This is a genomic window from Pseudomonas sp. BIGb0381 (assembly GCF_024809815.1).
Classification (GTDB): domain Bacteria; phylum Pseudomonadota; class Gammaproteobacteria; order Pseudomonadales; family Pseudomonadaceae; genus Aquipseudomonas.
Genome location: NZ_JANUEN010000003.1, coordinates 629,368 through 685,973, shown reverse-complemented (window position 1 = coordinate 685,973; position 56,606 = coordinate 629,368). Strand labels below are relative to the sequence as shown.

At 60.9% G+C, this 56,606-nt stretch carries 56 protein-coding genes (2 of these 56 only partly in view); 13 read left to right on the top strand and 43 right to left on the bottom strand.

What is annotated here, in order from left to right; all coding sequences use genetic code 11:
* From flhA to M2397_RS13105, 37 genes are all read right to left on the bottom strand, one after another.
* A protein-coding gene (gene flhA / locus M2397_RS13285) for a flagellar biosynthesis protein FlhA (RefSeq protein ID WP_221461931.1) crosses the window boundary here: on the bottom strand, positions 1–214 show its beginning. Its footprint begins 1,901 nt before the window's first position; the window shows 214 of its 2,115 coding nt (coding positions 1–214); it begins with the start codon at positions 212–214; its stop codon lies beyond the left edge, outside the window.
* 236 nt (positions 215–450) lie between these two features.
* On the bottom strand, positions 451–657 hold the full coding sequence (locus tag M2397_RS13280; protein ID WP_131698563.1) for a cold-shock protein: 207 nt from the start codon (positions 655–657) through the stop codon (positions 451–453).
* A 117-nt stretch (positions 658–774) separates the two neighbouring features.
* Entirely contained in the window at positions 775–1,911 is a 1,137-nt protein-coding gene (flhB, locus tag M2397_RS13275; RefSeq protein ID WP_131698564.1) for a flagellar biosynthesis protein FlhB, read from the bottom strand.
* A 3-nt stretch (positions 1,912–1,914) separates the two neighbouring features.
* Positions 1,915–2,700 carry a flagellar biosynthetic protein FliR gene (gene fliR, locus M2397_RS13270; RefSeq protein ID WP_027603864.1) on the bottom strand — a complete coding sequence of 262 codons (786 nt, stop codon included), beginning with the start codon at positions 2,698–2,700 and terminating at the stop codon, positions 1,915–1,917.
* 4 nt (positions 2,701–2,704) lie between these two features.
* Entirely contained in the window at positions 2,705–2,974 is a 270-nt protein-coding gene (fliQ, locus tag M2397_RS13265) for a flagellar biosynthesis protein FliQ (RefSeq protein ID WP_027603863.1), read from the bottom strand.
* Positions 2,975–2,992: 18 nt separating this feature from the next.
* Positions 2,993–3,736 (bottom strand): flagellar type III secretion system pore protein FliP, encoded by a 744-nt coding sequence (gene fliP / locus M2397_RS13260; RefSeq protein ID WP_053133261.1) that lies wholly within the window; start codon positions 3,734–3,736, stop codon positions 2,993–2,995.
* Complete coding sequence (gene fliO, locus M2397_RS13255; RefSeq protein WP_131698565.1) at positions 3,736–4,170, bottom strand: flagellar biosynthetic protein FliO; 435 nt, start codon at positions 4,168–4,170, stop codon at positions 3,736–3,738. The genes fliP and fliO overlap by 1 nt, the downstream gene beginning before the upstream one ends.
* 1 nt (position 4,171) lies before the next feature.
* A complete protein-coding gene (gene fliN, locus M2397_RS13250) occupies positions 4,172–4,639 on the bottom strand; it encodes a flagellar motor switch protein FliN (RefSeq protein WP_027603860.1) in 468 nt (155 codons plus the stop codon).
* A gap of 56 nt (positions 4,640–4,695) precedes the next feature.
* The gene (gene fliM / locus M2397_RS13245; protein ID WP_131698566.1) at positions 4,696–5,664 is read right to left on the bottom strand and encodes a flagellar motor switch protein FliM; all 969 of its coding nucleotides are present in this window, start codon (positions 5,662–5,664) and stop codon (positions 4,696–4,698) included.
* A 9-nt stretch (positions 5,665–5,673) separates the two neighbouring features.
* Complete coding sequence (gene fliL, locus M2397_RS13240) at positions 5,674–6,180, bottom strand: flagellar basal body-associated protein FliL (RefSeq protein WP_131698567.1); 507 nt, start codon at positions 6,178–6,180, stop codon at positions 5,674–5,676.
* A 160-nt stretch (positions 6,181–6,340) separates the two neighbouring features.
* Positions 6,341–7,678 (bottom strand): flagellar hook-length control protein FliK, encoded by a 1,338-nt coding sequence (locus M2397_RS13235; protein ID WP_259243494.1) that lies wholly within the window; start codon positions 7,676–7,678, stop codon positions 6,341–6,343.
* An 86-nt stretch (positions 7,679–7,764) separates the two neighbouring features.
* Positions 7,765–8,109: an Hpt domain-containing protein gene (locus M2397_RS13230; protein ID WP_131698569.1), complete on the bottom strand. Its 345-nt coding sequence runs from the start codon at positions 8,107–8,109 to the stop codon at positions 7,765–7,767.
* A gap of 30 nt (positions 8,110–8,139) precedes the next feature.
* Positions 8,140–9,858 (bottom strand): fused response regulator/phosphatase, encoded by a 1,719-nt coding sequence (locus M2397_RS13225; RefSeq protein ID WP_167656602.1) that lies wholly within the window; start codon positions 9,856–9,858, stop codon positions 8,140–8,142.
* Positions 9,855–10,160, bottom strand: coding sequence for an STAS domain-containing protein (locus M2397_RS13220; protein WP_131698571.1), 306 nt, complete (start codon positions 10,158–10,160; stop codon positions 9,855–9,857). The genes M2397_RS13225 and M2397_RS13220 overlap by 4 nt, the downstream gene beginning before the upstream one ends.
* A gap of 94 nt (positions 10,161–10,254) precedes the next feature.
* Positions 10,255–10,704 (bottom strand): flagellar export protein FliJ, encoded by a 450-nt coding sequence (gene fliJ, locus M2397_RS13215; RefSeq protein ID WP_027603853.1) that lies wholly within the window; start codon positions 10,702–10,704, stop codon positions 10,255–10,257.
* A gap of 3 nt (positions 10,705–10,707) precedes the next feature.
* Positions 10,708–12,066 (bottom strand): flagellar protein export ATPase FliI, encoded by a 1,359-nt coding sequence (gene fliI, locus M2397_RS13210; RefSeq protein ID WP_131698572.1) that lies wholly within the window; start codon positions 12,064–12,066, stop codon positions 10,708–10,710.
* Positions 12,056–12,820 carry a flagellar assembly protein FliH gene (fliH, locus tag M2397_RS13205; protein WP_131698573.1) on the bottom strand — a complete coding sequence of 255 codons (765 nt, stop codon included), beginning with the start codon at positions 12,818–12,820 and terminating at the stop codon, positions 12,056–12,058. The genes fliI and fliH overlap by 11 nt, the downstream gene beginning before the upstream one ends.
* Positions 12,821–12,830: 10 nt before the next feature.
* Entirely contained in the window at positions 12,831–13,850 is a 1,020-nt protein-coding gene (gene fliG, locus M2397_RS13200; protein ID WP_048720872.1) for a flagellar motor switch protein FliG, read from the bottom strand.
* Positions 13,843–15,621 (bottom strand): flagellar basal-body MS-ring/collar protein FliF, encoded by a 1,779-nt coding sequence (fliF, locus tag M2397_RS13195; RefSeq protein ID WP_053133228.1) that lies wholly within the window; start codon positions 15,619–15,621, stop codon positions 13,843–13,845. The genes fliG and fliF overlap by 8 nt, the downstream gene beginning before the upstream one ends.
* Positions 15,622–15,637: 16 nt before the next feature.
* Entirely contained in the window at positions 15,638–15,967 is a 330-nt protein-coding gene (gene fliE, locus M2397_RS13190; protein ID WP_010208741.1) for a flagellar hook-basal body complex protein FliE, read from the bottom strand.
* Between the two features lie 128 nt (positions 15,968–16,095).
* A complete protein-coding gene (locus tag M2397_RS13185; protein ID WP_259243490.1) occupies positions 16,096–17,472 on the bottom strand; it encodes a sigma-54 dependent transcriptional regulator in 1,377 nt (458 codons plus the stop codon).
* 4 nt (positions 17,473–17,476) lie between these two features.
* Entirely contained in the window at positions 17,477–18,688 is a 1,212-nt protein-coding gene (locus M2397_RS13180) for a PAS domain-containing sensor histidine kinase (RefSeq protein WP_131698735.1), read from the bottom strand.
* 110 nt (positions 18,689–18,798) lie between these two features.
* Positions 18,799–20,274 (bottom strand): sigma-54 dependent transcriptional regulator, encoded by a 1,476-nt coding sequence (locus M2397_RS13175; RefSeq protein WP_131698576.1) that lies wholly within the window; start codon positions 20,272–20,274, stop codon positions 18,799–18,801.
* 171 nt (positions 20,275–20,445) lie between these two features.
* Positions 20,446–20,742 (bottom strand): flagellar protein FliT, encoded by a 297-nt coding sequence (fliT, locus tag M2397_RS13170; protein ID WP_027603846.1) that lies wholly within the window; start codon positions 20,740–20,742, stop codon positions 20,446–20,448.
* A gap of 25 nt (positions 20,743–20,767) precedes the next feature.
* The gene (fliS, locus tag M2397_RS13165; protein ID WP_131698577.1) at positions 20,768–21,172 is read right to left on the bottom strand and encodes a flagellar export chaperone FliS; all 405 of its coding nucleotides are present in this window, start codon (positions 21,170–21,172) and stop codon (positions 20,768–20,770) included.
* A 139-nt stretch (positions 21,173–21,311) separates the two neighbouring features.
* Complete coding sequence (fliD, locus tag M2397_RS13160; protein ID WP_131698578.1) at positions 21,312–22,703, bottom strand: flagellar filament capping protein FliD; 1,392 nt, start codon at positions 22,701–22,703, stop codon at positions 21,312–21,314.
* Positions 22,704–22,783: 80 nt separating this feature from the next.
* Complete coding sequence (locus tag M2397_RS13155) at positions 22,784–23,134, bottom strand: flagellar protein FlaG (RefSeq protein WP_095185426.1); 351 nt, start codon at positions 23,132–23,134, stop codon at positions 22,784–22,786.
* A gap of 74 nt (positions 23,135–23,208) precedes the next feature.
* Positions 23,209–24,633 (bottom strand): flagellin, encoded by a 1,425-nt coding sequence (locus M2397_RS13150; RefSeq protein WP_150675836.1) that lies wholly within the window; start codon positions 24,631–24,633, stop codon positions 23,209–23,211.
* A gap of 265 nt (positions 24,634–24,898) precedes the next feature.
* The gene (locus M2397_RS13145) at positions 24,899–25,828 is read right to left on the bottom strand and encodes a ketoacyl-ACP synthase III (protein WP_131698581.1); all 930 of its coding nucleotides are present in this window, start codon (positions 25,826–25,828) and stop codon (positions 24,899–24,901) included.
* Between the two features lie 276 nt (positions 25,829–26,104).
* Positions 26,105–27,706 (bottom strand): flagellar hook-associated protein 3, encoded by a 1,602-nt coding sequence (locus M2397_RS13140; RefSeq protein WP_184743560.1) that lies wholly within the window; start codon positions 27,704–27,706, stop codon positions 26,105–26,107.
* Positions 27,707–27,720: 14 nt separating this feature from the next.
* A complete protein-coding gene (flgK, locus tag M2397_RS13135) occupies positions 27,721–29,769 on the bottom strand; it encodes a flagellar hook-associated protein FlgK (protein WP_184743563.1) in 2,049 nt (682 codons plus the stop codon).
* Between the two features lie 10 nt (positions 29,770–29,779).
* Positions 29,780–31,048: a flagellar assembly peptidoglycan hydrolase FlgJ gene (gene flgJ, locus M2397_RS13130; RefSeq protein ID WP_184743566.1), complete on the bottom strand. Its 1,269-nt coding sequence runs from the start codon at positions 31,046–31,048 to the stop codon at positions 29,780–29,782.
* Positions 31,049–31,052: 4 nt separating this feature from the next.
* Complete coding sequence (locus M2397_RS13125; protein ID WP_131698736.1) at positions 31,053–32,141, bottom strand: flagellar basal body P-ring protein FlgI; 1,089 nt, start codon at positions 32,139–32,141, stop codon at positions 31,053–31,055.
* Positions 32,142–32,168: 27 nt separating this feature from the next.
* The gene (gene flgH / locus M2397_RS13120) at positions 32,169–32,864 is read right to left on the bottom strand and encodes a flagellar basal body L-ring protein FlgH (protein ID WP_184743569.1); all 696 of its coding nucleotides are present in this window, start codon (positions 32,862–32,864) and stop codon (positions 32,169–32,171) included.
* A 53-nt stretch (positions 32,865–32,917) separates the two neighbouring features.
* On the bottom strand, positions 32,918–33,703 hold the full coding sequence (flgG, locus tag M2397_RS13115; protein ID WP_131698586.1) for a flagellar basal-body rod protein FlgG: 786 nt from the start codon (positions 33,701–33,703) through the stop codon (positions 32,918–32,920).
* A 66-nt stretch (positions 33,704–33,769) separates the two neighbouring features.
* Positions 33,770–34,510 (bottom strand): flagellar basal body rod protein FlgF, encoded by a 741-nt coding sequence (locus M2397_RS13110; RefSeq protein ID WP_259243474.1) that lies wholly within the window; start codon positions 34,508–34,510, stop codon positions 33,770–33,772.
* Between the two features lie 232 nt (positions 34,511–34,742).
* Positions 34,743–36,305 (bottom strand): sigma-54-dependent transcriptional regulator, encoded by a 1,563-nt coding sequence (locus tag M2397_RS13105; protein ID WP_259243473.1) that lies wholly within the window; start codon positions 36,303–36,305, stop codon positions 34,743–34,745.
* Positions 36,306–36,562: 257 nt separating this feature from the next.
* Here M2397_RS13105 and phhA point away from each other — a divergent pair, with 257 nt between their 5' ends.
* The 3 genes from phhA to M2397_RS13090 all read left to right on the top strand — a co-directional run bounded on the left by phhA (position 36,563) and on the right by M2397_RS13090 (position 39,015).
* Positions 36,563–37,381 carry a phenylalanine 4-monooxygenase gene (gene phhA / locus M2397_RS13100; protein ID WP_131698589.1) on the top strand — a complete coding sequence of 273 codons (819 nt, stop codon included), beginning with the start codon at positions 36,563–36,565 and terminating at the stop codon, positions 37,379–37,381.
* Between the two features lie 84 nt (positions 37,382–37,465).
* On the top strand, positions 37,466–37,822 hold the full coding sequence (locus M2397_RS13095; RefSeq protein WP_010208721.1) for a 4a-hydroxytetrahydrobiopterin dehydratase: 357 nt from the start codon (positions 37,466–37,468) through the stop codon (positions 37,820–37,822).
* The gene (locus tag M2397_RS13090) at positions 37,822–39,015 is read left to right on the top strand and encodes an amino acid aminotransferase (protein ID WP_259243471.1); all 1,194 of its coding nucleotides are present in this window, start codon (positions 37,822–37,824) and stop codon (positions 39,013–39,015) included. The genes M2397_RS13095 and M2397_RS13090 overlap by 1 nt, the downstream gene beginning before the upstream one ends.
* 126 nt (positions 39,016–39,141) lie before the next feature.
* Here the strand turns inward: M2397_RS13090 and M2397_RS13085 are convergent, their stop codons facing one another.
* Positions 39,142–39,951: a UDP-2,3-diacylglucosamine diphosphatase gene (locus M2397_RS13085; protein ID WP_259243469.1), complete on the bottom strand. Its 810-nt coding sequence runs from the start codon at positions 39,949–39,951 to the stop codon at positions 39,142–39,144.
* Positions 39,952–40,088: 137 nt separating this feature from the next.
* Between M2397_RS13085 and M2397_RS13080 the strand changes: the two genes are divergently transcribed.
* The 3 genes from M2397_RS13080 (at position 40,089) to M2397_RS13070 (ending at position 42,235) form a co-directional block, all read left to right on the top strand.
* Positions 40,089–40,838 carry an AraC family transcriptional regulator gene (locus tag M2397_RS13080; protein WP_259243468.1) on the top strand — a complete coding sequence of 250 codons (750 nt, stop codon included), beginning with the start codon at positions 40,089–40,091 and terminating at the stop codon, positions 40,836–40,838.
* 99 nt (positions 40,839–40,937) lie between these two features.
* Positions 40,938–41,822, top strand: coding sequence for a DMT family transporter (locus M2397_RS13075; RefSeq protein ID WP_145336977.1), 885 nt, complete (start codon positions 40,938–40,940; stop codon positions 41,820–41,822).
* Between the two features lie 131 nt (positions 41,823–41,953).
* The gene (locus M2397_RS13070; RefSeq protein WP_027603827.1) at positions 41,954–42,235 is read left to right on the top strand and encodes a hypothetical protein; all 282 of its coding nucleotides are present in this window, start codon (positions 41,954–41,956) and stop codon (positions 42,233–42,235) included.
* Positions 42,236–42,276: 41 nt separating this feature from the next.
* Here the strand turns inward: M2397_RS13070 and M2397_RS13065 are convergent, their stop codons facing one another.
* Complete coding sequence (locus M2397_RS13065; RefSeq protein ID WP_131698594.1) at positions 42,277–42,564, bottom strand: SelT/SelW/SelH family protein; 288 nt, start codon at positions 42,562–42,564, stop codon at positions 42,277–42,279.
* 84 nt (positions 42,565–42,648) lie between these two features.
* Here M2397_RS13065 and M2397_RS13060 point away from each other — a divergent pair, with 84 nt between their 5' ends.
* Positions 42,649–44,838: a patatin-like phospholipase family protein gene (locus M2397_RS13060; RefSeq protein ID WP_259243466.1), complete on the top strand. Its 2,190-nt coding sequence runs from the start codon at positions 42,649–42,651 to the stop codon at positions 44,836–44,838.
* 59 nt (positions 44,839–44,897) lie between these two features.
* On the opposite strand, the gene M2397_RS13055 is transcribed toward M2397_RS13060, so the two are convergent.
* The gene (locus tag M2397_RS13055; RefSeq protein ID WP_131698596.1) at positions 44,898–45,332 is read right to left on the bottom strand and encodes a MarR family transcriptional regulator; all 435 of its coding nucleotides are present in this window, start codon (positions 45,330–45,332) and stop codon (positions 44,898–44,900) included.
* A 121-nt stretch (positions 45,333–45,453) separates the two neighbouring features.
* Positions 45,454–47,580 (bottom strand): DNA helicase RecQ, encoded by a 2,127-nt coding sequence (gene recQ, locus M2397_RS13050; protein ID WP_259243465.1) that lies wholly within the window; start codon positions 47,578–47,580, stop codon positions 45,454–45,456.
* A gap of 279 nt (positions 47,581–47,859) precedes the next feature.
* Between recQ and M2397_RS13045 the strand changes: the two genes are divergently transcribed.
* From M2397_RS13045 to M2397_RS13035, 3 genes are all read left to right on the top strand, one after another.
* Positions 47,860–48,447 (top strand): YecA family protein, encoded by a 588-nt coding sequence (locus tag M2397_RS13045; protein WP_131698598.1) that lies wholly within the window; start codon positions 47,860–47,862, stop codon positions 48,445–48,447.
* Positions 48,448–48,467: 20 nt separating this feature from the next.
* A complete protein-coding gene (locus M2397_RS13040; RefSeq protein WP_027603821.1) occupies positions 48,468–48,851 on the top strand; it encodes a YbaN family protein in 384 nt (127 codons plus the stop codon).
* 119 nt (positions 48,852–48,970) lie between these two features.
* Positions 48,971–52,441: a PAS domain-containing hybrid sensor histidine kinase/response regulator gene (locus M2397_RS13035; RefSeq protein ID WP_131698599.1), complete on the top strand. Its 3,471-nt coding sequence runs from the start codon at positions 48,971–48,973 to the stop codon at positions 52,439–52,441.
* Between the two features lie 123 nt (positions 52,442–52,564).
* Here M2397_RS13035 and rmuC read toward each other — a convergent pair whose 3' ends face one another.
* Both rmuC and M2397_RS13025 read right to left on the bottom strand, forming a co-directional pair.
* The gene (rmuC, locus tag M2397_RS13030) at positions 52,565–53,929 is read right to left on the bottom strand and encodes a DNA recombination protein RmuC (RefSeq protein WP_178116757.1); all 1,365 of its coding nucleotides are present in this window, start codon (positions 53,927–53,929) and stop codon (positions 52,565–52,567) included.
* Positions 53,930–54,104: 175 nt separating this feature from the next.
* Entirely contained in the window at positions 54,105–54,428 is a 324-nt protein-coding gene (locus M2397_RS13025; protein WP_065940585.1) for a hypothetical protein, read from the bottom strand.
* 457 nt (positions 54,429–54,885) lie between these two features.
* Between M2397_RS13025 and M2397_RS13020 the strand changes: the two genes are divergently transcribed.
* From M2397_RS13020 to M2397_RS13010, 3 genes are all read left to right on the top strand, one after another.
* Complete coding sequence (locus M2397_RS13020) at positions 54,886–55,191, top strand: hypothetical protein (protein WP_131698600.1); 306 nt, start codon at positions 54,886–54,888, stop codon at positions 55,189–55,191.
* A gap of 442 nt (positions 55,192–55,633) precedes the next feature.
* Positions 55,634–55,855 (top strand): hypothetical protein, encoded by a 222-nt coding sequence (locus tag M2397_RS13015; RefSeq protein ID WP_010563939.1) that lies wholly within the window; start codon positions 55,634–55,636, stop codon positions 55,853–55,855.
* A gap of 278 nt (positions 55,856–56,133) precedes the next feature.
* Positions 56,134–56,606: the 5' portion of a hypothetical protein gene (locus M2397_RS13010; protein WP_065946840.1), read on the top strand. Its footprint extends 10 nt past the window's final position; 473 of the gene's 483 nt are visible here — the first part of the coding sequence; the start codon lies at positions 56,134–56,136; its stop codon lies off the right edge, out of view.

Genomic DNA, 56,606 nt, shown 5'->3' with positions numbered 1-56,606 from the left:
TCGTCGGGAATACCGCGAAATCCAGCGGCCGCAGGGCGTAGACGCACACCAGCAACACGACGACGGACAGGGCGATGTTGAAGGTGAAGAACACGTCCAGCAGGAATGGCGGCATCGGCAACATCATCATTGCCAGCATGACCAGCAACAACAACGGCACACCCAGATTGCCTCGGGAGAGGTCAGTCAGGGTGCCACGGGCCGTGCTGAACATTTGAGAGCGATCCACCACCGGTATTCCTCGTTTCCTTGAAGCAAACTTTTGACGCCGGGAGGCGTCCTGGAGGCGGTATTGCAAGAAGCCTTCCAACTTTGCTTTTGAGGAGGTGGATCGCTACAGGCGCCCGAGTTCTATCGGATGTAAACAATCCAACTGTGGGAGGAGGCTTGCCCCCTCCCACAGTTGGATCGGTGTACATTCATTGCCGACAGCGAAACTAGCGCCCACGGCTAGTTCACAGCCTTAACTTCAGTTGCCTGCAGTCCCTTGGGACCATTGGCAAGCACGTATTCGACCTTTTGGTTTTCATCCAGGCTTTTGAAACCGCTGGAAACGATCCCCGAGTAATGCACAAATACATCTTCAGAGCCGTCGTCCGGCTTGATGAAACCAAACCCCTTATCTACGTTGAACCACTTTACGATGCCGGTTGCCATTAACCTTCTCCACCCTGCTTGTTTTTAAGACCTGAGCCTTATCAAACGCGCTGGAAATAAGATTGACTACTGTCAAAGTTGACAGGTAGACGGCCGTTAGTGACGAGTGGTAAGAGATCAGGAATCGCGACGTAATTCCGGCGGAATCGGCAGGTCCTTGAGCGGATCCGGGCGCTTGCCTTTGCCCGCGCGGTATTGGCGGATCTGATAGACATACGCCAACACCTGGGCCACGGCCAGGTACAACCCTGCGGGGATTTCCTGGTCGAGGTCGGTGGAGTAGAAGATTGATCGCGCCAGTTCCGGTGATTCCAACAGCAGGATGTCGTGGGCCACGGCAATTTCGCGGATTTTCAACGCGGTAAAGTCGCTGCCCTTGGCCAGCAGCATCGGTGCGCCGCCCTTCTCCGGGTCGTACTTGAGAGCCACGGCGTAGTGGGTCGGGTTGGTGATGACCACATCGGCGTCGGGCACCGAAGCCATCATCTTGCGCTGGGACATTTCCCGCTGCAGTTGGCGGATGCGTTGCTTGACCTCGGGGCGACCTTCCTGGTCCTTGTGCTCGTCGCGCACTTCCTGTTTGGTCATCAGCAGTTTCTTGTGGCTTTCCCACAACTGGATCGGTGCGTCCACCGCCGCGATGATGATCAGCCCGGCGGCCATCCACAGCGCACTCCAGCCCACCACCTGCACGCTGTGGATAATCGCCGACTCCAGGGGTTCATGGGCGATGCGCTGCAGGTCGTCGATGTCGGCCGACAACACCATCAGTGCCACGAACAGAATCAGGATGAACTTGGCCAGGGCCTTGAGCAGCTCCACCAGTGCCTTGGCGGAAAACATGCGCTTGAGACCGGCCGCAGGGTTCATGCGGCTGAACTTGGGCGCCATGCTGCCGGCGGCGAACAACCAGCCACCGAGGGCGACCGGGCCGATCAGCGCGGCCAGCAGCAAGGTGATCAAGATGGGCTGCACAGCCAATATCGCGATCTTGCCCGAGTGCAGCAGGTATTGGCCCATGGAGCCGGGGTTAAGCAGCACATCGCGCGGCAAGGTGAAGTTGTGCTTCATCAGCTCCATCAGGTCCAGCGCCAGGCCGCCGCCGTAGATCAGCAAGGCACCGGCCCCGGCCATCATGGTCGCAACGGTGTTGAGCTCCTTGGAACGGGCAATCTCGCCCTTTTCCCTGGAGTCCTTTTTACGTTTCTCCGTGGGGTCTTCTGTTTTGTCCTGACCACTCTCGCTCTCGGCCATGGCTCAGCGCGCCCGTGCCAGATCACGTAAGAACTGCAAGGCGTCGGTCGCCAGCGGTTGATACTGATTGAGAATGTCGGCCAGGCCGACCCAGAAAATTCCCATGCCCAATACCAGGGTCAGCGGGAAACCAATCGAAAAAATGTTCAACTGCGGCGCTGCACGCGTCATGACGCCAAACGCGATGTTGACCACCAGCAAGGCCGTGATCGCCGGCAGCACCAGCAACAGCGAGGCACCAAGCACCCAACTGAGGCGCCCCACCAACTCCCAGAAGTGATTGACCACCAGTCCCGACCCCACCGGCAAGGTGGTGAAGCTTTCGGTCAGCACCTCGAACACCACCAAGTGGCCGTTCATGGCCAGGAACAACAAGGTCACCAGCATGGTCAGGAATTGCCCGATCACTGCCGCCGACACGCCATTGGTGGGGTCGACCATGGACGCGAAGCCCATGCCCATCTGGATCGAGATGATTTGCCCGGCGATCACGAACGCCTGGAAAAACAGTTGCAGCGAAAAGCCCAGCAGCGAGCCGATCAGGATCTGCTCGGCAATCAGCATCAGGGCACTGAGGTCGAGCGCGTTGACCGGGGGCATCGGCGGCAGGCCGGGCACGAGCACCACGGTAATCGCCACCGCGAAATACAGGCGGATGCGGCGCGGCACCAGGGTGGTACCGAACACCGGCATGCTCATCAGTACCGCCGTCACTCGGAACAACGGGAGGATGAACGAGGCCACCCAAGTGCTGATCTGGGTGTCGGTCAATGCCAGCAGCGATTGCATGCGGTCAGCCGATCAACTGCGGAATACTGCCGTACAGCTGCAGGATGTATTCCATGAAGGTTTGCACCAGCCACGGGCCAGCGACAATCAGTGTGATCAGCATCACCAGCAGGCGCGGCAGGAAGCTCAAGGTCTGTTCGTTGATCTGGGTCGCGGCCTGGAACATCGCCACCAGCAAGCCCACCAACAGGCTCGGCACCACCAGCACGGCAACCATCACGGTGGTCAGCCATAGCGCTTCACGGAACAGGTCAACGGCGACTTCTGGGGTCATGCTGCTTCACCTAACAAATCACACCCCTCCGAAACTGCCGGCCAAAGTGCCGATAATCAACGCCCAACCGTCCACCAGCACAAACAGCATGATCTTGAACGGCAACGAAATAATCAGCGGCGACAGCATCATCATACCCATGGCCATCAGCACGCTCGCCACCACCAGGTCGATGATCAGGAACGGGATAAAGATCATGAAGCCGATCTGGAACGCCGTCTTCAGTTCAGAGGTGACGAACGCCGGCACCAGGATGGTCAGCGGCGCCTGGTCCGGGGTCGCGATGTCGGTGCGCTTGGACAGGCGCATGAACAGCTCAAGGTCGCTGGAGCGAGTCTGCGAGAGCATGAAGTCCTTGATCGGGCCTTGCGCCCTGTCGATCGCGACCTGGGCCGTGATGGTCTCGGCCAGGTACGGTTGCAGGGCTTGCTGGTTCACCTTGTCGAACACCGGCGCCATGATAAACATCGTCAAGAACAACGCCATGCCGGTGAGGATCTGGTTCGACGGCGTCTGCTGCAGGCCCAGGGCCTGACGCAGGATCGAGAACACGATGATGATCCGCGTGAAGCTGGTCATCAGCATGACAAACGCCGGGATAAAGCTCAGCGCTGTCATGATCAGCAGGATCTGCAGGCTGACCGAATACTCCTGGGCCCCCGCCGCGTTGGTACCCAGCGTAATCGCCGGGATCGACAACGGGTCGGCGGCAAACGCCAGCGGCGCAGCCAGCAACAGCATGAGCGTCAATAAAACGCGCATTACTTCTTATCCTTCTGATCCTTGCCCAGCAACTCCATCAGGCGCTGGGCGAATTCTGGCGTGGCGGGCTGGGATTGGGTGGTTTGCACCGGAGTCTTGAGCACGTGCAGCGGCGTGATTCGGCCGGGGGTAATGCCCAGCAGGATCTGCTCCTCGCCCACTTGCACCAGCACCAACCGGTCACGCGGGCCGAGGGCGCGCGAGCCGATCATTTCGATGACCTGGGCATTGCCCGGACCGATGCTCTGCACGCGACGCATCAACCAGGCCAACACGAAGATCAAGCCGACCACCAGCAACAGGCCCAGCACCAGCTGCGTCAGTTGCCCGCCGACACTGCCGCCGACGGGCGCAGCGGCAGCTTGGGCCACCGGCTCCGCCGCCCACGCCGCCAATGGCAGCGCGGCTAACAGTCCCACCATCAGCCGTTTCATATCAGCGCAACTTCTTGATGCGTTCGCTTGGGCTGATCACGTCGGTCAGGCGGATGCCGAACTTTTCGTTGACCACCACCACTTCACCATGGGCGATCAGGGTGCCGTTGACCAGCACGTCCAGCGGCTCACCGGCCAGGCGATCCAGCTCGATCACCGAGCCCTGGTTGAGTTGCAGCAGGTTGCGGATGTTGATGTCGGTGCTGCCCACTTCCATGGAGATCGACACCGGGATGTCGAGGATCACGTCCAGGTTCGGCCCATCGAGGGTCACCGGGTCGTTGTTCTTCGGCACGCTGCCGAATTCTTCCATGGGCAGGCGATTACCCGCTGGTGCTGTGGCGGCATCCGCGGCCAGCAGTGCGTCGATATCGTCCTGGCCAACATCGCCGGTTTCTTCCAGGGCCGCAGCCCATTCGTCAGCCAGGGCCTGGTCTTCGGCGGAAGTGTTTTCGTGTTCGGTAGCCATTACATGTCCTCGGCGGAGCAAACATTCATAAATAGGGATACATCAACAGCGGTGGCTCAGCGACGGGTGATCGACTCCACCACCTGCAGCGCAAGGTTGCCCTTATGGGAACCGAGCTTGACCTTGAACGACGGCACGCCGTTGGCGCGCATGATCATTTCGTCCGGCAATTCGACGGGGATGATGTCCCCCGGCTGCATATGCAAAATATCCCGCAGACGCAATTGGCGACGGGCGACGGTGGCGCTCAGGGGCACGTCGACGTCCAGCAGGTCTTCGCGCAGGGCCTTGACCCAGCGTTCGTCCTGGTCGTCCAGGTCGGACTGGAAGCCGGCGTCGAGCATTTCGCGCACCGGCTCGATCATCGAGTACGGCATGGTCACGTGCAGGTCGCCGCCACCGCCATCGAGTTCGATGTGGAAGGTGGACACCACAATGGCTTCGCTGGGGCCGACGATGTTGGCCATGGCCGGGTTCACTTCCGAGTTGATGTACTCGAAACTGACTTCCATGATCGCCTGCCAGGCTTCCTTCAAGTCAATGAAGGCCTGTTCCAGCACCATGCGCACCACGCGCAACTCGGTGGGGGTGAATTCACGGCCTTCGATCTTGGCGTGGCGGCCGTCACCGCCGAAGAAGTTGTCCACCAGCTTGAACACCAGCTTGGCGTCGAGGATGAACAGCGCGGTACCGCGCAGCGGCTTGATCTTGACCAGGTTGAGGCTGGTGGGCACGTACAGCGAATGCACGTACTCGCCGAACTTCATCACCTGCACGCCGCCCACCGCCACGTCCGCCGAGCGGCGCAGCATGTTGAACATGCTGATCCGGGTGTAACGGGCGAAGCGCTCATTGATCATCTCCAGGGTCGGCATGCGTCCACGGACGATGCGATCCTGGCTGGTCAGGTCATAACTTTTGACGCTGCCGGGCTCGGCAGCTATTTCAGTCTGTACCAGACCGTCGTCGACGCCATGCAACAGCGCGTCGATTTCATCCTGGGACAGCAGGTCCTGCACGGCCATGTGGTGATCCTACTGCAATACGAAATTAGTGAAGAGCGCCTGCTCGATCACGACTTTGCCGAGCTCCTTCTGGGCCACTTCCTGCACGCTGGCAGTGACCTTCTGGCGCAGCATTTCCTGGCCCACCGGGGTGGCCAGGGCGTCGAAACTCTGCCCGGAGAACAGCATCACCAGGTTGTTGCGGATCACTGGCATGTGCTCCTTGAGCGCCTCCAGGTCCGCCGCATTCCGCGCCAGCAAGGTGATGCTCACTTGCAGGTAGCGTTGGCGACCGTTCTGGTTGAAGTTGGCGACAAAGGCCGGAAGCATCGGCTCGAAGATTGCCGGTTGCTTGACGTTACTGGCAGTTTCAGCGGCAGGTGCCGGTTTGCTTGCACTGCTGTGCATGATGTACCAGGTGCCGCCCACCGAGGCGCCGATGGCCAGGAGCAGGCCCACGACAATCATCAGGATAAGCTTGAGTTTGCCTTTGCCTGCGGGTGCGGGTGCTTTTGCTGCGTCGTCGCTCTTCGCCATGCCAATAATCCGTCACTATTCGGGGATTCATAGATCTACGGGAAGGCAAGAGCAAGTGTTATGCCAGAGTTGTCTGGTAAGCGGAGACGAAGGAACACCACAAAACAATGTGGGAGGCGGCAAGCCCCCTCCCACATTTTGGATTTGTACTCGGCTCAAGTCAGGCGTAGTAATCGACGGCGCTGGAGCCGATCACCGTCGAAGTCACGGGCGCCACTGCTTCGGCCACATCAATGTGGTTGCCGCTGTCGCCGCTGTCGCCACCCCGCCCGCCACGACTAACGCCAGCAGTCTGGGCCTGCTGTTGCTGCTGCTCCTGGCCACGGGACTGGTCGGAGACATTCACGTCCACCTGCCCCATGCCCTGCTGGGCGAACATCTCCCGCAAGCGGCCGGACTGGCTTTCCAGCGCCTCGCGCACCACCGGGTGGGCGCTCATGAAGTTGACCTGGGCCTGCTGGTCGGCGGTCATGTTGACCTTGATATCCAGGCGCCCGAGTTCGGCCGGTTGCAACTGAATCTCCGCCGACTTGAGGTTGGCGCTGGAGAGGTACATCACGCGGTTGACGATCTCGTCGGTCCAGCCGCTCTGGTGCATGGCCAGCGGTGCATTCGTCACCGGCGGCAAGGCATTCGCGGTTTTCGGCGTGGCCGCCTGGGTCAACGCGGCCAGGCGGTTGGCGAAGTCATCGACGCGGGTGTCGCTGCTGGCCTCCTTCAAGTCCTTGAGGCCACCTTCGATCAAGCCGCTGAAGGCCTTGTCGCCGCCCTGGTCCGTACTGTCCTTGGTGGCTTGCTGGTCGACCATGGTAGCCAGGCCGGCAGCAAAGTTCTGGGCGGCGGTTGGCTGGTCCTGGGTGGTCGGCGGGACGGTTTTGGCCGGTGCCTGGCTGCTGGCCGACACATGCCCGCCCTGCTCCATTGCCAGGCGTACGGCCGGCATGGCGTCCAGGGGATCGACCTCAGGATCGAAGGCCGACGCGGCTTCCTCGGTCGCTGCGATTGGCGCTGCAACCACGGGTGCGGCCTTATCATCCTTGGCAGCGGCAACGGGTGCCGGGGTTTCCACCGGCACTGGCACCACCACCGGGGTGACCGTGGCAATCAATGCCGGGTCGACCACCGGGTCCACCGGAGGCTGCTGCGCCAGGGCCGGATCCACAGGTGCATCGTCATCCTGGCTGGCAGTGTCGTCGGACGATGCCGCAGGCTTGGCAGGCAAGGTATTGCCGCTATCGGCAACCACTGGCGTGCTGGCGGCAGGTTTGTCGTTGCCCGCCGCAGGCTTGGCGCTGGCATCGGCAGGCTTGTCCCGCGTGGGCTTGGCCGAGTTGTCATCAGCCTTGACCGTGGGTTTGGAACCTTGGCTGGCGAACACTTGAGCGAAGCCAGGGCCCTTGTCCCGTGGGTCCGCAGCCACTGCCGGTGGATTGACGGCAGGCGCTTGAGGCTTGGCCGCAGGGGCAGCCTGAAGAAGCGAATTCGGGGCGACTGGCATAGGTAAAGGTCTCCACTGCATGGGGATCGGGGATGCAGTATCAGGAGATACAGCAAGAGTCGGGCCAGGTTTTAAAACTGATGGAATCAAATCTGGAACCGCTGCCGCTCCGACTCATACATCGGCTTCACCAATGCAAACTCATGATCAATCTGGTCCACCAGCGCCCCCAGGTCCGCCGCAGCCTCAACGGACTCCGCCTCCAACCGCTGGCACAAATGCGCCAACCGCACTGCGCCGAGGTTGCCACTGCTGCCTTTGAAGCTATGGGCAATACGCCCCAGTGCCTTGGCGTCGTCCCGCGCCTTGCGCAACGCTTCGACGCGTTTTTGGGAGTCATCGAGGAAGGTATCGAGTAACTTGGGGTACTCGCCTTCCATGACCTCCTGCAAACCCGACAACACGTTCGGGTCCATATGAATCTCAGCCACTTGCTCGCTCCCTGATCAAGAATCGGCGGATTATGCCAGAGCCCCCCAGCAAAACTCTACGCAGACACTGCGCCCGCCGTCGGACCAGCGCACCTCGCTGCTCAGTTGGCGCACCAGGCTCAAGCCTCGGCCAGACAGACAGTCGATGTCCAGCGGCCGGGCCAGCACCTGCTCCACGTCGAACCCTTGCCCACTGTCTTCAAGGCACAGGGTCATCTTGCCGCCCGCCTCGGTGGGTACCACCTGCACATGCACCCGCACATAACCACTGTTTAACTGCGCCAGGCGGTCATTGCGCTGGCGATAATACTCGGTAAAGCCCTGGGCATCGCGCTTGAGCCGCGAGTCCAGGCCCAGCACACCATGCTCCAGCGCATTGGAATACAACTCGGCCATTACGCTGTAGAGCGCCCCGCTCTGCTCGCGCAGCCCCTGGATCTCCAGCAGCAGTTGCAGCAGGTAGGGCAAGGGGTTGTAACGCTTGAGGGTTTCGGCACGAAATTCGAAACTCACCGACCAATCCAGCGGGCACGACTGGCCGCTGTCGGCATACAACGGCCCGGTGGCCCGCAGCGGCTGCCCGGGACTCAGTGTGATCTCCACCATGCTCACGTCATCCCGCGTCACACCGCGAAAGGCCACCAGGGCCTGCTCGATGTCGTCGAACAGCCGGTCGGGCTCACGGTTGGCGGCAAAGACCTGCTGCAAGCGCTCAACGCCAAACAGCTGGTCATTGGCGTCGGCGGTATCCAGCACACCATCGGACAACAGGAACACCCGGTCACCCAGGGCCATCGGCCAGACTTCGGTGCGATCATCAAAGGCTTGCACCGACAGCACCCCCAACGGCAAATGCCGCGACTGCAGCGGCGTGCGCTTGCCGCTGGCGACTTCATGCACATAGCCTTCGGGCATGCCGCCGTTCCACACCTCCACCACCCGCCGCTGCGTGCTCAGGCACAACAAGGTGGCGCAGCAGAACATGTCCACCGGCAGGATGCGCTTGAGCTTGGCATTCATCTCCTGCAGGACCTGCGCCAGGCCGTAGCCCTTGGCGGTCATGCCGTAGAACACTTCCGCCAGGGGCATGGCGCCCACCGCCGCCGGCAGGCCATGGCCGGTGAAATCGCCGAGCAACACGTGCATGTCACCCGACGGCGTGTACGCCGCCAGCAGCAGGTCACCGTTGAACAGCGCATAGGGCGATTGCAGGTAGCGGATATTCGGCGCCGCGTTGATGCAGCCCGAGTGGGCGACTTTATCGAACACCGCCTTGGCCGCCCGCTGCTCACGCAGCAGGTAGTCATGGTGCCTGGCGATCTGGTCGCGCTGCTGCAGCATCGTGGCTTGCAGCCGACGCAGGCGGTCCATGGCGTTGATCTTGGCCGCCAGGATCAGTTGGTTGTAGGGTTTGGGCAGGAAATCATCGCCGCCGGCATCCAGGCACTCGGCCAGGGCGGCACTTTCGCGCAGGGACGTGAGGAAGATGATCGGCACCAGCTCTTCCCCCGCCAACTGCTTGATCCACCGCGCGGCGGCCAAGCCATCCATCACGGGCATGATCGCGTCCATCAACACCAGTTGCGGACGCTCGCGCGCGAACAGTTCAACGGCCTCCTCGCCATTGGTCGCTGTGAGCACCTGATGCCCCTGGCGCCGCACAATGGTCGACAGCAACAGCAGGTCGGCGGCGCTGTCTTCGGCGATCAGGATCGTCAGCGGCTCAACAGCGGGGGCCTGGGCGCTCAATTGATGTCGAACAATTTGTCGAAGTTGGAGATGGCGAGGATTTTGCGCACATCGGAGTTGGTGTTGATCACCTGGACCTCCGCCTCATCGCCGCCGGCATGGTCCCTCAACAGCAGGAGCATGCCCAGGGCCGAACTGTCCATATAAGTGGTTTCTTTCAGGTCGACCACATACAACTCAGGCACCTTGTAGAAACGCTCGTAAGCGTCACGAAATGTCTGGTGGCTGCTGAAATCGAACCGCCCCTTGATTACGATCGTCAACTTCTTCCCGTCCAGGGATACTTCTGACTCGATTGACATGCGACTGCTTCCTTGTCATAGACATAGACACAAGGTGTAGCAGGCGAATGGGATACCAGCAACACAGCAGATCAAATGGGGGGGCGGGCAACCGTCAGTATTGTGATTGGCGCGGGAGGCGCTGGGACAGTTCGTCGAGCAATTTCTGCTCGCGCTTGTCTTCCAGCGCTCGCGCTTCGTCGATGTAGCGCTGCACCAATTTACGCAGGCCTTCGACGCGAGCGAAGGCTTGCTGCCAGCTCTCGCGGGCCTTGTCGAGGTTGTTCTGGTGCCAAGCAAGGCTTTGGCGCTGCTGGCCGACGGCAGTTTCCAGCTGATTGAGAAAGCCCTGGTAACCCATCAACCATTGGCCCGACACCCCCTGGGTGCCGCGCTCGATCCATTGCTGCTGGTACTCGCCGCGAAAGCGCTCCAGGTCGCCCAGCTTGCTTTCCGCCAAGCGCACTTGGCCCTGGAAGTAACCCAGGCGCTGGACGGCGGTTTTTTCGGCCTTTTCGGCCATGTCCACCACCGGGGCCAGGCGCGCTGCGCGGCTGTTGGCCATGGCTTAACCGCCTGGCGCAGGGGCAAAGATGGACTGCAAATGCGCTTCGCTTTCACCCATGCTGATCTTGTCGTTGAGGCCCTGGCGCAAATAGGTCACCAACTTCGGTTGCAGCGCGATCGCCAGGTCCGTGTCGCGGTCACCACCGGCCACGTAGGCGCCAACGCTGATCAAATCGCGGCTCTGTTGATAACGCGACCACAGCTGCTTGAACTGCTGCGCGCGGGCCATATGCTCCGGCGTGACCACCGCCGGCATGACCCGGCTGATGGACGCTTCAATGTCGATGGCCGGGTAGTGCCCCTCCTCCGCCAGACGCCGTGACAGCACGATGTGGCCGTCGAGCACACCCCGCGCCGAGTCGGCGATGGGATCTTGCTGGTCATCGCCTTCGGACAATACGGTGTAGAAGGCGGTGATCGAGCCACCGCCAGCCTCGGCATTCCCGGCGCGCTCCACCAGCTTGGGCAGCTTGGCGAACACTGACGGCGGGTAGCCCTTGGTGGCTGGCGGCTCGCCGATGGCCAGGGCGATTTCCCGCTGGGCCTGGGCGAACCGGGTGAGCGAGTCCATCAGCAACAGGACGTTCTTGCCCTTGTCGCGAAAATATTCGGCGATGCGCGTGCAGTACATGGCCGCGCGCAAACGCATCAGCGGTGCATCATCCGCCGGCGACGCAACGACGACCGAACGCTTGAGGCCTTCTTCGCCGAGGCTGTGTTCGATGAACTCCTTCACCTCGCGGCCCCGCTCGCCGATCAGGCCTACCACGATAATGTCGGCCTCGGTAAAGCGCGTCATCATGCCCAGCAGCACCGACTTACCCACCCCCGTACCCGCGAACAGGCCCAGACGCTGGCCACGGCCGACCGTCAATAAACCGTTAATGCTGCGAATGCCCACGTCCAGCGGCACGCTGATGGGGTTGCGGTTGAGCGGGTTGATCGTGGGGCCGTCCATCGGCACCCAGTCTTCGGCTTTCATGCCGCCCTTGCCGTCCAGCGCGCGACCGGCGCCGTCCAGCACCCGGCCGAGCATGCTCATGCCCATGGGCAGGCGACCGGTGTCGGCCAACGGGACCACGCGGGCGCCGGGGGCGATACCGGCCAGGCTGCCGACGGGCATGAGGAAAATCTTGTTGCCGGAAAAGCCCATCACTTCGGCTTCGACCTGCACCGGGTGGTAGCTGTCGTCGTTGATCACCATGCAGCGGCTGCCCATGGCGGCGCGCAGGCCTTCGGCTTCGAGGGTCAGGCCGACCATGCGCAACAGGCGCCCTTCGAGGATCGGCTGGCCGGGCAATTCGGTGGCCTCGGCATAGCCGCCCAGGCGCTTGGCGAAGCTGGTGCGATCAAGGCGCATCGGGGGCGTCCAGGTCTACGCTCAGGTCCGGCTCGGCGGGGTTCAGCGCCTGCTCGTGTTGTTGATCAAGCAGCTTGGCCATGATCTGGCTGATGCGGGTTTCCACCGTGGCATCGATGCGGCTGTGCTCGGTCTCGACCCGGCAACCGCCGGGCTGCAGCGCCGCATCTTCGACGATGCGCCAGGTTTCTTCGTGGCGCTCGCGCATCGCTTTGACCTGCTCGAAGTCCTGCGGGTTGATGTACAGCCGCACATTGCCGACGCCCAGGGGCAGCAGCTTGAGGGCTTCGCGCATCACGCTTTCGATCTGGCTGGAATCCAGCACCAGTTCGCGCTGGATCACCTGGCGGGCGATGTGCTGCACCAGACCGACCATGGATTTTTCGATCTGCGAATCCTGCTCGGCGATAGGGGCGAACAGGTTGCCCATCAGCCGCTCCAGGCTCGACAGCTTGACGCTCAGCGCCGCCTCGGCTTCCTGGCGCACCTTGAGGGTAGTGCTGCGAAAACCGTCTTTCTCGCCCGCGGCGAAACCTTCGTTGTAGGCCTCCTGACGAATGCTTTCCAACTCTTCCAGGGTCAGTGGCTGGACTTCCTCCAGCGGCACTTCTTCCATTTCCACTGGAGGTTCTTCCACCGGTTCCGGCTCAGGCTCGGGCACATGCGGATCGAAGCTGGGCAACGACCAGATGTCGAACCCACCGACGTCCCGTGCGCGAATCAGATCGCTGGGCGCCTCATCTTTGTTCGACATGGGTAGCGCCTTAGATCATTTCTTCGCCGCCCTTCCCGCCGAGAACGATTTCTCCGGCTTCGGCCATACGGCGGGCAATGGTGAGGATTTCTTTCTGCGCGGTTTCCACGTCGCTGACGCGTACCGGGCCTTTGGCTTCCAGGTCGTCGCGCAACAGCTCGGAGGCACGTTTGGACATGTTCTTGAAGATCTTCTCCTTGACGCCTTCGTCCGAGCCCTTGAGGGCCAGCACCAGCACGTCGGAGGACACCTCGCGCAGCAGCGCCTGGATGCCACGGTCGTCGACATCGGAGAGGTTGTTGAACACGAACATGAGGTCTTCGATCTGGCCGGACAGGGTGTCGTCGATCTCGCGGATCGAGTCCATCAACTGGCCTTCGACCGAGCTGTCGAGGAAGTTCATGATGTCGGCCGCGCGCTTGATGCCACCCAGGGTGGTCCGCGAGGCGTTCGAGTTACCCGAGAACTGTTTCTCGAGAATCGTGTTGAGTTCTTTCAGGGCCGCGGGCTGCACGGTGTTCAGCGACGACACACGCAGGATGATGTCCAGGCGCACTTTATGGTCGAAGTGGCCGAGTACTTCACCGGCCTGGTCCGGGTCGAGGTAGGCCACCACGATCGCCTGGATCTGCGGGTGCTCGTAGCGGATCACATCGGCGACCGCGCGCGGCTCCATCCACTTGAGGCTGTCCAGGCCGCTGGTGTTGCCGCCCAGCAGGATGCGGTCGATCAGGCCGTTGGCTTTGTCTTCGCCCAGGGCCGAGGTGAGCATCTTGCGGATGTAGCTGTCGGAGCCGACGCCCAGGCTGGTCTGGTCGCCGACGATCTCGACGAACTCGCTCATCACCTGCTCGACCTGCTCACGGTGCACATTGCGCATCTGCGCCATGGCCACGCCCACACGCTGGACCTCTTTGGGTCCCATGTGACGCAACACTTGGGCAGCGTCGGTTTCACCGAGGGACAGCAGCAGGACTGCGGCTTTATCGACCTTGGTGAGTTTGGCAACAGCGGCTCGACTATCACTCATCTGCGTTAATCCACTCTTTCACGACCTGGGCCACACGGCCCGGGTCTTCTGCTACCAGACTTTTGATTGCGTTCAACTGAGCGTCGTAACCTTCGCTCGGGCTTGGCAACAGGATGCTTTGCGGGCCACCAAGGCTGACGCGGTCGTTGGCCAGTTCGCCATCCAGGCCGCCCATGCCACCCAACTCGACATCGCTGCCACCGAAGGCCGCCAGTTGTTTCTTGCCGTTGCCGGTGATGTTGTTGAGCACCGGGCGCAGCACACCGAACACCAGCACCAGGATGAACAACACACCCAGCACTTGCTTGACGATGTCCCAGAACCACGGCTGGGTGTAGAACGCCGCTTCGGCGATCACTTCACCACGCTCGGCGGAGAACGGCATGTTGATCACGCTGACGCTGTCACCACGACTGGCGTCAAAACCAACGGCGTCCTGCACCAGGCGCGTGAAACGCGCCAATTCGTCGGCGCTCCACGGCGCGCGTGTTACGGCACCGTCAGCGGCGTTGACCTTGACCTGGTCATCGACCACCACCGACACCGACAGGCGATTGACGCGACCCTGCTGCTGCTTGGTGTGGCTGATGGAACGGTCGAGCTCGAAGTTCTTGGTGGACTGGTTACGCTTGTCCGCCGGATAAGGCGCGAGCATCGGCTGGCCGGTGGCCGGGTCCATGATCTGCTGGCCGTTGGCGTCCAGCAACGGTTGGCCAGGCTGGATCGCGCCAGCAGTAGCAGCGGCACCACCGGTGGTTTGCGGCGCCGAGGCCGGGGCTGGCGGCTGGTTGCTCAGGGCACCCGGCACACCTTGCGGGCCATTGCTGGCGGTACGTTGTTCGCTGGTCGATTGCTCACTGCGCAGGGCCGGCTGGTCCGGGTTGAACTGCTCGGAGGTCGACTCGACGGCGCTGAAGTCAACGTCGGCAGACACTTCAGCCTTGTAGCGGTCATTGCCCAGCACCGGTTGCAGGATGTTGTGCACACGCTGGGTGAGCATGCTTTCCATGCGGCGGCTGTAGTCGAACTGCTTGCCGGCCTGGGTCAGCGCGGAGTTTTCGGCCATGTCGGACAGCAGGTTGCCCTTCTGGTCGACCACAGTGATTTGCGACTTGCTCAGTTCGGGAACGCTGGTGGCCACCAGGTTGATGATCGCCAGCACCTGGCCAGGCTCCAGGGAGCGGCCGGAAAACAGTTCGACCAGTACCGAAGCACTTGGCTTGCGCTCGTCGCGCACAAACACCGAGCTTTTCGGGATCGCCAAGTGCACGCGGGCACCCTTGACGTTGTTGAGGCTGGAAATGGTGCGCGCCAGCTCGCCTTCAAGGCCACGGCGGTAGCGGGTGGCTTCCATGAACTGGCTGGTCCCCAGGCCCTGGTCCTTGTCGAGGATCTCGAAACCGATATTGCTGTCGGACGGAGTCACGCCAGCGGCGGCCAGCTTCATGCGCGCACGGGCCACATCGTCGGCCTTGACCAGCAAGGCGCCGGAGTTGGGCTCCACGGTGTAGGCGATGTCGGCGGCGGCGAGGGTTTCCATGATCTGCTTGGAATCCATGCCCGCCAGGCTGCCGTACAACGGCCGGTAATCGGGTTGCTGCGACCACAGCACTACGGCAAAACCAATCGCCACGCTGGCAGCCAGGCCGACCATCAGGCCCACCTGACGCAGCATGGTCATTTCCGAGAGGTTTTCCAGGAACGACAGGCCAAACAGCGGCGGCTTGCCGTCTGCCTTGGCGGGTACGTTGTCGGAGACTGCTTCTGCCATGACTTAGATCTCGCCCTTAAACCGGCATCTGCATGATGTCTTGATAGGCCTGGACCAGCTTGTTACGCACTTGGGTCAGGGCCTGGAAGGAGACGCTGGCCTTTTGCGAGGCGACCATCACATCGGTGAGGTCTACGCCGCTTTTGCCGATCTCGAACGCATTGGCCAACTGACTGGAGGCTTGCTGGGTGTCACTTACTTTGTTGATGGCCTGGCCGAGCATGTCGGCGAAGCTGCTTTGGCCCAGTTCCGGCGCTGGCGCGACGGATTTCGGTTGAGCCATGGCATCCATTTGCATGGCGCGCATATCCAACATCAACCGATTGAACTCAATACCCTGGCTCATGACCTTCTCTCTCCAACCCGCAAATTTTTGACACTACGCAGCGATTACTAGGGGAAGTAGCAACAAGGGTGCCAGCTCTGTATCAACTCGTAAGAAAAGGCGACAAACCTTGTCAACCTTGTTACCGGTTATGTGGCGAACAAATACGCTTCCACGTCCATCCCGGCGTCGCGCATCTGCGCCAGCTTGTAGCGCAGGGTGCGCGGGCTGATACCCAGGCGCTCGGCGGCCTCTTTGCGGCGACCGCGCTCGGCGCGCAGGGTGTCGATGATCATCTGGAATTCGCGGCGACGCAGGTCGTCACCCAGCCCTCCGGCAGGCTCAGCCTCTGCAACCACCGGCGCGGGCGCCAACGTGGGCAATGGCGCCGCGCCACTGCCCATGGCCAGGCAGAAATCCTGGGGCTGGATCAGGCCGCCCTGCTGCAGAATCAGCGCGCGTTGGATGGCGTTGTCCAACTCCCGCACGTTGCCGGGCCATGGATAGCTGATCAGGCAGGCCTGAGCTTCGGCGGACAGCCGCGCCTGGGCGTGCTTCATTTTTTTGACGTGGTTGTTCAGCAGGCGCTCGGCCAGCGGAATGATGTCTGCCGGGCGCTCACGCAGCGGGCGCCAGGCCAGGGGGAACACCGAGAGGCGGTAGAACAGGTCTTCCCGGAAGCGTCCCGCCGCCACTTCGCCGGCAAGGTCACGGTTGGTGGTGGCGACCACGCGGATATCCAGCTGGATCGGCTTGCGCGCGCCGACTCGCTCCACTTCGCGCTCCTGCAGCACCCGCAACAGCTTGGCTTGCAGGCCCAGGGGCATTTCCGAAATTTCATCCAGCAGGATGGTGCCGCCATCGGCCTGTTCGAACTTGCCCGCCTGGGCCGCGATGGCGCCGGTGAACGAGCCCTTTTCGTGGCCGAACAGCGTGGCTTCGAGCATGTTGTCGGGGATCGCCGCGCAATTGATGGCGATAAACGGTTGCTTGGCACGGGTCGACTGCTGGTGGATATAACGCGCAAGCACCTCTTTACCAGTGCCGGACTCACCGGAGATCAGCACGGTGGAATCACTACGCGCCACGCGGGCGGCCAATTCGAGCAATTGGGCACTGGCGGGTTCGAAGGCAATGGGCCCCTCGCCTTCGCTGGCCGGGATCACGCCCAGGGCGTGGCGCGCGACCAGCTCGATCAGGGCTTTAGGCTCAAAGGGTTTGACCAGGTAATCCGCCGCGCCCTGGCGCATCGCGTCCACGGCACGCTCAACGGCACCGTGGGCGGTCATCAGCAGCACCGGCAGTTGCGGCTGGCGCGCACGCAATAGGCCGAGCAACTGGTGGCCGTCCATGCCGGGCATGTTCACGTCGCTGACCACCAGGCTGAAGGTTTCCTGCTCCACTGCTTCCAAGGCGTCCTCGGCCGAACCGACCGCCCGGTAGTCATGGCCCGCCAACAACAGCGTGTCAGCCAATGCTTCACGCAGGGCACGATCGTCTTCCACCAACAGAACCTTGATAGCCATATCCTTACTCCGCGCTTGCCGCGCAAGAAAACAGCGGCAAGGTCATCAATGCACAGGTGCCACGCCCAACGCGGGAATGCAGCTGCAATTCTCCCTGATGGGCACGCGCCACGGCCTTGACCACGGTCAGGCCCAGGCCGGTGCCGTTGGTCTTGGTGGTAAAAAACGGTTCACCCAGGCGCTTGAGCACCACCGGATCGATACCGCTGCCGCTGTCGCTGATGCACAGGCGCAGGGTTTGTTCGCGGTTGTACAGGTGCACCTTGAGCCGCGCGCCGGGGCCGCTGGCCTGGGTGGCGTTTTCGATCAGGTTGAGCAGCGAGCCCACCAGGGTGTCGCGGTTGCAGAGCAGCTCGCCGAGGTGGCTGTCGCACTGCCAGCGCACTTGCACGTCTTGGATATGGGCAGCAGCCGCAGCTTGCAGGGCCTGCATCAGCTGGGCCGGCGTCACGCGGTCGGTCAGCGGCAATTCGCCGCGGGCAAACACCAGCATGTCGCGTACCTGGTGCTCCAATTCATGCAGGCGCTCCTTCAGGCGTCCGGCGAAGCGCTGGTGGGTGGCGGCGGGCAATTGTTCATCAGTCAAATGACTGGCGTAGATCAACGCGGCCGACAACGGCGTGCGGATCTGATGCGCCAACGAAGCGACCATCCTGCCCAGGGACGATAAACGCTCATGGCGCGCCAGCTGGTCCTGCAGGTGACGGGTTTCAGTCAGGTCGTTAAGCAGCACCAACTGGCCCGGCTCCGCATCCAGGGAACGGGTGGCGATGGACAGGCGGCGCCCGTCCTTCAGGGAGATTTCGTGGCCATCGTCCTCACGCGGCGCAAAGCAGCGGGTGATGACATGGCGCCACAGCTCGCCTTCCAGCGGCAGCCCAAGCATGTCGCAGGCCGCCGGATTGGCTTCACGCACGCGGCCGTCTTCATCGATGACGATCACGCCACCGGGTAACAGCGACAGCAGGTTTTGAAGGCGGTTGGCCAGGCGCTCTTTCTCAGCCAGCTCTTCCATGCGCTGGGCGCTGACCACCGCCAGTTCGCCTTTCAGCTCGGAGACCCGGGCTTCCAGCAGGCTGTAGGAGTCGGTCAGCTGGCTCGACATCTGGCTGAACTGCGAGAACGCCTGCTCAAGACCCTGACGGGTCGGCGGCTCGACAGGCGGAACCAGCCCCTGAATGGCAGGGGCCGAAGATAGTTGGGCGGCGTGGGGCATCATGCTCTCTCGCTTGGCTGACCGTCAGTTAAACGGAACGTTGCGAGAGCTGTAGCAATAGTTGTGCCGAAAAAAAACCGCTGAAATATCAGCGGCTTGGAAAACAGGCGTCAATCATCTGCCTGTTCATCACCGTCTTTGCGGCTCATTCCGTACTTGCGCATCTTCTCCACCAGGGTGGTTCGACGGATGCGCAGACGCTCGGCGGCACGGGCGACGATGCCGTTGGCGTCGTCCAGGGCCTGCTGGATCAGCCCCTGCTCCAGGTTGCCGAGGTAGTCCTTCAAGTCCAGGCCTTCAGGCGGCAACATGGCGGTGGAGCCGAAGTCCGGGGTGTGGCCGTTGATGGCGACCCGTTCTTCCATGTCGCTGCGCAGACTGTCGACCAGTTGCTCGTCTTCGTCGTCGACGTAGCGGAATTTCTTCGGCAGCTCGACCACGCCGATCACACCGTAGGGATGCATGATCGCCATGCGTTCCACCAGGTTGGCCAGCTCACGGACGTTGCCCGGCCAGCCGTGGCGGCACAGGGACATGATTGCGGCCGAGTTGAAGCGGATCGAACCGCGCTTTTCGTGTTCCATGCGCGAGATCAGTTCGTTCATCAGCAGCGGGATGTCCTCCACGCGCTCACGCAACGGGGCCATCTCGATAGGGAATACATTGAGGCGGTAGTACAGGTCTTCGCGGAAGCTGCCGACCTCGATCATGCTTTCGAGGTTCTTGTGGGTTGCGGCGATGATGCGCACGTCGACGCTCTGGGTCTTGTTGCTGCCCACGCGCTCGAAGGTGCGCTCCTGCAATACGCGCAGCAGCTTGACCTGCATCGGCAGCGGCATGTCGCCGATTTCGTCGAGGAACAGGGTGCCGCCGTTGGCCAGCTCGAAACGCCCGGCACGGCTGGTGATCGCCCCAGTAAAGGCGCCCTTCTCGTGGCCGAACAGTTCGCTTTCGAGCAGCTCTGCCGGGATCGCCCCGCAGTTGACCGGCACAAAAGGCCCGTCGCGGCGCTTGGAGTGGTAGTGCAGGTTGCGCGCGACCACTTCCTTGCCGGTGCCCGACTCGCCGAGGATCAGCACGCTGGCGTCGGTATCGGCCACCTGCTGCATCATCTGGCGCACGTGCTGGATGGCACGGCTGGTGCCAACCAGGCTGCGGAACAGGTTGGGTTCGCGGTGGCGACCGCGCTCGCGTGCCTGGTCGTACATCTCGCGATAGACCTGGGCACGGTGCAGGGAATCAAGCAATTTGCTGTAGCTGGGGGGCATTTCCAGGCTGGAAAGCACGCGGCGGCGCTGGTCTTCCGGCAGCTCGACAGAAGAAATATCACCGATTAGCAACACCGGAAGGAACTCATCCCAGGTAGACAGTGTCTTTAACAAGCCCAAAACACCACCTGGAGCGTTTACCGTCCCGATCAGCACACAAATGACTTCACGGCTCGACGACAACGAGCTGGACACCTGCTGCCAATCATGGCTGCCGCAGGGCAGATTTTCTTCGCCAAGAAAATTCAAAATCACCGCCAAGTCGCGGCGGCGGACGCTATCGTCATCGATCAGCAGAATTTTGGTTTCACGCCACATGCAATAGCAACTTCCCTAGTAAAACTTCCTGCCCCGAGATTGTGGGCAATCGAGGCGCCTGTAAGACTTCTTACCTTACTAGACGTCTGAAATCTGAAAACAGCACTAGTTAAGTCAAAAAAGCTGGTACGGTCAAATTTATGACGCACCGGTAGGATTAACTGCGACTGTTCAACCGAACAGATGGTAAACCTTTGACGCATTTTTCGCTTGGTTGATCTGCGACATCTCTTCAAAAATCGCCTGGCGCTCGCCTGTCGTCACCTCAAGCAACTGCTGGTAAACCGCCAGCAGGCTCTCAAGCTTTTCACGCAACGCATCCTCATCCACCGGTGCTTCGCTGAGCACCTCGTCGATCACGTTGCGACAGCCCATGTCCAGCTCGCCAATGGCGTCCCAGTTACGGTCTGCCAGCGCGCCGATCAGCGCTTCACGGGTTTCATCAATGCGTTGCAGTGCTTGGCTCATGACGTGTTCCTCAAGGCCGATGGCCTTATTCTGCTGCTGCCTGTGGCGCCGCGATAGCGTCCCAGCCTTCTTTTACGGTGATCAGCAAACGCGCCACTTCGTCGATCATGTCGGCGTCGTTATGCAGGTTTGCTTCCATCAGTCGGTTGGTCATATATGCATACAAACTTTCCAACTGCTGGACGTAAGCCGGGTTATCACTCTTTGCTGCATCCAGGCCGTCACGCAGGCCGATCACGATATCGATGGCCTTGCCCAGCATCAGGCCCTTCTGCGCGATGTCACCACGAGCCAGTGCACCTTTGGCCTGGGCCATGCGGTCCAGCCCGCCTTCCATCAGCATCTGCACCAGACGATGCGGGCTGGCTTCGGAGATCTGGGCATGGGAATTGACCTTCTGGTATTGGCGAAGGGCTCTCATGGGATTCATGTTTCTACCTCGTGACAGGCGACAGCGAAAAGGATTCTAGTAACCAATATGTCGACTGACCCGCAAAAAGCTTTAGGGCCAGTCGTGCTCCGATAAAAAAAGGCCAGGCAGTTTGCCTGGCCTTTATCGCAGGCTGCGATCAATTATTGGTCTTGGGATTGTTCAACGCATTGAGCGTAGTCATCACACTGGTGCTTTGCTGACGCAATTGCGCGACCAGGGTATCCATGGCGTTGTATTTGGCGGAGAGGCTGTTGGTGAGCAGGGTCATGCGCTCGTCGAGCGAGGACTGTTGCTTGGTCAGGTCCTTGAGACTCTCGGACAGAGAAGCAGAACGTGTTGCCAGAACACCTGTACTTGCCTTGGCAAAGTCATCCGTGGCGCTTTTCATCCGCGCCAGCATGCCGTCTTTACCGCTGAACATACTGTTGATGTCGGCGCCGTTGGTTTTAACCGCCGCGTCCCACTTTTTGTCATCAATCGCCAGCAGACCAGTGGTCGAACTGGTGGTCACGCCGAACTGAGCCAGGGACTTGAAGGCCCCGTTGCCCGACAGCGTGTTGAACTCATTGCGGATCGTGCTCTGCAACGAACGCATGGTCGAGTCACCCGTCAACGCTGCCGCAGTGGTGCTGCCGTCCAGGTTCGTGGTGACCTTGGTTTCGGCGTTCATCGCTGTGATCAGGGCGTTGTAGGTGTCAATGAACCCCTTGACCCCGGACTTGAGCGCGGTGTTGTTGGTGCTGACGGTGATGAGCGTGGCGTTCTTGTCACCCGTATTGCCCGTTTTGTAAGTCGACGCTGCTACCAGCTTGATATCCACGCCACTAAGAGCACCAGTGATGGTGTTGGACTTGGACACAGACGCAACCCCATCAATGCTGTATTGCGCATCCTTGGGATAATCAACGACCGTGGCGTCCACATCCAGCCCCGAGGTGCCAGACAGCGTGAGGTCCGAGCCCGTCCCCATATTGGTAGAGGTTAGGATCAATCGAGAACCGTTGGAATCGGTCTGGATGTTGGCACTCAGCCCCGACGTGCCAAACTGCGTATTGATCGAGTCACGTACCTGCTGCAGGGTCGCGCCGGCTGGAACGCTGAGGCCGTAAGCCTTGCCGGACTGACTGATGGTCAACGTGGTCGGCTTATCCGTCGCGTTGACAACCGTCGAAGTGCCACCGCTGAAGTTCTTGCTCGACAGCTTGGACGCCTGGGCCAACTGGTCGACGATCAACCGGAAGCTGCCGTTCGAGGCCGTATTGCTGGCCGTCATGGTCGCGGTCTTTTCATCCGACGACGAACCGCTCAAACCGGTGAAGCTACTGTCCTTGGACATGGTGTCCAGGGCGTTACGAAACGCATCCAGCGCTGCCTGAACCTTGCCGATCGAAGACAGCGTGGTGGTCGCTTTCGCGGACGCGGTATTGATCTGCGTTTGCTTGGGCACCTTTTCGGCGTTAACCAAGGATGTCACGATCGCTTGCGTATCGATGTTCGAACCGATACCACTTACCGTTGAACCCGCCATCATCTATCTCCTGTTCGGTGGCTGCCGTTATCTTGACTTATTACGCCTCAAGACAGGACAGCAACAAGTTTCATGCCAGCTCAGGCCTTGTCGTCAAACAACAGGTTGCTTGCGCTGCTGAGGTTCTGTGCCAGCTTCAATGCTGTTTCCGACGGAATCTGGCGAATCACTTCACCATTGTCGGTATTGATGACCTTGACCACCACACGGTGGGTGGAATCATCAATGGAAAAATCGAGGCTACGCTGGGTAGCTTGAACGAAATCGCGAATATCGGTGACTGCTTTTTCCAGGTCGGCGCGTGCGGGCTCTTGGCTAATCGCGGGCGTTGCCTGGACATTCAGAACGTTGTTGTCAGCCACTACCTTGGCAGGTGCGCTTTGAGGTGCAACCGGCGGATAAGACTGGTTCAGCTTTACACTCATGTCCATGTCCAATCTCCTCTAAACCGAAAAAACGGAAGGGCACGTAGACGCGCCCTTCCGTTAGTTACCAAGCGCTGGGATTACTGAAGCAGCTTCAGTACAGCGGATGGCAGCTGGTTAGCCTGCGACAGGATCGCGGTGGAAGCCGATTGCAGGGTTTGTTGCTTGGTCAGTTCGGCGGTTTCGGAAGCGAAGTCGACGTCCTGAACGGTGGAACGTGCAGCGGTGGAGTTCTTCTGAATGTTCTGCAGGTTGTCTGCAGTGGTAGTCAGACGGTTCTGAGTAGCACCCAGGCCCGAACGAACGCCGTCAATGGTGCCGATGGCCTTGTCGATAACAGCCAGCGCGTTTTGAGCGTTGGTAGCGTCGGTCACGTCGGTGTTAGAGATGGTGGTCTTGGTCGACGAAACGGTAGCAGCCGAGAACAAGTCCGATACACCAGTAGCAGCGTCGCTCAGGGAGTAGCCTTTAGCCGAATCCAGGGAAACCTGACCGGTCACAACGATTGCAGCAGCACCCAGAGCAGCCGGGGTGGCGAATGCGCCAGCGCCATCTTTAGCGCCAACCAGGATGTTGGTCTGGGCGTTGGCATCAGCACCAGAGAACGACAGGTTTTCGCCGGAATCCGACTTAACCGACAGGGTTTTGTTGGATTCGTCGTAGTTAACGCTGATGCCCAGTTTGGCAGCGTTCGATTTCAGCTGGTCAGCCAGGCCGGCCAGGTCCTTCACGCCGACGAAATCAACAGCATTACCGCTACCTACAGCCAGTTTGAAGTTCGACGGAGTGGCAGCGCCTACTTCCAGTTTGACTTCAGTGCTGGCGGTAGCGGTCAGGCCACCGATCGAACCGTTCAGGCCCGCAGCGATGTCTTTAGCCGAAGCGCCTGCAGCGTAAGTTACGGTTTTGGTCTGACCGTTGCCGGTAACAGTGATGTCGCCGCCAGCCAGGCCAGTTGCGCTAGGCACGATGGCCTTGGTTTTGACCTGCTGCGAACCAATGTTGTTGGCTGCAACGTTTTCCAGGCTCAGGTTGATGGTTTCGTTAGCGTTAGCGCCAACCTGGATAGCTTTGGTACCGTACGAACCGTCCAGCAGCTTCTGGCCACCGAAAGTAGTGGTTTGCGAGATACGGGTCAGTTCCGAAGTCAGAGCTTGGTATTCATCGTTGTTCGACTTACGGTCGTCAGCGCTGAGGGAGCCAGTAGCGGAAGACAGAGCCAGGGTACGCATTTTTTGCAGGATGTCGGTCGAAGCCTGCATCGCGCCTTCAGCGGTCTGAGCGATGGAGATACCGTCGTTCACGTTTTTTACAGCTTGGCCCAGGCCGTTGATTTGGCTGGTCAGGCGGTTAGCGATCTGCAGGCCAGCAGCGTCGTCTTTAGCGCTGTTGATACGCAGGCCGGAAGACAGGCGCTGCATGGAGGTGGCCAGGGCGCCGCCGGCTTTGTTCAGGTTGCCCTGAGTAGTGATCGAAGCAATGTTGGTGTTTACTGTTAAAGCCATGACGAAATCCTCGTTGGATGGATACTGCGGCTTCCGGCCCTGGCAACCGCCGGGTGTGGCCTGAGAACCTACGTAATAGTTATCGTCGTGGTAGCCGGTTGCTTGAGGATTTTTTTTGATTTTTTTAATGGCGCGGGGCCACCCCTTGCAATTCAAGGGTTTACGACGGCCCCAAAGCCTTATTTCATTGGGTTTTCTGGCGTCAAATAAAAAACGCCGATGAGCTTTCGATCATCGGCGTTTCTTTATATGAGCGCTTATAGGGTCACGGACGATAGAGAATCGCCGATCCCCACGACAGGCCCACACCAAAACCGCTGATTGCCACGCGCTTCCAGGTGGCGTCCATCACATGCTTTTCCAGCAGCAACGGAATACTCGACGACACGGTGTTGCCGGTCTCGACCATGTCCTTGATGAACTTCTCCACCGGCGCGTCTTCGAAACGGCGGGCCACGGCGTCGACAATTGCCGCACTGCCCTGGTGAATGCAGAAGGCATCGATCTCATCGGCCTTGAGATCCGACTCGTTGAGCAGCTCGTGCAAATGCGCCGGCACCTTGAGCAAGGCGAAGTTGAATACCTGGCGGCCGTTCATGAAGAACACGCCATCGCTGACCTTGAGGTGCGGTGCGCCGGAACCGTCGGTGCCGAACTTGGACTTGCCCAGCAACCACGGCGCATCTTCGCCCATCCAGGTGGCGGTGGCGGCATCGCCGAACAGCATGGTGGTGTTGCGGTCTTCCGGGTCGACGATCTTCGAATACGGGTCGGCGGTGACCAACAGGCCGTTTTTCAGGCCGGTGGCTTCCATGAAGCCCTTCATCGCGTAGATGCCATAGACGTAGCCGGAGCAGCCCAGGGAAATATCAAACGCCGCCACATGCGTGGGCAGGCCCAGTTTGTCCTGGACGATCGCGGCCGTATGGGGCAAACCCTCTTCATCGCCGTTCTGGGTGACGACGATCAGTGCATCGATGGACTCGCGCTTCAAATCCGGGTTATTGGCAAACAACGCGTTGACCGCCTCGACACACAGATCGGAGGTTTCCTGCGCGGCTTCCTTGCGCGGCAGGAACGCCGAACCGATTTTGCCGATGATGAATTCTTCATCCTTGGCGAACTTGGCACCCTGGGCGTAGTTATCGATCCCGTCTGCCGGCACGTAACTGGCGATGCTTTTTATGCCAATCATTGTGGCTTCCCAATACTAAATAGCTGGAGAACACCCCAGGGCATGCGCCCGGAGTGCTGACAATAAAGGGGATAACCCCATAAAAATCTCGCTGAAAGCCGCCCCGCAAGGACCCTGTGACGACTTATCCTTTTCACACGATACAGTGAAGATGCGCTTTATGACTCGCAGGTCACTCAATTTTGTGTGGTTTGTGCAAAACCTTCAAACAATTAACCCCCGGAAACGACAGCGGCCCGCCCTGTTTCCAGAGCGGGCCGCTTGACTTGGCACCGCTTACATCTTGTTGAACAGGCTCAACTGCGAGACTTTTACGAATGCCAGTTGCGAGGCTTCCAGCATGGTTTGCTGGAGGGTCAGGTTGATCGCCGCCTCGCCCATGTCGATGTTGGCCAGGTCACTCATCGTGGTCTTGTTGGCCAGGCCGACACTGGTGTTTTCACTGGACTGCACTGTGAGTGCATTCTGTCGCGCACCGATGGAGCCACGCACGTTGTCCACCTGATCGGCCGAGTTGGTCAGGTTACTGACGGCGGCGTTCAAGGCGTCCTGAAGCTTGACCCGCGCACCGGGGATACCATCCGCCGGCTGCTCCAGGGCCTGACGCAGCTGGCTCAGGGTGTCGAGGGCGTTCTGGGTTCTCTGGGTGGTGTTACCGACCGAAAACTGATCGCCGGTGCTCGGCGTACCGCTCAACTCGAAGGTGACACCCGCGGCGGTGATCGTGTCCTTGGCTGGCGGCGTACCGCTGACGATCACGCCATTATCGACAATCGGCTTGCTGTCGGGGGTATACGGCTGGGCATACACCTTATAAGCAGTCGGGTCGACATCGTCGAACTTGATCAGTACGCCGCTGTTGGGAAACGTACTGGAGTAGTCGGCTGCACTGCTGACGCGGGCATTGGTCAGTTGCGCCGCCGAAGTGTTGCTTGCGGTGCGAGAGACATTGAACGCGTCCGGCTTGGCGGCCAGGGTGAACTCGCGCCCTGCGACCAACGCATCGGCATCCGGCCCGGTGGCCACGCCGGTGAGGTCTGCGGTGATATCGAATTTGACCCCGCGCACATTGATACTGGCGCTGCCTTCCTTGGTGGAGTCGAACGTGCCATTACCTGGAAGCTGCGAGGTAATGTCGTTGTTGTCCTTGTCGGTCACAACGTACTGTGTGCTGCTGGTAAAAGTCACCTTGTAGGGCTGGCCGTCGGCAAACTGCTTGGTGTAGTCGATCCCCGACGTTACCAGGCCAGCAGAGATCGCGACCTTGTGGTCATCCACCGTCGCAGGCGTCGTGTAGGTGGACTGGGTGCGGCTGGCGTTGACAGCCCCTTCCAGGATGGTCTTGCCTGTGTCGCTGGTGCGCACCTTCAGCGTCTCGGAGACCTGCAGGCTCAGCTCATTCTCGTCGCCCTGATAGCTATAAGTACCATCGTTATTGCGCGAATACGGCGGCGTGTCGGTCTTGGAACCGGAGAACAGATAGTTGCCCGCCGCATCCTTGCTGTTGAGCAAACCCAGCAGCTGATTTTCAAGCGCGCCCACCTCGACCGCAATGGACTTGCGGTCAGCATCACTGGTCACGCCACCCGCGCGCAGCGCCAACTGGCTGCCGGCCTGGATCGTGGTATTGATCGCATCCAGCACGCTTTCTTCGTTCGTCAGCGTATTTTGAATGCTGGTGATGTTGCCGCTGTACTGGGCCAGCATGTCTTTTTGCTGTTGCAGCATCAGCAAGCGCTGGGCGGCAACCGGATCATCCGCAGCGGTCTGTACACGCACGCCGGAGCTCGCCTGTTCCTGGGCCTTCACAACGCTGGAATAGTTGTTCTGATACTTGACGGCACTGGTGTCGTAATACTGCTGTGTAGAAATGCGCATCGTCCCAGACTCCCTTAAAGACTATTGATCAGCGTGCTGAAGGTTTCTTGCGCAGCCTTGATGATCTGCGACGACGCCGTGTAGTACTGCTGGAACTTGATCATATCGCCCGCCTCTTCATCCAGGTTGACCTGGGATACGGAGTTGCGCGCGTTCTTGTTGGCGGCCAGCAGCGCACCGGTAGCGGTGTTGTCAGTGCCGGCCGAGGCGGCTTTGGCGCCGACGGTGGAAACCAACTTGCTGTTGGCGCCCACCAGGCTGGTACCGCCACTGCCATCGGCCGCCAGGCCTACGGTTGCCTTGGTCTGCAGGTCGAGCAGTGCCTGGGCGTTGCGGTTGTCGGACTTGCCGGTGGCATTGAACGAGAACGAGGTGCCGTCGCCGTTGGCCGGCGAACCGCCCACCGTAGTGTCGAAACTGAAGCTCTTGGCTGGCGACACCAAGGCACCGCTGGCATCACGCATCGGCACGCTGATGCTGATTTTGTTGGCTTGCCCCGGAATGATAGTGCCGGAGCCGATGGGATCACCCTGGGCGTTACTCAGCGTGTAGGGCTGGGTGCCATCGGCCGCCGGTTTACCGAAAACCATCTTCACCGGCATCGAGTACTCGATACCTGTACGCAGTTGTGCCGTATCGGCACCGCCCTGTATGTCCAGGGGCACGGTGAGCGTCGGCGGCGTGAAGGTGCCGGTGCCCTCGTTGGTCTTGCCGGCCTCGCCCTGCAACGGCGCGGCAAAGGCAATCTTGCTGGGGTCGCTGAGGACCGTGCCGATTTCCTTGGCGCCGTTGGCGGTGGGGCTGACCTTGAAGCTGTCACCGGCTTGCACCGCACCGCTCTTGACCGCCAGGGTGAACCCGTCGATGACCGGCGGCGGCGTGGCACTGAGGTCATAGGTGCCCATGGCCTTGCCGTCGGAACGCAGTACCGTTGCCTTGTTGAGATCGGTGCCGTCGTTGAAGCTGACCTTGTAATCGAAGTTGGTCAGCTGAGTGCTGTCCTTGATCGTCACGCCCAGGGCGCCGTCGCCCAGGTTGCCCTGGGCAGCCAGGCTACGCAGGGCAACCGAGGCTGCGTTGTTGATGTCGGTGAACATCGAGGCGCCGAATTCGCCATTGAGGTCCAGGCCCTGGCCCAGTTGGCTGTTGACCGTATCAGCGGTGGCAATCGCGATGCGCCCCAGATCATTGATCGCAGGAATCAACGCGTCGCTGCGATAGCGCAACAGGCCGCCAATGCTGCCACCGCTGATCACGTTACCCAGGTCCAACGTCGTCCCGCCGCCCGCATTGAGTTGGATCGTGTACTGGCTGGCGTCGCTCTTGCTCGGTACGGCGGAAATCGTGCTGGAGCGATCACCCAGCACAAGGGATTGGCCGCTACCGGTGCTGACACTGAACACACCGTTCTTTTCGGTGGCAGTCACGCCGATCAACTCATTGAGCGAACGCACGGCTTCGGCGCGGGCGTCCAGCAGGTTGGCCGGGGTGGTGTTCGAAGAACCCTGAACCTGGACAATCTGCTTGTTGAGAGAGGCAATCGACGATGTCAGTTGGTTGACCTGATCGCTCATTGAGCTCAACTGGCCGTTGATGGTTTCTTTCTGCTGGCTCAACTGCGTGGAGATCGCGTTGAACCGGTTGCTCAGCGTCTGGGCGTTCGTGAGCAGGATCTGGCGGGCCGAGGTATCGTTGGGGTTCGCCGAGGCGGTCTGCACAGCAGCGAAGAACGAGCTGAGTACGGCCGACATGCCGGTGGTCTTGTCCGACAGGGTCTTGTCGACGGCACTGACCTGATCCAGGTAAGCCTTGGCATCACTGTTGAGCGAGGTGCTGTTCTGGTAGGCGGTGTCCAGGTATTCGTTGTACACCCGGCGCACGTCGGCCAGGGTGGTGCCGCTGCCGATGAACACGCCGCCATATTGGTTCGACGCATTCGCGCTCTGGGTAGTCTGCTGACGCGAATAGCCCGCGGTATTGGCGTTGGCAATGTTATTACTCAAGACCGACAACGATCCTTGAGCGGCGTTAAGCCCTGACATCCCGATGTTGAGCAAACTCATGGTTCAGACCTTATAAATGAGTGGTCGCGCCAGCGGCAGCGTAATTCTGGTAACTGTTCATGGTTTTTGCGATCTGCGAAATCTTGCTGGCATAGGCCGGGTCGGTGGCGTACCCGGCTTTTTGCAACTCGCGTACAAACTGTTCGGGGTTATCGGCCGATTTCACAACTTCTTTATAGCGATCATTGCTTTGCAGCAATGTCACGAGGTCATGGAAGCTGTCCTGGTAGGAGTCGTAAGAACGGAACTGCGCCGTTTCCTTGACCATCGCCCCATCACGAAACTCGCTGGTGATCGCGCGGGCCTGGCCGCCCTGCCAACTCTGGCCGGCCTTGATGCCGAACAGGTTATGGCTGCTGCTGCCATCCTCGGCGCGCATCACCGACTTGCCCCAACCGGTTTCCAGGGCGGCCTGGGCCACCAGGTACTTAGGATCGACACCGATGCGCGCGGCAGCCGCCTCGGCCATCGGCAACATGGTGGCGACGAACTCATCCTGGGAGCTGAACGCCTTCTTCGCCGGCGCCAACGGTGGCTGGGCCACGGCGCGGCTGTAGATCTGCATACGATCGTTGGGCACGGCAAAGCTGCGCGCCGCGCTGTTGACCACATTGTCTTGCAAGGCACTGTTGCGCAGCGGCGCGGCCTTGGCTTCGGTGGCGACCTGGGTCGTCGGCACGATGCCGGCGAGCAGGCGATCGGTCAGCTTGCTCGGCAAGGCGATACGACGCTGGTTCATCAACTGCATGTCGTTGCCGTGGGATGCTGCGGCGCCTACCTGGGGTTCAGCCACGCGGTACGCCCACAGCGGACGCTGCCCGTTGGAGCGGCCCAGCGGGCCTTGAGCCTGGGTGCCTGCGGCAATTTCGGTCGGCACATCGACCTTCTTCGTTGTCTCGGCCGCTGCCGGGCCCTGCAGGGTGGAAGCCTGGGCCTCCACCGGTTTGTTCTTTTGCATCTGGCGCATCAGCACGTCGGCCAGGCCGATACCACCGCCCTCGCGGGACAGCGAGACCGCCAGTTGCTGGTCGTACATTTCCTGGTACTGCTTGGCCGCCGGGGTGTTCAGCGGGTTGTCCTTGCCCAGGGCGTCGGTGGCCGAACGCATGGATTTGAGCATCTCGTTCAAGAACAGCGACTCGAATTCCTGCGCCACCTTGCGCATATTGCCTTCGCTGTTCTTGTCGCCGACTTTCAGTTGGTTCAGGCGATTCAAGTCAGAATACGAACCCGAATCCGCCGTACTGGTCAGGCCGCTGTTACGCATGTCCATGGCCATGGCCTTAAATCACGATCAGGTCGGCTTGCAACGCGCCGGCCTGCTTCAAAGCTTCGAGGATCGCCATCAAGTCGCCTGGCGCTGCGCCCACCTGGTTCACCGCACGCACAATCTCATCCAGGGTCGTGCCGGGGCCGAACTTGAACATCGGCTTGGCCTCTTGCTGGGCGTTGACCCGCGAGCGTGGCACCACCGCCGTCTGGCCATTGGACAACGGCCCAGGCTGGCTGACGATCGGGTCTTCGGTGATGGTCACGGTCAGGCTGCCGTGGGTCACCGCCGCCGGCGAGACCTTGACGTTCTGACCGATCACGATGGTACCGGTACGCGAATTGATGATGACCTTGGCCACCGCCTGGCCCGGATCAACTTCCAGGTTTTCCAGGATCGAGAGGTAGTCCACGCGCTGGCTGGGGTCCAGCGGCGCAGTCACACGGATCGAGCCACCGTCGATGGCCTGGGCCACGCCAGGGCCGAGCATGTCGTTGATCTTGTCGACCACACGCTTGGCGGTGGTGAAGTCCGAACGGTTGAGGTTCAGGGTCAGGCTGTTGCCCTGGTTGAAACCGCTCGGCACAGTGCGTTCAACCGTGGCGCCGCCGGGAATCCGACCGGCCGATGGCACGTTGACGGTGATCTTCGAACCGTCACGACCCTCGGCGTCAAACCCGCCCACTACCAGGTTGCCCTGGGCGATGGCGTAGACGTTGCCGTCGATACCCTTAAGCGGCGTCATCAACAGGGTGCCGCCGCGAAGGCTCTTGGAGTTACCGATGGACGACACCGTGATGTCGACCACCTGGCCCGGCTTGGAAAACGCCGGCAAATCGGCACTGATCGACACCGCCGCGACGTTCTTCAACTGCACGTTGCCCGAACCCGCCGGCACCTTGATGCCGAACTGCGAGAGCATGTTGTTGAAGGTCTGCAGGGTGAACGGGGTCTGGGTGGTCTGGTCACCCGTACCGTTGAGCCCCACCACCAGGCCGTAGCCGATCAACTGGTTGGAACGCACGCCGGAGATGCTGGCGATGTCTTTCAGGCGCTCGGCCTGGGCGACAGCGCTCAACGTCAGCAAGAGTGCGGCAGCCATCAGTTGTTTGAGTTTCAAAGTGGCCACCTAGAAAGGGAACAGCGGGCTAAGGAAGAAACGGTCGAACCAGCCCGGCTGACTCGCATCAGCGAACGAACCCGTACCCGAGTAGGTAATGCGTGCATCGGCAATGCGCGTCGACGACACCGTGTTGTCGGTGGAAATATCATCGGCACGGACCATGCCGGCAATACGCACCAGCTCGTCGCCGGTATTAAGCGTCATCCACTTCTCACCGCGCACGGCGATGATGCCGTTGGGCAATACATCGGCCACCGTCACAGTGACCGAACCGCTCAAGCTGTTGCCCTGCGCTGCCGCGCTCTTGCCGTTGGTGGCGCGATCACCGCTGTAGCCGGCATTCAGACTCAGATCACCACTGCCCAGGGGGTTATTGGTGTTGGGCACGGCGCCAAACAGCGAGCTCAAACCAATGCTGGCCGTGCTGCTCTTGTCGATCTGGGAGTTGGCGTTCTTGCTGGCCTGGGTTCGCTCGTTCAGGGTGATGGTGATGATGTCACCCACGCGGAACGCCTTGCGGTCGCTGTACAGGTTCTGTTCGAAACCGGCCTGGTAGATCGAGCCATTGTTGGCCGCCGCCGGCAATGGCGTGCGCGGCAACACCGGCGCGTAGTACGGGTCATTGGGTTTTGGCGTCGGGGCGACACAGCCCGCGAGCACGGCAATCCCACTCAATGCCAGAACGGAAACATAGCGATTCATGACCCTTACCTCACGGTGTTGCAGGAGCTCTCAGGAGCGCCCCATGGACTTGATTACAGATTCTGCGTTACGAACGAAAGCATCTGGTCGGCGGTGGAAATCACCTTGGAGTTCATCTCGTAGGCGCGCTGAGTAGTGATCATGTTGACCATCTCTTCAACGGTGCTGACGTTGGAGGTTTCCAGGGTGCTTTGCAGCGTGGTGCCGAAACCGTTCAGGCCGGGAGTGCCGATTTGCGGCGCGCCGCTGGCGGCGGTTTCCAGGAACAAATTGCCACCCATGGCCTGCAGGCCGGCCGGGTTGATGAAGTCGGCGGTCTGCAGATTTCCGATTACCTGGGACGCCGGGTTGCCGGCCACGGTGATCGAAACGGTGCCATCGTTGCCGACGGTGAAGGTCTGCGCATCGGCTGGCACCACAATCGCAGGTTCCAAGGCGAAGCCGTTGGCGGTGACGATCTGGCCGTTGGAATCCAGGTGGAACGTACCGTCACGGGTGTAGGACGTGGTCCCATCCGGCTGCAGGATCTGGAAGAAGCCTTTGCCGTTGATTGCCATGTCCAGCGGTTGGCCGGTCTGCTGCAGGTTACCGGCGTTGAAGTTCTTCTGGGTGCCGACGATCTTCACACCGGTACCCAGTTGCAGACCCGACGGCAATTCGCTGTCCTGAGTCGACTGGGCGCCTGGCTGGCGCTTGATCTGATAGAGCAAGTCCTGGAACTCGGCGCGGTCACGTTTGAAACCCGTGGTCGACACGTTGGCCAAGTTGTTGGAAATGGTGGTCAGGTTGGTGTCCTGGGCGGACAGACCTGTTTTGGCAACCCATAGAGCCGGAAGCATGCTGTTCTCCTTTGCGCGCCTGTTTGTTGGCGCCGCGTTACACAATTAGAATTCGGTGGTCGCCTGTCAGCTCATCTGCATGACGCGAGTCATGGCCTGGTCATCTTCCTTGGCGCTGTTCATCATCTTGATGTGCAGCTCGAACTGCTTGGCAAGCGCCAATACGGCGGTCATTTCCTCCACCGCATTGACGTTGCTCGCCTGCAGGAAGCCCGAGGTCAGCGTGACGTTTGCGTCGGCCTGTGCCGGCTGGCCATCCATGGTGTGGATGCTGCCGTCCAGGCCTTTGGTCATGTTCTTAAGGTCAGGCTGGACCAGCTTGATACGGTCCACCTCAGCCATCACCCGTGGGCCTTCACCCATAGCGCGGATGCTGATGGTGCCGTCGGCGCCCACTTCGATCTTCTGTTGGGGCGGCACGGCAATCGGGCCGCCGTTGCCCATGATCGGCATACCGTTGCCGGCCCGCAGCACGCCCAGCGCATCGACGTTCATGCTGGCGCTGCGCACGTAGGCTTCGCCGCCGTCCGGGGTTTGCACGGCCATCCAGCCGTCACCACTAACGGCCACGTCCAGGTCACGGCCGGTCTCGATCATCGCGCCAGGCGTGAAGTCGGTGGCTGGGCGCTCGGTCATGGCAAAGGCCCGCGCCGGAAAGCTGTCACCGAACACCGGCATCGAACGCGCCTGTTCCAGGTCACGTTGAAAACCGTTGGTGGAAATGTTCGCCAAGTTGTTGGCATGAGCCTTCTGCGCCAGTGCGTTCTGGCTGGCGCCGGTCATTGCCACATAAAGGTACTTGTCCACGCTTCTTCCTCTTTCTGACGCAGGCTTGCCGCCCACCGCTGTACTGATGAGGCTTAAGCAATTTGCGAACCAACTTTTAAAAACAGGGGAAAGCCCAGGCGGGGCGGGGTTTTGCGGGCAGGCAGCAGGATTTTAAGGACTGGGGATAGTCGAAAAAACGGCGGACTTATGCCGCTTACGGCAAGTACCCGTCTTACGGGTGACAGAGAACCAATGCGGGAGGGGCCGTTGGTTATTTGTCCGCCTTGAGGATTTCGTAATCGCGCAACTTATTGGCGATGGTGGTGTGCGACACCCCCAGGCGCTTGCCCAACTGCCGGCTGCTGGGGTGCTCGACATACAGGCTCTCGAGCACCGCCTTCTCGAAGCGCCCGACGATCGCCTCCAAGCCGCCCTCCAGGGAAAAATCGCCAAGGGGTTGGCGCACGCCGTAGTCCGGCAGGCGAATGTGCTCGACCTTGACCGTCCCGCCCTCACACAGCGACACCGCCTGGAACAGCACGTTTTCCAACTGCCGCACATTCCCCGGCCAGTGGTAGTGGCTGAGGCGATCCATCGCGGCAGGTGCCAGCCTGGGCAGCGGGCAGCCAATCTGCCGGCTGGCCTGGTCGAGAAAGTGCTCGACCAGCGGCGCAAGGCCGTCGAGGCATTCGCGCAGGGGCGGGATATGCAAGGACAGCACGTTGAGGCGGTGATAGAGGTCCTGGCGGAATTCGCCACGGGCACAGAGTTCGGACAGGTCCACCTGGGTGGCGCAAATCACCCGCACATCCAGGTACACCTCTTCGTCACTGCCCACGCGCCGAAAGCAGCCGTCCTGCAGGAAGCGCAGCAATTTCACCTGCAAACGCGCACTCATTTCCCCGACGCCATCGAGAAACAACGTACCGCCCGCCGTCAGTTCCAGCAGCCCGAGCTTGCCTTCGGCCCGCGCGCCTTCAAACGCGCCGGGGCCGTAGCCGAACAATTCGGTCTCGGCCATCGACTCGGGCAGCCCGGCGCAGTTGAGCGCCATCAAAGGCGATTGCCCGCGTGGGCTGGCCAGGTGGCAGGCGCGCGCCAACAATTCTTTGCCGGTGCCAGTTTCGCCTTCTATTAATAGAGGCGCATCCAACGGCGCCATGCGCCGGGCTTCGCGCACCACGGCGGCCATGACCCTGGAGCTTTGGAAGATGCTGTCAAAACCGCGCAGTTCCTGTTTGCGCACGTTGTAGATGCGCTCGCCCACGCGGTCGGCGCGGTGCAGGGTCAATACGGCACCGGCCATGGCTTCGCTATCATCGTGCTCGGAGGATTGCAGCGGCGCGATATCCGCCAGGAACACGTCACCCTTGACCTTGACCCGCAGGCCGTTGATTCGCGATTTACTCGCGCGCACCAGTTCCGGCAAATCGAAATCCTCGGCGTAGCGCGACAGCGGAATGCCCGGTACCTCATCCACCCGCACCCCGAGCAACTGCGCGGCCGCGCGGTTGGCGGCTACGATGGAGCCGCCCATGTCGATCGACAGCACCGGAAATTCAAGCGCACCGAGTAGCGCATTGAGCTCCATGTGCCGACGCTCGCTGGGCATCAGCCCTACCCGTTTAACGCCAAACACCCCCGCTATCGCCTCGAACTGCGGGCGCAGTGCCTGGAATTGCATGTTCACCAGGTTCGGGCAGAACAGGTAAATGGCGTTGCCATGCTCGCCACCCACCTCACCCTTGGCGACGTTGACGCCGTACTCCACCAACAGGTTGAGGATGTCGCGCAGGATGCCGATGCGGTTCTGGCAGTGCACTTTGATACGCATGAAAAGGCTCGAAAAGTGGGTAGGCGCCGCGTCTTTTTGTCGCTGGGCGCAGATAGTCGTCAAGATTATGTGACAGCTCGGGGGCTTTTCCCAGCCCAATACGCCAACCAGCCGCGCAACCGTAACGAATACTTTACGAAAATCGGTAATTTTTCCTACGTAACCGATGTTGAAGCCGATGGAATCTTGCTCCGCACGGCGTATCAATAGGCTCATCCCAGGACATAACAAGAACGAATGCCTAGCAGGAGAGCCGTATGAAGCAGACGCACTACGTGGCCCGCGAGCCCGATGCGCAAGGTTTTATCCACTACCCGCCGGAAGAACACGCGGTGTGGAACACCCTGATCACCCGCCAGTTGAAAGTGATCGAGGGCCGCGCGTGCCAGGAATACCTGGACGGCATCGACAAGCTGGGCCTGCCCCTGGATCGCATTCCGCAATTGGGCGAGATCAACCAGGTGCTGGCCGCGACCACCGGTTGGCAGGTCGCCCGCGTCCCCGCGCTGATCCCCTTCCAGACGTTCTTCGAATTGCTCGCCAACAAGCAGTTCCCGGTGGCGACCTTTATTCGTACCCGCGAAGAATTGGATTACCTGCAAGAGCCGGATATTTTCCACGAGATCTTTGGCCACTGCCCGCTGCTGACCAACCCGTGGTTCGCCGAATTCACCCACACCTACGGCAAGCTTGGCCTGGCGGCCAGCAAGGAGCAACGGGTGTACCTGGCGCGCCTGTACTGGATGACCATCGAGTTCGGCCTGGTGGATACCCCCGAAGGTCGGCGTATCTACGGTGGCGGGATTTTGTCGTCGCCCAAGGAAAGCGTGTACTGCCTGTCGGACGAGCCCGAGCACCAGGCCTTCGACCCGCTGGAAGCGATGCGCACCCCGTACCGCATCGACATCCTGCAACCGCTGTATTTCGTGCTGCCCAACCTCAAGCGCCTGTTCGAAGTGGCACAGGAAGACATCATGGGCATGGTCGAACGCGGGATGCAGCTTGGCTTGCACGCCCCGCTCTTTACCCCAAAGGCGGCCCCCCAAACCCAAAGCCGCGTGAACTGTGGCGTTTAAGGCCAGGTGAGTCTGTTCCCTGGCCCCGCGTTGCTTTAGGGTGACGCCACTGACCTTCACCTATTCGAATTCAGGACACCGACCATGACCACCTTGAACCAAGCCCACTGCGAAGCCTGCCGCGCCGATGCCCCGCAAGTCAGCGATGAAGAACTGCCGGTGCTGCTCAAGCAGATCCCCGACTGGAACATCGAGGTACGCGACGGCGTGATGCAGCTGGAAAAGGTTTTCCTGTTCAAGAACTTCAAATTCGCCCTGGCCTTTACCAACGCCATGGGTGAAATCTCCGAAGCCGAAGGCCATCATCCGGGCCTGCTCACCGAATGGGGCAAGGTCACCGTGACCTGGTGGAGCCACTCCATCAAGGGCCTGCACCGCAACGACTTCATCATGGCCGCGCGCACCGACGAAGTGGCCAAGGACGCCGAGGGCCGCAAGTAATGCATTTCGATGCCATAGGCCGTGTACCCGGCGACCCGATCCTCGGGTTGATGGACCTGTATGCCCAGGACGCCAACCCGAACAAGTTCGACCTCGGCGTAGGTGTGTATAAAGACGACCAGGGCCTGACGCCGATTCCAGCCTCGGTGAAGCGCGCCGAACAGCGCCTGGTCGACACCCAGACGACCAAGACCTATATCGGTGGCCACGGTGATGCAGCCTTCGGCACACTGATCAGCGAACTGGTACTGGGCGCCGACTCCGCCCTGCTGCGCGAACACCGTGCCGGCGCGACTCAAACCCCTGGCGGCACCGGCGCCCTGCGCCTGAGCGCCGACTTCATCGCCCACAACTTGCCCGGCCGTGGCGTGTGGTTGAGCGATCCGACCTGGCCAATCCACGAAACCATTTTTGCCAAGTCGGGGATCAAGGTCAGCCACTACCCGTACGTGGGTGCGGATAATCGCCTGGATGTGGCGGCGATGCTGGCGACGCTGGCCACCGTGCCCAGGGGCGACGTGGTGCTGTTGCACGCCTGCTGCCATAACCCGACCGGGTTCGACCTGTCCCAGGATGACTGGCGCCAGGTGCTGCAGATCGTGCGCGAGCGCCAGTTGCTGCCGCTGATCGACTTCGCCTACCAGGGCTTTGGCGACGGCCTGGAGCAGGACGCCTGGGCGGTGCGCTTGTTCGCGGCGGAACTGCCGGAAGTACTGATCACCAGCTCCTGCTCGAAGAACTTCGGCCTGTACCGCGACCGTGTCGGCGCGTTGATCGTGTGCGCGGCGGACGCCGAGAAGCTGACGGATGTACGCAGCCAGTTGGCAAATACCGCGCGCAACCTGTGGTCGACGCCGCCGGACCACGGTGCAGCGGTGGTCGCGACGATCCTGGGTGATGCCGAGCTGAAAAAGCAGTGGAGTGAGGAAGTCGAAGCCATGCGTGCGCGAATCGCGCAGTTGCGTTCCGGACTGGTGGAGGCGTTGGCGCCCCATGGTTTATCGGAGCGGTTTGCTCACATCGGAGCGCAACGCGGGATGTTTTCCTACACCGGTTTGAGTGCCGGGCAGGTGAAGCAACTGCGCGAGAAGCACAGCGTGTATATGGTCAGTTCGGGGCGGGCCAACGTGGCGGGTATTGATGCGACACGCCTGACACTCCTGGCCGAAGCCATCGCCGACGTCTCCCACTGACGAAACCGGGACTGAAAATGTGGGAGGGGGCTTGCTCCCGATGGCAGTGGGTCAGTGACAGGTGTATTGGCTGACACTCCCGCATCGCGAGCAAGCCCCCTCCCACATTTTGACCGAGCACACCCCTCAGCTGGCGACCATCTCGGCCTTGAGCTGCGCCTCTTTCGCCTGCGCATCCGCCAAGCGATACAACTCGATACTCCCGTCCCAGTGCTCGATCAACGCCGTGCACGACTCCACCCAATCCCCGCAGTTGAGGTAGTCCACCTCGCCCACTTTGCGAATCTCCGCATGGTGGATATGCCCGCACACCACGCCATGCAACTCGCGCTTGGTCACTTCGTGGGCGATGGCTTCTTCAAAATCGCTGATAAAGCTCACGGCGGTTTTGACCTTGTGTTTCAGATACGCCGACAGAGACCAGTAGCCATAGCCGTAACGGGCGCGCCAGTGATTTAACCAGCGGTTCAAGGTGAGGGTGAACTCATAGGCCGAGTCGCCCAGGAACGCCAGCCAGCGGTGGTAACGGGTAATCACATCGAACTGGTCACCGTGGATCACCAGCAGGTGACGACCGTCGGCCGTCACGTGCACGGCCTCATCCACCAGCTGGATATTGCCCAGGATCAGCTTGGAGTAGCGGCGCAGGAACTCGTCGTGGTTGCCGGTGACGTAGATCACTTCGGTACCGCGCTTGGCCATGGTCAGCAGGCGGCGGATCACGTTGGTATGGGCCTGGGGCCAATACATGCCGCCGCGCATTTTCCAGCCGTCGATGATATCCCCCACCAGGTACACCTTGTCGGCGTGGTAGCCCTTGAGGAACTGCGATAAATGTTCGGCCTGGCAATCCCGGGTGCCCAGGTGCACGTCGGAAATCCATAGGGTACGAACCCGCTGCTTGCGGCTGGGTTTGGTGAACTCGGCACTGGTCATGGGCATCCCTCGACGCTGTTTTCGCGAGCTTGCGCCTTGGCGATTAATAGCCCATGACAGTCGTGCGTCAGTCTGATGACAACGCTCGCCGACCGCGAAGCGTTGTAGACTGGCGCCTTGCTGCCCAGGAGACCGCGATGAGACCGTCGCTTACGCTACGCCACTACCTTGAAGCGCCCATCGCCCACAGCCATGACCATGCGCAGTTGGTGTTCGGCCTGTCCGGGCACCTGGACCTGGAAGTCGACGGCCTTGGCAGCCAGGTGCGCGAAAGCAGCGTGATGGTGCTGCCCTTCTCCGCCCACCACGCCTGTGGCAGTCGCGATGGCAGCCGCTGCCTGGTGCTGGATGTGCCCACGGAGCATTGGCTGCTGCACTCCCTGGGCGAACACGCCGACGCCAGCCGCCGCCTGCTCGATCAACCGGCACGCCTGGCCTTGGATTCCCGGCAACACCAACTGGTGCAATGGCTGGCGCACAGCCCCGTGGATGACCCACTGATCGTCCAACAGGGTGCGGTGCTGTTGCTGGCCAGCCTCAATCATTCGCAGGCGCCGCTGCTAACGGGCCGTCGCCTGCCGTATGCGGCATTCAATGCGCATATCCAGCAACATGTCGCGCATCCGTTGCAGGTCGCCGATCTGGCGCGTATCGCCGGCCTGTCGGTGGCCCGCCTGCATGCGCGCTTCATCGCCGAGTGCGGGCAGACGCCCATGGATTACATCCGCAGCCGTCGCCTGCAACTGGCCTTGAACCTGCTGCGCGAGACACCGCTGCCCGTCGGTGAAATCGCCGTGCGGGTTGGCTACACCTCACAAAGTGCCTTTGCCGCCGCCATGCTGCGCGAATTTGGCGCCTCTCCCGGCGCGTTGCGGCGCGCCACATAGGGCGAGCCTTGCGCTAAAAATCGCGAGTCCCACGACAGACGCACACACCTGCACCCTCTAGACTGCGAACCTGTCACTCCCGTTGGTTCAAGGATCGCAATGACTCCCCGCTCAGCCCTCGGCGCCCTGCATATCGGCGCACTGATGTTTGGCCTTACCGGCGTTTTCGGCAAGTTGGCGGCCGCGTCCCCGGCCATCATCGTCTTCGGTCGCGCCGCGTTTGCCGTGATTGCCCTGGCAGTGTTTGCACGCTTCGCCAGCAACGCCCCCTGGAAAACCCTGGCGCTGCAGGACTGGCGCCGCCTGCTGGTCAGCGGTGTGTTGCTGGCGGCGCATTGGGTGACGTTCTTCATTGCCGTCAAGGTCGCTGGCGTGGCCGTCGCCACGCTGGGGTTCACCGCATTCCCGGCCTTTACCGTGATCCTCGAAGGGCTGATCTTTCGCGAACGTATTCGCGCCAATGAAATCGTGCTGGTGGCCTTGGTCACCGTAGGCCTGGTGCTGGTGACGCCGGACTTCAACCTCGCCAGCGAAGCCACGGGCGGCCTGCTTTGGGGGATTGTCTCGGGCTTGCTGTTCTCATTGTTGTCGCTGAACAACCGCGCCAGCTCCGGACGGATTCCCGCCGTGCAGGCAGCACTGTGCCAGAACGTGGTGGTCGCCGTGTGCCTGCTGCCCGTGGCCGCGCCGGGGCTGGCGGACGTTCGCGCGCTGGATTGGTTGTGGATCGGTCTGCTTGGGGTGTTCTGCACGGGCCTGGCCCACAGCCTGTTTGTCGCCAGCCTTGCGGTGATCAAGGCGCGCACCGCCTCGGTGGTGTTCGCCATGGAGCCGGTATACGGCATCACGGTAGCCTGGCTGCTGTTTGCCGAGACGCCGACCCTGCGCATGCTGTCGGGCGGCGCGTTGATCATCGTCGCCATCGTGCTTTCCGGGCTGATGGGCAGCGCCAGCCAGGCCAAACAGCCTGCTGCAGCGGCCTGATCTATACTTTAAACATCCGCAACAGTCAGCCGTCGTTCAACGGATAAAGGCTCCTCGACGACAGCCAGGGTGTTTTCTGAAGTTGCTGCACGTGAGTGGTCACTCCATAAACGCGATGCAGGGGTTTCATCATGGAAATGTTCATCAGCTTGTTGGTTCAGATCATCAGCGGTGCCGTCGGTGGCAATTTGGCCGGCATGACCAAACAGAGCCTGGGGACCGGGCTCAATACCATGCTGGGTGGTGTCGGCGGGCTCGTGCTGGGCCAGGTCGTCGCCGCGCTGACCGGCACTTCGGGCGGCGAGGCGCTGGATGTGGCGGCAGTCGGCAGCAATATCGTCGGCGGCGGCGTGGGCGGCCTGGTGCTGACCTGGGTCGTGGGCTTCATCAAAAGCAAGATGGCCGCTAAATAGCGGTGAACTGAGGGGTCACCGTCCTGGTGTGGCGGTGACCTTCATTGCGTACGGTCGTTGTGGCCCAGGTCGCGCTGTGGATCGATCTGGTCGCGCACCCGTTGCTTGAGCACCTTGGCTTCAGGGAATCCACCATCCGCCTTGCGCTCCCAGATTTGCACGCCATCGCAGGTGATGCGAAACGCCCCGCCGGTCGCCGGCTCCAGCGCCACTTTACCCAGGTCCTCGGCAAACGTACTCAGCAGCTCCTGCGCCAACCATGCGGCGCGCAACAGCCACTGGCACTGGGTGCAATAGGTGATAACGATCTCGGGTTTGGTCAACGACATAATTTGACAGGCTCCTGGCGTAACGGGCTCAGCGGATCGGATGGCTATAATACCGGCCTTTATCGCCCAGCCTCGAGATTCATGATGCGCCGCCTGTTGTCCTGCCTGTTTCTTTGCCTGCTCCCTCTTGTCGCCGATGCCGTTGAGACGCCTCGCCCCAAAATCGGCCTGGTACTGTCCGGCGGTGCCGCCCGGGGCCTGGCGCATATCGGCGTGCTCAAGGCGCTCGAGGAACAGGGTATTCATATCGACGCGATCGCCGGCACCAGCATGGGCGCGGTGATTGGCGGGCTGTATGCGTCGGGCTACAAGATCGATGAACTGGAAAAACTGGCGCTGGGCATCGACTGGCAACAGGCGCTGTCCGACGCACCGCCACGGGAAGACGTGCCGTTTCGACGCAAGCAGGATGACCGGGATTTCCTGGTCAAGCAGAAGCTCAGCTTCCGCGATGACGGCAGCCTCGGCCTGCCCCTTGGCGTGATCCAGGGCCAGAACCTGGCGCTGTTGCTGGAAAGCATGTTCGCCCATACCAGCAACACGCGTAATTTCGACAAGCTGCCAATCCCCTTTCGCGCCGTGGCCACCGACATCACCACTGGCGAGAAAGTGGTGTTCAGCAAGGGCCACCTGCCCCAGGTGATCCGAGCGAGCATGTCGATTCCGGCCGTGTTCGCCCCGGTGGAGTTGGATGGCCGGCTGCTGGTGGATGGCGGCATGACCGATAACATCCCACTGGATGTGGCGCGCGAGATGGGCGTGGACATCGCCATCGTGGTCGACATCGGCACCCCCTTGCGTTCACGCAAGCAACTGGCAACGGTGGTGGATGTGCTCAACCAGTCCATCACCCTGATGACCCGGCGCAACTCCGAAGAACAACTCAAGGCCCTGCATCCCAAGGACGTACTGATCCAGCCGCCGCTGGCCGCCTATGGCGTGACGGACTTCGGCCGCGCCAAGGACATGATCGACGCCGGCTACCGCGCCACCCGCGCCCTCGACCTGCGCCTGGCCCATTTGCGCCCCGCCGAGCCGATCGACCCGCAACTGGTAGCCGCGCGTACCCCGGGCGAACGCACCCCGGTGATTACTGCGATCAAGGTGGAGAACGACTCGAAAGTCAGCGACGACGTGATCCGCTACTACATCCGCCAACCGTTGGGCGAACCGCTGGAGCTTGGCCGCCTGCAAACCGACATGGGCACTCTGTATGGCCTGGATTACTTCGAGCAGGTGCAATACCGCGTGGTGAAAAAGGGCCAGGAGAACACCCTGGTGATCAGCGCGCGCGGCAAACGCAGCGGCACCGACTACCTGCGCCTGGGTCTGAACCTGTCGGATGACATGCGCGGCGACAGCGCCTTCAACCTCGGCGCCAGCTACCGCATGAACGGCATCAATCGCCTGGGTGCCGAGTGGCTGACGCGGGTACAGATCGGTGATCGGCAGGAGCTTTACAGCGAGTTCTACCAGCCGATGGACACCGGTTCGCGCTACTTTGTCGCACCGTATATCAGCGCCCAGGCACAGAACGTCGAGCTGATCCTGGACAACGACCCCATTTCCGAATACCGCCTGGAACGCTACGGCTTCGGCCTGAACGTGGGACGCCAGATCGGCAACAGCGGCGAGATCCGCTTCGGTGTCGGCGAGGCCTGGGGCAAGGCGGATGTGCGCATCGGCGACCGCGACCTGCCAAGTGTGAGCTTCAGCGAAGGCTTCTATGAACTGAAGTACTCCTTCGACTCCCTGGATAACGTGTACTTCCCCCACAGCGGCGAGGACATTGGCCTGGCCTTTCGCGAATTCGAACCGGGGTTGGGCTCGGACCAGCGCTATCGACAATGGGAGTTCAAGCTGGACAAGGCCATGAGCCATGGCCCGGACACCCTGGTACTGGGCGGTCGCTACGGGCGCACCCTGGATGATTCGGACGTGGTGATTTCCAGCTTCCTGCTGGGCGGTGCGCGGCAGTTGTCGGGCTTCCGCCAGGATGCGATTTCCGGGCAGAACATCAGCTTGATGCGCGCGGTGTACTACCGCCGGCTGACACCGCGCTCCTACCTGCCGCTGGATTTCCCGCTGTACCTGGGCGCCTCCCTGGAACGCGGCCGCGCGTGGAACAACGACAATGAATTCGACAGCGGCTATATCAACGCAGCGAGTATTTTCCTCGGGTTTGATACGCCGCTGGGGCCGCTGAATTTCAGCTATGGGTTCAACGATGATAATCAGAAGGCGGTGTACCTGAACCTCGGGCAAACCTTCTAACCCCCCCGTTCACGCTCGTGTAGCAGCTGTCGAGCGCAAGCGAGGCTGCGGTGGTCGAATCAGGACTTTTCCAGATTCGCCAGGATGTGCCCATGCACCCGCATGCATACACGCATATCTTCTTCGTCAATGCCCATAAACAGTTCCTGGCGCAAAGCCGTGGCAATCGTCTCGATCTGCTCGATCAACGGCTTGGCGGTGTCACACAGCAGGATACGTTTGGCGCGACGGTCTTCCACCACGGCCTGGCGTTGCACCAGGCCCTGGCCTTCTAGGCTGTCGAGCAACCGGGCCAGTGTCGGCCCTTCTACGCCGACGCTTTGCGCCAGCTCACGTTGGGTGGGCGCTTCTTCGAAACGAGCCAGGTGCAGCAGCACCAGCCAGCGCGCCTGGGACAGGCCCAGCCCGGCCAAACGGCGGTCGAGCTCAGCGCGCCAACCTCGGGACATTTGCGCCAGCTGCATGCCAAAACGGTGTTGATCGGTTAACGGCATAAAAAACTCATGGTTTAGACTGAAAATAAAGTATGGCTAATTATTAGTCAGCTAAGCATGAGCCATGTCACTAGGCAAGACTTGCTATGTACTGATTCGTTACATTGACGTAATTGGCACATTAAATTTCGAATTCAGACTGCAAAGCGGCCCGCACGCAGTACAAAACCCCTTCCGGCACACGCCCTGCAAACAGCGGTGCAATCTCCGCAACCGGTGGCAATTCGCCTTCTCCGTCGAGGAATGCGTCCTGGATTTCGCCGAGCAAATCTTCCGGCAAATCAAGGGCCTGCTCCAGGGACAACTGCTGCTTGCCGATGGATTCGGCCAGCAAGGTATAGACGTTTTTCTCCGAGCATTGCAGCTGGCCGGCGATCTGGACCGGGGTCATGCCGGCGCGTGCCAAACTGATCAGTTCATGGCGAATATCGGCGATTTCCTTCGGTGCTTCGACCTGACCACCGAGCACTTCGAGGAACGCCTGGCCGTAGCGCTCCAGCTTACGCGCACCGACGCCGCTGACCCGCGCCATTTCGGCCATGGTGGTGGGCTGCTCGCGCAGCATTTCCAGCAAAGTGGAGTCGGGGAAAATAACGTACGGCGGCACGCTGTGTTCCTGGGCCAGTTTGCGTCGCAGGGTACGCAGGGCTTCCCACTGCTCACGTTCTTCACCCCGGACAAGCTGGCTGGCCTGGCTGGTGCTGGTCTTGGCGGTAGTCTGCGGCTTGAGGTCGCGGCGCAGCTCCAGGCTCACCTCGCCCTTGAGCAGCGGCCGGCAACTGTCGTTCAGGCGCAGGCCGCCATACCCTTCGATATCGATGTCCACCAGGCCACGCGCAACCATCTGCCGGAACAGCGAACGCCACTCACCTTCGGCACGGGCCTTGCCGACACCATAGACCGAGAGTTTTTCGTGGCCGAAGCTGCGCACTTTCTCGTTGTCCTTGCCCAGCAACACATCCACCAGATGGCCTACGCCATAACGCTGGCCGGTGCGGTAGATCGTCGACAGTGCCTGGCGGGCCGGCTCGGTGGCGTCCCAGGTCTGTACACCATCAATGCAGTTATCGCAGTGGCCGCACGGTTGCGGCATGTCCTCGTCGAAGTACGCCAGCAAGGTCTGGCGGCGGCAGCGGGTCTCTTCACACAATGAGAGCATCGCGTCGAGCTTGTGCTGCTCCAGGCGTTTATGGCGTTCATCGCCTTCGGAGTTCTGCAACATCTGCTTGAGCATCACCACGTCCTGAAGGCCGTAGACCATCCAGGCATCGGCTGGCAGGCCATCACGACCGGCACGCCCAGTCTCCTGGTAATAGGCCTCAAGGGACTTGGGCAGGTCCATATGGGCCACGAAGCGCACGTTGGATTTGTCGATGCCCATGCCGAACGCGATGGTAGCCACCATGGTCAGGCCTTCCTCGTTGAGGAAGCGTTTCTGGTGGGCAGAGCGCGTATCGTTGGGCAGGCCGGCGTGGTACGGCAGCGCCGGATAGCCCTGCTCGCAGAGGAATGCAGCCACTTCATCGACCTTCTTGCGCGACAGGCAATAGACAATGCCCGCATCGCTGCGTCGCTCCGAAAGGAACGCCAGCAGCTGCTTGCGAGGCTGCTCCTTGGGCACGATGCGGTAGAAAATATTCGGCCGGTCGAAGCTCGACAGGAAGCGCTCGGCGTTCTGCAGGTGCAGACGCTCGACGATTTCTTCACGAGTGCGCTTGTCGGCGGTGGCGGTCAGGGCGATGCGGGGAACGTCCGGGAACAGCTCCGCCAGTTGACCGAGCTGCAAATATTCGCGACGAAAATCATGCCCCCATTGCGATACGCAGTGGGCTTCGTCGATGGCGAACAGGGCAATTTCCAGGCTCTGCAAAAACGCCAGCATGCGCGGTTGCACCAGGCGCTCAGGTGCAAGGTAGAGCATCTTCACTTCACCGCGCTTGATCCGCGCGGCCAGGTCGCGTTGCTGCTCGGCACTGAGGGTGGAGTTCAACGCAGCGGCAGCGACGCCGAGCTCTTCCAGGGTCGCGACCTGGTCATCCATCAACGCGATCAGCGGCGACACCACCACCGCCAGCCCGTTGCGCAACAACGCCGGTACCTGGAAGCACAACGACTTGCCGCCGCCGGTAGGCATCAGGACCAGCGCATCACCACCCTTGGCCACGCGCTCAATGATCGCACCCTGGCGGCCACGAAAACTGTCGTAGCCGAAGATGTCCTTGAGGACGCGTTGAGCCTGATCGAGCATGTATAACTCCAACAAAATAGTGCCGAAATCCCTCTGTACAGGCTGGCCGAAAAACTTCGGCTTCACGGAAAATAATCCGTAAGCGAAGTTTTCTCGGCCTGGCGCTTGGCCTGCAGGGGCATCACAAAACGCGGCAGTATACCCGAGCGTCATCCGGCAAAGGGCGCCGCTGACGAATTGCAGCCTGTCTCAAAAACCTGGCAAATATGCATGCCGACTGGCTTGGGCGCGCAAGAAAGCCTAGAATTCAGCATCGTTTATTCCCAAGGTAGTCCTTCAATGTCCTTCGCTGAGCAACTAACCCGCCTGCAAGCCTTCCTCGACGCCGATGAGCTGCATGACGAGGCGCTGGACTACGTGGCCGCCCACGGCTACCTGACCGCCCTGTCGATCTGCTCCGAGGTCGTTCCCGACCGTGAATGGATCGACGCGCTGTTCGCCGAAGAACCGCACTACGCCGACGCCGCACAGCGCGAAGAAATCGAATCCACCCTGCTGGCCCTCAAGGCCCACATCGGTCGCCAACTGGCTTCCGATGAGGAGTTCGAGCTGCCGTGCGACCTGGACCTCGGCGAAGAGCCGGACGACTCCGACCTGCGCGGCTGGTGCATCGGCTTCATGGAAGGCGTGTTCCTGCGCGAAGCTGCCTGGTTCGAATCCGCCGAGGAAGAAGTCAGCGAAATGCTGCTGCCGATCATGGTCGGCTCGGGGCTGTTTGAGGAAGAAGCTGAATTTTCCGACATCGCCGCCGACGCCAACCTGATGGACGACATGATCGTACAGATCCCGGAAGCGCTGACCGCCCTGTACCTGCTGTGCAACGCTCCTGACGAAAAACCGGCGATCCTCAAGCCACGTCACCACTGAGTCGCCTGCCCGTGACACCCATGGGCAATCGCTCGCTGCTCCTGCGTTACGTGCTGCTGGCCATCGGCTGGCTGAGCGTAGCGTTGGGAGTGATCGGTATTTTCCTGCCGGTCTTGCCGACCACACCCTTCCTTCTTCTCGCCGCCGCCTGCTTCGCTCGAAGCTCCCCGCGTTTCTACCAGTGGCTGGTGGAACACCCGCGCCTGGGCCCTTGGATTCGTGATTACCTGGACGGCAACGGCATTCCACTCAAGGGCAAGGTCTACGCCATCGGCCTGATGTGGCTGAGTATCGGTTTTTCCTGCTACCTGGTACCGCTGCCATGGGCCCGCGGGTTCATGCTGACCAGCGCCGTGCTGGTGACAATCTACATCCTGCGCCAGAAAACCCTGCCACCGCGCTAAGCGCCCACTGCGACATTAGATCCCACACGACCTTGGTCGACACTGACTAACCCCAGGCATCATGCGAGACTGTCCAACCGGGCCCGGAATGCCTGGGTGTTCTCATGCTCGGAGTTACCATGACGTTGTCCAGCGGGCTGATCGCCGCCGTTGCCCTGGCCTATATGGCCATTATGTTTGCCATCGCCTTCTACGGTGACCGTCGCCGCGCGCCGCTGCCGCCGCGCATGCGTGCCTGGGTCTATAGCCTGTCGCTGGCCGTCTACTGCACCAGTTGGACCTTCTTCGGGGCCGTAGGCCAGGCCGCCGAACAACTGTGGGCGTTTTTACCGATCTACCTGGGACCGGTGCTGCTACTGGTGTTGGCACCCTGGGTGCTGCAGAAGATGATCCTGATCAGCAAGCAGGAAAACATCACCTCCATCGCCGACTTTATCGCTGCACGCTATGGCAAATCCCAGTCCCTGGCGGTGGTGGTCGCGCTGATCTGCCTGGTGGGCGTGCTGCCTTATATCGCCCTGCAACTCAAAGGCATCGTGCTGGGGGTCAACCTGCTGATTGGCGCTGGCGCGGACACCACCGGCACCCGCGCCCAGGACACCGCGTTGATCGTGTCCCTGGTGCTGGCGTTGTTCACCATTGTGTTCGGTACACGCAACTTGGACGCCACGGAGCACCACCGTGGCATGGTCTTGGCGATTGCATTTGAGTCCCTGGTCAAGCTGTTCGCATTTCTCGCAGTCGGCGCGTTTGTGACCTACGGCCTATATGACGGTTTCGGCGACCTGTTCAGCCAGGCGATGCTCGCACCACGCCTGGAGGAATACTGGAAGGAAACCATCAACTGGCCGTCGATGGTGGTGCAAACCGGCGTCGCCATGATGGCGATCATCTGCTTGCCTCGACAGTTTCATGTGACGGTCGTGGAAAACATCGACCCACAGGATTTGCGCCTGGCCAAGTGGGTGTTCCCGGCCTACCTGATCCTCGCCGCACTTTTCGTAGTGCCGATCGCCCTGGGCGGCAAAATGATGCTGCCTGGCTCGGTGCTGCCGGACTCCTACGTGATCAGCCTACCCATGGCCGAAGCCCATCCGGCCCTCGCCGTGCTGGCGTTTATCGGCGGTGCGTCGGCGGCCACCGGCATGGTGATCGTGGCGAGCATCGCGTTGTCGACCATGGTCTCCAACGACATGCTGCTGCCCTGGCTGCTGCGCCGTTCCAGCGCCGAGCGACCGTTCGAAGTGTTCCGCCACTGGATGCTGTCGGTGCGCCGGGTCAGCATCGTGATCATCCTGCTGCTGGCGTATGTCAGCTACCGCCTGCTGGGCTCCACCGCAAGCCTGGCGACCATCGGCCAGATCGCCTTTGCCGCCGTGACCCAACTGGCCCCGGCCATGCTCGGCGCGCTGTACTGGAAACAGGCCAACCGCCGTGGCGTGTTTGCGGGGCTGGCAGCAGGTACATTCCTGTGGTTCTACACCTTGGTCCTACCGGTTACCGCGAAAAGCCTGGGTTGGTCCCTCACCCTTTTCCCGGGGCTGACGTGGATGCATTCGCACCCGCTCGGTTTGTCCGTCACCTCACTGACCTTGGGCACGGTGTTCTCCCTCGCAGGTAACTTCACGCTGTTCGTGTGGGTGTCGATGCTGTCGCGCACGCGCGTGTCGGAACACTGGCAAGCCGGGCGTTTTATCGGCCAGGAAATCAGTCAGCGCGCGAGTGCCCGCTCGATGCTGTCGGTACAGATCAGCGACCTGCTCAGCCTGGCCGCGCGTTTTGTCGGTGAAGAACGGGCCCAACAGAGTTTTATCCGCTTCGCCTATCGCCAGGGCAAAGGCTTTAACCCCAACCAGAATGCCGACAACGACTGGATCGCCCACACCGAACGCTTGCTGGCCGGTGTACTCGGTGCATCTTCGACTCGGGCCGTGGTGAAAGCGGCGATCGAAGGGCGGGAAATGCAACTGGAGGATGTCGTACGCATCGCCGACGAAGCGTCCGAAGTGTTGCAATTCAATCGCGCATTGCTGCAAGGCGCCATCGAGAACATCACCCAGGGTATCAGTGTGGTGGACCAGTCCCTCAAGCTGGTGGCCTGGAACCGGCGCTATCTGGAATTGTTCAATTACCCGGACGGGCTGATCAGCGTAGGCCGACCGATTGCCGACATCATTCGCTACAACGCCGAGCGCGGCCTGTGCGGGCCGGGCGAAGCCGAGGTGCACGTGGCGCGCCGCCTGCACTGGATGCGCCAGGGCCGCGCGCATACGTCAGAGCGCCTGTTCCCGAATGGACGGGTGATCGAGCTGATCGGCAACCCGATGCCCGGCGGCGGCTTCGTCATGAGCTTCACCGACATTACCGCGTTCCGCGAGGCCGAGCAGGCACTCACCGAGGCCAACGAAGGCCTCGAACAACGGGTGACCGAGCGCACCCACGAACTGTCGCAGCTCAATGTGGCGCTCACCGATGCCAAGGGCGTCGCCGAGTCCGCCAGCCAGTCGAAGACCCGCTTCCTCGCGGCGGTCAGCCATGACCTGATGCAGCCGTTGAACGCCGCACGCCTGTTCTCCGCCGCCCTCTCCCACCAGAACGACGGCCTGTCCAGCGAGGCACGGCAACTGGTGCAGCATCTGGACAGCTCGCTGCGCTCTGCCGAAGACCTGATCAGCGACCTGCTGGATATCTCCCGCCTGGAAAACGGCAAGATCAATCCGCAGCGCCAGCCTTTCGTACTCAATGAGTTGTTCGATACCCTTGGCGCCGAATTCAAGGCCCTGGCCCAAGAGCAGGGCTTGCGCTTCCGCCTGCGGGGCAGCCGCTTGCGCGTCGACAGCGACATCAAGCTGCTACGGCGGATTTTGCAGAATTTCCTGACCAACGCTTTCCGGTATTCCGATGGCTCGGTGCTGCTCGGCGTACGCCGGCGCAAGGGCGAGCTGTGCCTGGAAGTCTGGGACCGTGGCCCCGGTATCCCGCAGGATAAACAGAAGGTGATCTTCGAAGAGTTCAAGCGCCTGGACAGCCACCAGACCCGCGCCGAGAAAGGCCTGGGCCTGGGCCTCGCGATTGCCGACGGCCTGTGCCGAGTGCTGGACCATCGTCTGAGCGTGCGCTCATGGCCCGGCAAGGGCAGCGTGTTCAGCGTACGCGTGCCGCTGGCGCGCAACCAGGCCAGCCCGCAAGTCAAAGCAGTACATGAAAACGGCCTGCCCTTGAGCGGCGCGCAAGTGCTCTGCGTGGATAACGAAGAGAGCATTCTGATCGGTATGCGCAGCCTGCTGACACGCTGGGGCTGTGAGGTGTGGACTGCCACCGATCAGGCGCAATGTGCGGCGCTGCTGGAGCAAGGCATACGCCCGCAACTGGCACTGGTGGATTACCACCTCGATCACGGTGAGACCGGTACCGAGTTGATGGGCTGGCTGCGTACACAAATGGCGGAGCCGATCCCCGGCGTGGTCATCAGTGCCGACGGCCGCCCGGAGATGGTGGCAGAGGTGCATGCGGCGGGGTTGGATTACCTTGCCAAGCCGGTGAAACCAGCCGCGTTACGGGCGTTGCTGAGTCGACACTTACCTCTATAAGCCGGATGTACCCAGTCAAAATGTGGAAGGGGGCTTGCCCCCGATAGCGGAGCATCAGTCACACCATCTGTGCCTGATCCACTGCAATCGGGAGCAAGCCCCCTCCCACCTCTCGGAATGTGTTTATTCGGGAAGATGCGCGACACCGTCGGCGTCGGTCATCGCCCGCTCCAGCAAATCCGCCGGCAGGCTTTTGCTGGCACGCGCACCGAGCAACTTTAATTGCTCGGTGCGACTGACCAGGTTTCCACGCCCATCTGTCAGCTTGTTCCGCGCCGCGCTGTAAGCCTTGTCCAATTGCTGTAGACGATTGCCCACTTCGTCCAGATCCTGGATAAACAGCACGAACTTGTCGTACAGCCACCCGGCGCGTTCGGCAATTTCGCGGGCGTTCTGGCTTTGGCGCTCCTGTTTCCACAGGCTGTCGATTACCCGCAGGGTGGCGAGCAGCGTCGTTGGGCTGACGATCACGATATGACGGTCGAAAGCCTCTTGGAACAGATTCGGTTCGGCCTGCAAGGCCGCGGAAAAAGCGGCTTCGATCGGCACGAACAACAACACGAAATCCAGGCTGTGCAGGCCTTCCAGACGTTTGTAATCCTTACCGGCCAAACCTTTGACGTGATTACGCAGCGACAGCACGTGCTGTTTCAAGGCCGTCTGGCCGATGACCTCATCATCGGCTGCGACATACTGCTGGTAAGCGGTCAGGCTGACTTTGGAGTCCACCACGACCTGCTTGTCGCCAGGCAACATGATCAGCACATCCGGCTGGAAACGCTCGCCGTCCGGGCCCTTGAGGCTGACCTGGGTCTGGTACTCGCGGCCCTTCTCCAGGCCGGCGTGCTCCAGCACGCGCTCGAGAATCAGCTCACCCCAGTTGCCCTGGGTTTTCTGGCCCTTGAGGGCGCGGGTCAGGTTGGTGGCTTCGTCTGACAGACGCAGGTTCAGTTGCTGCAGGCGCTCAAGCTCCTTGGCCAGGGAAAAGCGCTCGCGAGCCTCGTTCTGATAGCTCTCTTCGACGCGTTTTTCGAAGGACTGGATGCGTTCCTTCAAGGGATCGAGCAACTGGCCAAGGCGCTCCTGGCTGGTCTCGGCAAAGCGCTGCTCACGCTCATCAAAGATCTTGCCGGCCAGCTCAGCGAACTGCGCACGCAATTCGTCCCGCGAGCCTTGCAGGTCGGCGAGGCGCTGCTGATGGCTTTCCTGCTGCTCGCGCAGTTCGGCGCGCAAGGCGGCCGACAATGCATCAAGGCGGCGCAATTCGGTTTCCTTGGCGCTGCGGTCAAGGTTCCAGGCGTGGGCGGCGTCGCGGGCATTATCGCGGTCGATCTGCAACAGCTCGACCTCCCGACGCACGGCAGCGAGGTCCGCTTGCTTGGCGGCATTGGCCTGGCTCAGATCGCTGATTTCATCGCGACTGGCATCCAATTGAGCGGTGAGGCCTTCCTGGGCCAGTTGCGCAGTGGCCAGGCGCTCTTCGAGCAGTTCCCAGCCGGTGGTCCGCGCGGTCAACCGCCGTTGAATCTGCCAGCACACCGCCAATAAAGGCACTGCGGCGCCAGCCAGGCCCAGGGCAATACTGGTCCAGTCAAAAACCATAGCCATTTCTGCCATCACCGAAAAGGAGCAAGGTTAACCAAGCGTAGAGCGTGAGGACAGCTCAGTCTTCGACCTGACCCAGTTCTCGTTGGGCACGGCGGTCACCGGCACGGGCGGCCAGGCGCAGCAGATCGTGGCCGATGCGGCGGTCGCGGGCGTTGCCGCACTCACGGCACATCAATTGGCCCAGGCGGCTTTGCGCAGCCACTACGCCCTCACGGGCCGGCTGCTTGAGCAAGCGCCCGGCGAAGTGTTTGACGTTGGTGCTGTGCCCCAGGCGTGGGCTGTCGAGCAACCACAGGGCGACCTTCAAAGAAAAACGCTTGGGCGCGGTAACAGTCTGGGGGATGTCGGTAACAGAAGGTGATACTGAGCGAAACTTCATAAAGCACTGTGGGACAGAACGGAAGGCGCGCCACTCTACTCTTTTTTTCGTACAGGTAAAGCTGAAAAAACCCTGCACCCCCGTTCTAGAGCAAGCGCTCGGGACAATCCACAGAAGCTGTGGATAACTCAGTGGACAACCAGCCTTTAACTCGCGCAAACGCCCATGGAACGGGGCCCGCAGTCAAACTGACGATTTTTTCACCAATAAAAAAAAGCCAGATTTTTCATTGACTTAAATTTCCATTGCAGGCAAATGGCGGCCTTGTCCAGCAATTGACAGCCCGGTTACACACGCCGCAACTAATGTGCACAAGTACCGATCCGATGGTTATATCCCCGGCTTTTTTTGAAGCGACAGCCTTCAAAAATGTTACCGCCGAAGCAAAACAGGGACTTTTCAAATCTTTTCAGGCTCGCCACACTGCCCGACGGACAACGCAAGGCTGAGTGGGCTGATGAAAGGAATTCTATTATTCGCCGTGTTGTTACTGGCCATCTGTGCCATTTCATTAGGGATCAATGTCGCGCTGCCATCCCCGGATGGGGCGTTGTTTGCCATCGCCATCCTGCTATCGGCCGCTTTCACCGCCGCGAGCGTGTGCATCGAGCTGGGTGAAGGACGTGTCGATGACATGGGCGATGTGATGAAGATGGTCGAGACCGGCCAATCCTTGCGCCTGACCCTGGCCGCCTATGGGTTGGGTTGTTCCCTGGCCGCCGCCGTCACGGTGCTGGTGTATCGCGGCCTGCTGGGCGGTTGATTGCAGTTTTTGATTAACGCGCTTCCATTACCTGTTCCAATCCGTTACTATCCGCAGCGTTAGTACCAAGCTGAAAGTCAATTCTGGTCGAACAACTCCCCTGAACAACACGGGATCGACCACCTCGATGGTTTCCAGGTATCACTTGCGACGACACTGCCTTTGAACAAGCAAAGGGTGCCGCGAAGTTTCCATACTCTGACCGAACCAACCTGCAAATTGATCAGGATCTTCACCCCGGGCCCAGAACCTTTGCCCTTGTTGTGTTGCCTGCCCTCCTAAGTACCTACCTGCCAGCCCAAGCGCGCCTAACTTATTAGCGCTTCAAACTGGCTGCTTTGTTCCAGTCAGGTTCTTCGTTTGATCAATGGTGATCAACGTTACTGGAACGTTTTAACGTTGCACGGTTCTTATCCGTGTCATTTGTAGGAACACCAATAATATGTCCGCTATCCACACTCAGGATGCCATTCGCACCCTCACCAACGCTTTTGCTCCAATGAACTGCCTGATCATGGCCGCTCGCAAAGGCTGCTTCAGCTTCACCCTGGTCAACGAACACGGCATCGCTCGTCACAGCGAACGCCTGTACCCCGATCAATACTCCAGCGCTGAACCGCTGCAGGCCGTGATCGAGCGTACCCGTCAGGCACTGGTTGCCTGATCGACCCGAGTCGCTGAAACACAAAAAACCCTGTTTAAAACACAGGGTTTTTTATTGCCCGAAATTCGTACCCTGAGCCTTTGTACTAAGTTCAAATCGATATAAACGTTATAACTGGATGAGGAAGATGTTTTAAAAACAGTCTTTTACATCATGAATATGACACTACACTTCAACTCAAGCGGCATGATCCGCTTCCGACGAGCCTGAGATCCGATCCACTGCTGCCAAGCCCCCATCTCAGGACTCGTCGACCCCTTTCACGGATTGAGGCATGTATGGGTATCGCAGCCAGTGAATTGTGTCGCTATGTGATCCGGCCAACGCTGACGTACCTCGGCCAGCAGAGCCCAACGGCTGAGTCACTGCTGCTGGGCATCGCGGCCAGCCAGTCGGAATTGGGTTCTGCCTTACACGATCGACGCGGCCATGGCCTGTACAGCATCACCGAACCTCGCCATCGCGCCTTGTGGGATAACTACCTGGCGCTCGACCCCGAGCGCGCCAGCCTGGTACGCGGGCTCGCCAGCCAACATGCCTTCCTCAGCGCGCCCCAGCTGGAACTCACCGTAAACCTGCGTTACGCCACGGCCATCGCTTGGCTGCTGGTCGAACAGCACAGCCCCGCCCTGCCACCACCCGGTGATGTTTTAGCCATGGCGCGTATCTGGAAAGAAATATTTCATCCTCAAGGAAGGCTGCGGGATTTCACCCAAGCCTGGCAAACCTGTGTTTCCCCCTTGAATCACGT

Excerpts from the sequence above, each read along its gene's own strand:
- M2397_RS13085 (WP_259243469.1), bottom strand. The coding sequence starts at position 39,951 with ATGACCAGTGCCGAGTTCACCAAACCCAGCCGCAAGCAGCGGGTTCGT.
- M2397_RS13015 (WP_010563939.1), top strand. The coding sequence starts at position 55,634 with ATGTCCGCTATCCACACTCAGGATGCCATTCGCACCCTCACCAACGCT.
- M2397_RS13090 (WP_259243471.1), top strand. The coding sequence starts at position 37,822 with ATGCATTTCGATGCCATAGGCCGTGTACCCGGCGACCCGATCCTCGGG.
- M2397_RS13055 (WP_131698596.1), bottom strand. The coding sequence starts at position 45,332 with ATGCCGTTAACCGATCAACACCGTTTTGGCATGCAGCTGGCGCAAATG.
- M2397_RS13220 (WP_131698571.1), bottom strand. The coding sequence starts at position 10,160 with ATGTCAATCGAGTCAGAAGTATCCCTGGACGGGAAGAAGTTGACGATC.
- M2397_RS13140 (WP_184743560.1), bottom strand. The coding sequence starts at position 27,706 with ATGCGCATTTCTACACAGCAGTATTACGACACCAGTGCCGTCAAGTAT.
- fliP (WP_053133261.1), bottom strand. The coding sequence starts at position 3,736 with ATGCGCGTTTTATTGACGCTCATGCTGTTGCTGGCTGCGCCGCTGGCG.
- fliT (WP_027603846.1), bottom strand. The coding sequence starts at position 20,742 with ATGAGCCAAGCACTGCAACGCATTGATGAAACCCGTGAAGCGCTGATC.
- recQ (WP_259243465.1), bottom strand. The coding sequence starts at position 47,580 with ATGCTCGATCAGGCTCAACGCGTCCTCAAGGACATCTTCGGCTACGAC.
- fliF (WP_053133228.1), bottom strand. The coding sequence starts at position 15,621 with ATGGCAGAAGCAGTCTCCGACAACGTACCCGCCAAGGCAGACGGCAAG.
- phhA (WP_131698589.1), top strand. The coding sequence starts at position 36,563 with ATGAAGCAGACGCACTACGTGGCCCGCGAGCCCGATGCGCAAGGTTTT.
- M2397_RS13280 (WP_131698563.1), bottom strand. The coding sequence starts at position 657 with ATGGCAACCGGCATCGTAAAGTGGTTCAACGTAGATAAGGGGTTTGGT.
- M2397_RS13020 (WP_131698600.1), top strand. The coding sequence starts at position 54,886 with ATGAAAGGAATTCTATTATTCGCCGTGTTGTTACTGGCCATCTGTGCC.
- fliI (WP_131698572.1), bottom strand. The coding sequence starts at position 12,066 with ATGCGCCTTGATCGCACCAGCTTCGCCAAGCGCCTGGGCGGCTATGCC.
- flhB (WP_131698564.1), bottom strand. The coding sequence starts at position 1,911 with ATGGCCGAGAGCGAGAGTGGTCAGGACAAAACAGAAGACCCCACGGAG.
- M2397_RS13150 (WP_150675836.1), bottom strand. The coding sequence starts at position 24,633 with ATGGCTTTAACAGTAAACACCAACATTGCTTCGATCACTACTCAGGGC.
- flgH (WP_184743569.1), bottom strand. The coding sequence starts at position 32,864 with ATGAATCGCTATGTTTCCGTTCTGGCATTGAGTGGGATTGCCGTGCTC.
- M2397_RS13080 (WP_259243468.1), top strand. The coding sequence starts at position 40,089 with ATGAGACCGTCGCTTACGCTACGCCACTACCTTGAAGCGCCCATCGCC.
- fliQ (WP_027603863.1), bottom strand. The coding sequence starts at position 2,974 with ATGACCCCAGAAGTCGCCGTTGACCTGTTCCGTGAAGCGCTATGGCTG.
- M2397_RS13070 (WP_027603827.1), top strand. The coding sequence starts at position 41,954 with ATGGAAATGTTCATCAGCTTGTTGGTTCAGATCATCAGCGGTGCCGTC.
- M2397_RS13065 (WP_131698594.1), bottom strand. The coding sequence starts at position 42,564 with ATGTCGTTGACCAAACCCGAGATCGTTATCACCTATTGCACCCAGTGC.
- fliL (WP_131698567.1), bottom strand. The coding sequence starts at position 6,180 with ATGGCGAAGAGCGACGACGCAGCAAAAGCACCCGCACCCGCAGGCAAA.
- fliR (WP_027603864.1), bottom strand. The coding sequence starts at position 2,700 with ATGCAATCGCTGCTGGCATTGACCGACACCCAGATCAGCACTTGGGTG.
- fliH (WP_131698573.1), bottom strand. The coding sequence starts at position 12,820 with ATGTCGAACAAAGATGAGGCGCCCAGCGATCTGATTCGCGCACGGGAC.
- M2397_RS13040 (WP_027603821.1), top strand. The coding sequence starts at position 48,468 with ATGGGCAATCGCTCGCTGCTCCTGCGTTACGTGCTGCTGGCCATCGGC.
- M2397_RS13185 (WP_259243490.1), bottom strand. The coding sequence starts at position 17,472 with ATGGCTATCAAGGTTCTGTTGGTGGAAGACGATCGTGCCCTGCGTGAA.
- M2397_RS13145 (WP_131698581.1), bottom strand. The coding sequence starts at position 25,828 with ATGATTGGCATAAAAAGCATCGCCAGTTACGTGCCGGCAGACGGGATC.
- fliN (WP_027603860.1), bottom strand. The coding sequence starts at position 4,639 with ATGGCTACCGAACACGAAAACACTTCCGCCGAAGACCAGGCCCTGGCT.
- M2397_RS13235 (WP_259243494.1), bottom strand. The coding sequence starts at position 7,678 with ATGCCAGTCGCCCCGAATTCGCTTCTTCAGGCTGCCCCTGCGGCCAAG.
- fliM (WP_131698566.1), bottom strand. The coding sequence starts at position 5,664 with ATGGCCGTGCAGGACCTGCTGTCCCAGGATGAAATCGACGCGCTGTTG.
- fliS (WP_131698577.1), bottom strand. The coding sequence starts at position 21,172 with ATGAATCCCATGAGAGCCCTTCGCCAATACCAGAAGGTCAATTCCCAT.
- M2397_RS13125 (WP_131698736.1), bottom strand. The coding sequence starts at position 32,141 with ATGGCTGCCGCACTCTTGCTGACGTTGAGCGCTGTCGCCCAGGCCGAG.
- M2397_RS13045 (WP_131698598.1), top strand. The coding sequence starts at position 47,860 with ATGTCCTTCGCTGAGCAACTAACCCGCCTGCAAGCCTTCCTCGACGCC.
- fliJ (WP_027603853.1), bottom strand. The coding sequence starts at position 10,704 with ATGGCCAACAGCCGCGCAGCGCGCCTGGCCCCGGTGGTGGACATGGCC.
- M2397_RS13035 (WP_131698599.1), top strand. The coding sequence starts at position 48,971 with ATGACGTTGTCCAGCGGGCTGATCGCCGCCGTTGCCCTGGCCTATATG.
- M2397_RS13155 (WP_095185426.1), bottom strand. The coding sequence starts at position 23,134 with ATGGACATGAGTGTAAAGCTGAACCAGTCTTATCCGCCGGTTGCACCT.
- flgG (WP_131698586.1), bottom strand. The coding sequence starts at position 33,703 with ATGCTTCCGGCTCTATGGGTTGCCAAAACAGGTCTGTCCGCCCAGGAC.
- M2397_RS13175 (WP_131698576.1), bottom strand. The coding sequence starts at position 20,274 with ATGTGGCGTGAAACCAAAATTCTGCTGATCGATGACGATAGCGTCCGC.
- M2397_RS13025 (WP_065940585.1), bottom strand. The coding sequence starts at position 54,428 with ATGAAGTTTCGCTCAGTATCACCTTCTGTTACCGACATCCCCCAGACT.
- fliG (WP_048720872.1), bottom strand. The coding sequence starts at position 13,850 with ATGAGTGATAGTCGAGCCGCTGTTGCCAAACTCACCAAGGTCGATAAA.
- flgK (WP_184743563.1), bottom strand. The coding sequence starts at position 29,769 with ATGAGTTTGCTCAACATCGGGATGTCAGGGCTTAACGCCGCTCAAGGA.
- fliO (WP_131698565.1), bottom strand. The coding sequence starts at position 4,170 with ATGAAACGGCTGATGGTGGGACTGTTAGCCGCGCTGCCATTGGCGGCG.
- fliD (WP_131698578.1), bottom strand. The coding sequence starts at position 22,703 with ATGGCGGGTTCAACGGTAAGTGGTATCGGTTCGAACATCGATACGCAA.
- M2397_RS13095 (WP_010208721.1), top strand. The coding sequence starts at position 37,466 with ATGACCACCTTGAACCAAGCCCACTGCGAAGCCTGCCGCGCCGATGCC.
- flgJ (WP_184743566.1), bottom strand. The coding sequence starts at position 31,048 with ATGGCCATGGACATGCGTAACAGCGGCCTGACCAGTACGGCGGATTCG.
- fliE (WP_010208741.1), bottom strand. The coding sequence starts at position 15,967 with ATGAGCCAGGGTATTGAGTTCAATCGGTTGATGTTGGATATGCGCGCC.
- M2397_RS13075 (WP_145336977.1), top strand. The coding sequence starts at position 40,938 with ATGACTCCCCGCTCAGCCCTCGGCGCCCTGCATATCGGCGCACTGATG.
- M2397_RS13105 (WP_259243473.1), bottom strand. The coding sequence starts at position 36,305 with ATGCGTATCAAAGTGCACTGCCAGAACCGCATCGGCATCCTGCGCGAC.
- M2397_RS13060 (WP_259243466.1), top strand. The coding sequence starts at position 42,649 with ATGCGCCGCCTGTTGTCCTGCCTGTTTCTTTGCCTGCTCCCTCTTGTC.
- M2397_RS13180 (WP_131698735.1), bottom strand. The coding sequence starts at position 18,688 with ATGCCCCACGCCGCCCAACTATCTTCGGCCCCTGCCATTCAGGGGCTG.